The organism is Brevibacterium sp. MGP-B1, assembly GCF_057766545.1.
The window spans coordinates 3,205,332-3,262,154 of the sequence record NZ_CM173407.1; the positions used below are offsets into that span (position 1 = coordinate 3,205,332).

General features: G+C 66.0%; 49 protein-coding genes (2 of these 49 running past the window's edge). 23 read left to right on the forward strand and 26 right to left on the reverse strand.

Annotated elements, in window-relative coordinates:
- Positions 1–677, forward strand: partial view of a protein kinase gene (locus tag AC3CD9_RS14600; RefSeq protein WP_488364636.1) — the 3' portion only. Its footprint begins 283 nt before the window's first position; 677 of the gene's 960 nt are visible here — the last part of the coding sequence; its start codon lies off the left edge, out of view; its stop codon occupies positions 675–677.
- 257 nt (positions 678–934) lie between these two features.
- On the opposite strand, the gene AC3CD9_RS14605 is transcribed toward AC3CD9_RS14600, so the two are convergent.
- The 6 genes from AC3CD9_RS14605 to AC3CD9_RS14630 form a co-directional block, all read right to left on the reverse strand.
- A complete protein-coding gene (locus tag AC3CD9_RS14605) occupies positions 935–2,386 on the reverse strand; it encodes a dihydrolipoamide acetyltransferase family protein (protein WP_488364637.1) in 1,452 nt (483 codons plus the stop codon).
- An 18-nt stretch (positions 2,387–2,404) separates the two neighbouring features.
- Positions 2,405–3,382: an alpha-ketoacid dehydrogenase subunit beta gene (locus AC3CD9_RS14610; protein WP_488364639.1), complete on the reverse strand. Its 978-nt coding sequence runs from the start codon at positions 3,380–3,382 to the stop codon at positions 2,405–2,407.
- Entirely contained in the window at positions 3,382–4,536 is a 1,155-nt protein-coding gene (gene pdhA / locus AC3CD9_RS14615) for a pyruvate dehydrogenase (acetyl-transferring) E1 component subunit alpha (RefSeq protein ID WP_169253557.1), read from the reverse strand. The genes AC3CD9_RS14610 and pdhA overlap by 1 nt, the downstream gene beginning before the upstream one ends.
- 465 nt (positions 4,537–5,001) lie before the next feature.
- The gene (locus AC3CD9_RS14620) at positions 5,002–6,519 is read right to left on the reverse strand and encodes a hypothetical protein (RefSeq protein WP_488364641.1); all 1,518 of its coding nucleotides are present in this window, start codon (positions 6,517–6,519) and stop codon (positions 5,002–5,004) included.
- Positions 6,520–6,649: 130 nt separating this feature from the next.
- Positions 6,650–7,360 carry a hypothetical protein gene (locus tag AC3CD9_RS14625; RefSeq protein WP_488364642.1) on the reverse strand — a complete coding sequence of 237 codons (711 nt, stop codon included), beginning with the start codon at positions 7,358–7,360 and terminating at the stop codon, positions 6,650–6,652.
- Positions 7,357–7,602, reverse strand: coding sequence for a hypothetical protein (locus AC3CD9_RS14630; RefSeq protein WP_139467459.1), 246 nt, complete (start codon positions 7,600–7,602; stop codon positions 7,357–7,359). Before AC3CD9_RS14630 ends, AC3CD9_RS14625 begins: the two co-directional genes overlap by 4 nt.
- A 251-nt stretch (positions 7,603–7,853) precedes the next feature.
- Between AC3CD9_RS14630 and purB the strand changes: the two genes are divergently transcribed.
- Positions 7,854–9,287 carry an adenylosuccinate lyase gene (gene purB / locus AC3CD9_RS14635; RefSeq protein WP_488364644.1) on the forward strand — a complete coding sequence of 478 codons (1,434 nt, stop codon included), beginning with the start codon at positions 7,854–7,856 and terminating at the stop codon, positions 9,285–9,287.
- A gap of 162 nt (positions 9,288–9,449) precedes the next feature.
- Here purB and AC3CD9_RS14640 read toward each other — a convergent pair whose 3' ends face one another.
- Positions 9,450–10,256, reverse strand: a complete 807-nt coding sequence (locus tag AC3CD9_RS14640) for a transcriptional regulator (RefSeq protein ID WP_488364645.1) — start codon at positions 10,254–10,256, stop codon at positions 9,450–9,452.
- Between the two features lie 154 nt (positions 10,257–10,410).
- Positions 10,411–11,790: an MFS transporter gene (locus AC3CD9_RS14645; RefSeq protein WP_488364646.1), complete on the reverse strand. Its 1,380-nt coding sequence runs from the start codon at positions 11,788–11,790 to the stop codon at positions 10,411–10,413.
- A gap of 235 nt (positions 11,791–12,025) precedes the next feature.
- Here AC3CD9_RS14645 and AC3CD9_RS14650 point away from each other — a divergent pair, with 235 nt between their 5' ends.
- Positions 12,026–12,910 (forward strand): alpha/beta hydrolase family protein, encoded by an 885-nt coding sequence (locus AC3CD9_RS14650; RefSeq protein ID WP_488364647.1) that lies wholly within the window; start codon positions 12,026–12,028, stop codon positions 12,908–12,910.
- Between the two features lie 68 nt (positions 12,911–12,978).
- Here the strand turns inward: AC3CD9_RS14650 and AC3CD9_RS14655 are convergent, their stop codons facing one another.
- Together AC3CD9_RS14655 and AC3CD9_RS14660 are read right to left on the reverse strand one after the other, a co-directional pair.
- The gene (locus AC3CD9_RS14655) at positions 12,979–14,415 is read right to left on the reverse strand and encodes a D-arabinono-1,4-lactone oxidase (RefSeq protein ID WP_488364648.1); all 1,437 of its coding nucleotides are present in this window, start codon (positions 14,413–14,415) and stop codon (positions 12,979–12,981) included.
- Positions 14,412–15,674, reverse strand: coding sequence for an amino acid deaminase/aldolase (locus AC3CD9_RS14660; protein WP_488364650.1), 1,263 nt, complete (start codon positions 15,672–15,674; stop codon positions 14,412–14,414). The genes AC3CD9_RS14655 and AC3CD9_RS14660 overlap by 4 nt, the downstream gene beginning before the upstream one ends.
- A 49-nt stretch (positions 15,675–15,723) precedes the next feature.
- Here AC3CD9_RS14660 and AC3CD9_RS14665 point away from each other — a divergent pair, with 49 nt between their 5' ends.
- Positions 15,724–17,325: a succinic semialdehyde dehydrogenase gene (locus tag AC3CD9_RS14665; protein ID WP_488364651.1), complete on the forward strand. Its 1,602-nt coding sequence runs from the start codon at positions 15,724–15,726 to the stop codon at positions 17,323–17,325.
- Positions 17,326–17,419: 94 nt separating this feature from the next.
- Here AC3CD9_RS14665 and AC3CD9_RS14670 read toward each other — a convergent pair whose 3' ends face one another.
- From AC3CD9_RS14670 to AC3CD9_RS14685, 4 genes are all read right to left on the reverse strand, one after another.
- Complete coding sequence (locus tag AC3CD9_RS14670; RefSeq protein WP_488364652.1) at positions 17,420–19,381, reverse strand: penicillin-binding transpeptidase domain-containing protein; 1,962 nt, start codon at positions 19,379–19,381, stop codon at positions 17,420–17,422.
- Between the two features lie 223 nt (positions 19,382–19,604).
- Complete coding sequence (locus tag AC3CD9_RS14675) at positions 19,605–20,339, reverse strand: response regulator (protein WP_101547022.1); 735 nt, start codon at positions 20,337–20,339, stop codon at positions 19,605–19,607.
- Positions 20,340–20,450: 111 nt separating this feature from the next.
- Entirely contained in the window at positions 20,451–22,376 is a 1,926-nt protein-coding gene (locus AC3CD9_RS14680) for a sensor histidine kinase (protein ID WP_488364653.1), read from the reverse strand.
- 136 nt (positions 22,377–22,512) lie between these two features.
- On the reverse strand, positions 22,513–24,408 hold the full coding sequence (locus tag AC3CD9_RS14685; protein WP_488364655.1) for an MOSC domain-containing protein: 1,896 nt from the start codon (positions 24,406–24,408) through the stop codon (positions 22,513–22,515).
- A gap of 113 nt (positions 24,409–24,521) precedes the next feature.
- On the opposite strand from AC3CD9_RS14685, the gene AC3CD9_RS14690 reads away from it, so the two are divergent.
- The 3 genes from AC3CD9_RS14690 to AC3CD9_RS14700 all read left to right on the forward strand — a co-directional run bounded on the left by AC3CD9_RS14690 (position 24,522) and on the right by AC3CD9_RS14700 (position 27,483).
- The gene (locus AC3CD9_RS14690; protein WP_062862662.1) at positions 24,522–24,815 is read left to right on the forward strand and encodes a metal-sensitive transcriptional regulator; all 294 of its coding nucleotides are present in this window, start codon (positions 24,522–24,524) and stop codon (positions 24,813–24,815) included.
- A gap of 86 nt (positions 24,816–24,901) precedes the next feature.
- Positions 24,902–25,114: a heavy-metal-associated domain-containing protein gene (locus AC3CD9_RS14695; protein WP_101547024.1), complete on the forward strand. Its 213-nt coding sequence runs from the start codon at positions 24,902–24,904 to the stop codon at positions 25,112–25,114.
- Positions 25,114–27,483 (forward strand): heavy metal translocating P-type ATPase, encoded by a 2,370-nt coding sequence (locus AC3CD9_RS14700; RefSeq protein ID WP_488364656.1) that lies wholly within the window; start codon positions 25,114–25,116, stop codon positions 27,481–27,483. Before AC3CD9_RS14695 ends, AC3CD9_RS14700 begins: the two co-directional genes overlap by 1 nt.
- Positions 27,484–27,750: 267 nt before the next feature.
- On the opposite strand, the gene AC3CD9_RS14705 is transcribed toward AC3CD9_RS14700, so the two are convergent.
- A complete protein-coding gene (locus AC3CD9_RS14705) occupies positions 27,751–28,032 on the reverse strand; it encodes a hypothetical protein (RefSeq protein WP_139467472.1) in 282 nt (93 codons plus the stop codon).
- Positions 28,033–28,507: 475 nt separating this feature from the next.
- Between AC3CD9_RS14705 and AC3CD9_RS14710 the strand changes: the two genes are divergently transcribed.
- From AC3CD9_RS14710 to AC3CD9_RS14725, 4 genes are all read left to right on the forward strand, one after another.
- Complete coding sequence (locus AC3CD9_RS14710; RefSeq protein WP_488364657.1) at positions 28,508–29,053, forward strand: hypothetical protein; 546 nt, start codon at positions 28,508–28,510, stop codon at positions 29,051–29,053.
- A complete protein-coding gene (locus AC3CD9_RS14715; protein ID WP_488364658.1) occupies positions 29,053–30,015 on the forward strand; it encodes a response regulator transcription factor in 963 nt (320 codons plus the stop codon). Before AC3CD9_RS14710 ends, AC3CD9_RS14715 begins: the two co-directional genes overlap by 1 nt.
- A gap of 4 nt (positions 30,016–30,019) precedes the next feature.
- Positions 30,020–31,306 carry a sensor histidine kinase gene (locus AC3CD9_RS14720; protein WP_139467474.1) on the forward strand — a complete coding sequence of 429 codons (1,287 nt, stop codon included), beginning with the start codon at positions 30,020–30,022 and terminating at the stop codon, positions 31,304–31,306.
- A gap of 448 nt (positions 31,307–31,754) precedes the next feature.
- A complete protein-coding gene (locus tag AC3CD9_RS14725) occupies positions 31,755–32,591 on the forward strand; it encodes a M15 family metallopeptidase (protein ID WP_488364659.1) in 837 nt (278 codons plus the stop codon).
- Positions 32,592–32,595: 4 nt separating this feature from the next.
- On the opposite strand, the gene AC3CD9_RS14730 is transcribed toward AC3CD9_RS14725, so the two are convergent.
- On the reverse strand, positions 32,596–33,216 hold the full coding sequence (locus AC3CD9_RS14730) for a DUF1990 domain-containing protein (RefSeq protein WP_488364661.1): 621 nt from the start codon (positions 33,214–33,216) through the stop codon (positions 32,596–32,598).
- A gap of 190 nt (positions 33,217–33,406) precedes the next feature.
- Here AC3CD9_RS14730 and AC3CD9_RS14735 point away from each other — a divergent pair, with 190 nt between their 5' ends.
- Together AC3CD9_RS14735 and AC3CD9_RS14740 are read left to right on the forward strand one after the other, a co-directional pair.
- The gene (locus AC3CD9_RS14735) at positions 33,407–33,859 is read left to right on the forward strand and encodes a MaoC family dehydratase (RefSeq protein ID WP_025779093.1); all 453 of its coding nucleotides are present in this window, start codon (positions 33,407–33,409) and stop codon (positions 33,857–33,859) included.
- Positions 33,860–34,026: 167 nt separating this feature from the next.
- A complete protein-coding gene (locus AC3CD9_RS14740; RefSeq protein ID WP_488364662.1) occupies positions 34,027–35,286 on the forward strand; it encodes an IS30 family transposase in 1,260 nt (419 codons plus the stop codon).
- Between the two features lie 134 nt (positions 35,287–35,420).
- Here AC3CD9_RS14740 and AC3CD9_RS14745 read toward each other — a convergent pair whose 3' ends face one another.
- From AC3CD9_RS14745 to AC3CD9_RS14755, 3 genes are all read right to left on the reverse strand, one after another.
- Positions 35,421–36,431 carry an endonuclease domain-containing protein gene (locus tag AC3CD9_RS14745; protein WP_488364663.1) on the reverse strand — a complete coding sequence of 337 codons (1,011 nt, stop codon included), beginning with the start codon at positions 36,429–36,431 and terminating at the stop codon, positions 35,421–35,423.
- Between the two features lie 234 nt (positions 36,432–36,665).
- Entirely contained in the window at positions 36,666–39,311 is a 2,646-nt protein-coding gene (gene otsB, locus AC3CD9_RS14750) for a trehalose-phosphatase (protein WP_488364664.1), read from the reverse strand.
- Positions 39,312–39,346: 35 nt separating this feature from the next.
- Positions 39,347–40,195: an HdeD family acid-resistance protein gene (locus tag AC3CD9_RS14755; RefSeq protein WP_488364665.1), complete on the reverse strand. Its 849-nt coding sequence runs from the start codon at positions 40,193–40,195 to the stop codon at positions 39,347–39,349.
- Between the two features lie 124 nt (positions 40,196–40,319).
- Between AC3CD9_RS14755 and AC3CD9_RS14760 the strand changes: the two genes are divergently transcribed.
- From AC3CD9_RS14760 to AC3CD9_RS14770, 3 genes are all read left to right on the forward strand, one after another.
- Positions 40,320–40,949 carry an ArsR/SmtB family transcription factor gene (locus AC3CD9_RS14760; RefSeq protein WP_488364666.1) on the forward strand — a complete coding sequence of 210 codons (630 nt, stop codon included), beginning with the start codon at positions 40,320–40,322 and terminating at the stop codon, positions 40,947–40,949.
- 87 nt (positions 40,950–41,036) lie between these two features.
- Entirely contained in the window at positions 41,037–42,137 is a 1,101-nt protein-coding gene (locus tag AC3CD9_RS14765) for a serine hydrolase domain-containing protein (RefSeq protein ID WP_488364667.1), read from the forward strand.
- On the forward strand, positions 42,134–42,508 hold the full coding sequence (locus AC3CD9_RS14770; RefSeq protein WP_488364668.1) for a hypothetical protein: 375 nt from the start codon (positions 42,134–42,136) through the stop codon (positions 42,506–42,508). Before AC3CD9_RS14765 ends, AC3CD9_RS14770 begins: the two co-directional genes overlap by 4 nt.
- A 72-nt stretch (positions 42,509–42,580) precedes the next feature.
- Here AC3CD9_RS14770 and AC3CD9_RS14775 read toward each other — a convergent pair whose 3' ends face one another.
- On the reverse strand, positions 42,581–43,039 hold the full coding sequence (locus tag AC3CD9_RS14775) for a Rieske (2Fe-2S) protein (protein ID WP_488364669.1): 459 nt from the start codon (positions 43,037–43,039) through the stop codon (positions 42,581–42,583).
- Positions 43,040–43,251: 212 nt separating this feature from the next.
- Between AC3CD9_RS14775 and AC3CD9_RS14780 the strand changes: the two genes are divergently transcribed.
- Together AC3CD9_RS14780 and recQ are read left to right on the forward strand one after the other, a co-directional pair.
- Positions 43,252–44,463, forward strand: coding sequence for an MFS transporter (locus AC3CD9_RS14780; protein WP_488364670.1), 1,212 nt, complete (start codon positions 43,252–43,254; stop codon positions 44,461–44,463).
- Positions 44,464–44,537: 74 nt separating this feature from the next.
- Positions 44,538–46,373 (forward strand): DNA helicase RecQ, encoded by a 1,836-nt coding sequence (recQ, locus tag AC3CD9_RS14785; protein WP_488364671.1) that lies wholly within the window; start codon positions 44,538–44,540, stop codon positions 46,371–46,373.
- 105 nt (positions 46,374–46,478) lie between these two features.
- Here the strand turns inward: recQ and AC3CD9_RS14790 are convergent, their stop codons facing one another.
- Together AC3CD9_RS14790 and AC3CD9_RS14795 are read right to left on the reverse strand one after the other, a co-directional pair.
- Entirely contained in the window at positions 46,479–47,039 is a 561-nt protein-coding gene (locus AC3CD9_RS14790) for an OsmC family protein (RefSeq protein ID WP_488364672.1), read from the reverse strand.
- Between the two features lie 185 nt (positions 47,040–47,224).
- Positions 47,225–47,710, reverse strand: coding sequence for an Lrp/AsnC family transcriptional regulator (locus tag AC3CD9_RS14795; RefSeq protein ID WP_488364673.1), 486 nt, complete (start codon positions 47,708–47,710; stop codon positions 47,225–47,227).
- A 150-nt stretch (positions 47,711–47,860) separates the two neighbouring features.
- On the opposite strand from AC3CD9_RS14795, the gene AC3CD9_RS14800 reads away from it, so the two are divergent.
- The 3 genes from AC3CD9_RS14800 (at position 47,861) to AC3CD9_RS14810 (ending at position 51,978) form a co-directional block, all read left to right on the forward strand.
- On the forward strand, positions 47,861–49,255 hold the full coding sequence (locus AC3CD9_RS14800) for an APC family permease (RefSeq protein ID WP_488364674.1): 1,395 nt from the start codon (positions 47,861–47,863) through the stop codon (positions 49,253–49,255).
- Complete coding sequence (gene kynU, locus AC3CD9_RS14805; RefSeq protein WP_488364676.1) at positions 49,252–50,601, forward strand: kynureninase; 1,350 nt, start codon at positions 49,252–49,254, stop codon at positions 50,599–50,601. The genes AC3CD9_RS14800 and kynU overlap by 4 nt, the downstream gene beginning before the upstream one ends.
- Positions 50,602–50,910: 309 nt before the next feature.
- On the forward strand, positions 50,911–51,978 hold the full coding sequence (locus AC3CD9_RS14810) for an IS110 family RNA-guided transposase (protein ID WP_488364469.1): 1,068 nt from the start codon (positions 50,911–50,913) through the stop codon (positions 51,976–51,978).
- Between the two features lie 84 nt (positions 51,979–52,062).
- Here AC3CD9_RS14810 and AC3CD9_RS14815 read toward each other — a convergent pair whose 3' ends face one another.
- Both AC3CD9_RS14815 and AC3CD9_RS14820 read right to left on the reverse strand, forming a co-directional pair.
- Positions 52,063–52,902 (reverse strand): MOSC domain-containing protein, encoded by an 840-nt coding sequence (locus AC3CD9_RS14815; RefSeq protein ID WP_488364677.1) that lies wholly within the window; start codon positions 52,900–52,902, stop codon positions 52,063–52,065.
- Positions 52,883–54,214: an MFS transporter gene (locus AC3CD9_RS14820; RefSeq protein WP_488364678.1), complete on the reverse strand. Its 1,332-nt coding sequence runs from the start codon at positions 54,212–54,214 to the stop codon at positions 52,883–52,885. Before AC3CD9_RS14820 ends, AC3CD9_RS14815 begins: the two co-directional genes overlap by 20 nt.
- Positions 54,215–54,308: 94 nt before the next feature.
- Between AC3CD9_RS14820 and AC3CD9_RS14825 the strand changes: the two genes are divergently transcribed.
- Positions 54,309–54,878, forward strand: a complete 570-nt coding sequence (locus tag AC3CD9_RS14825) for a cysteine hydrolase family protein (protein ID WP_488364679.1) — start codon at positions 54,309–54,311, stop codon at positions 54,876–54,878.
- Positions 54,879–54,921: 43 nt separating this feature from the next.
- The gene (locus AC3CD9_RS14830; protein ID WP_039211873.1) at positions 54,922–55,344 is read left to right on the forward strand and encodes an OsmC family protein; all 423 of its coding nucleotides are present in this window, start codon (positions 54,922–54,924) and stop codon (positions 55,342–55,344) included.
- Between the two features lie 64 nt (positions 55,345–55,408).
- Here the strand turns inward: AC3CD9_RS14830 and AC3CD9_RS14835 are convergent, their stop codons facing one another.
- A complete protein-coding gene (locus AC3CD9_RS14835) occupies positions 55,409–56,269 on the reverse strand; it encodes a PPK2 family polyphosphate kinase (protein ID WP_488364680.1) in 861 nt (286 codons plus the stop codon).
- Positions 56,270–56,314: 45 nt separating this feature from the next.
- A protein-coding gene (locus AC3CD9_RS14840) for a hypothetical protein (protein WP_488364681.1) crosses the window boundary here: on the reverse strand, positions 56,315–56,823 show its 3' portion. The gene runs 319 nt beyond the window's last position; only the last 509 of its 828 coding nucleotides appear in the window; its start codon lies off the right edge, out of view; its stop codon occupies positions 56,315–56,317.

Genomic DNA, 56,823 nt, shown 5'->3' on the forward strand with positions numbered 1-56,823 from the left:
CTCAGCGGCCTGCCGGCGGTGGTGCCGGCAATGGCGTCGGTGGCTCGGCACGGAATGGAACTCAGACTCCTCCTCCCCCACAATTTCCACCCACGGTCCAAAACGATTCTGCCTCGCGCAATGGTCTGAAGATCGCCGTCGTCATCATCGCCATCCTCATGGTTCTGGCCTTGGTGGGTTTCTTCGGCATCCGGTGGCTCGCGCCGTCCTCGGGAACAGTCCCCGTCGATGTCGGATCCAGTGAGCCGGCCAGCCCATCGCCCAGCCCCTCAGATGACCTAGTCCAACCGACGAAGAGTCCGGAAGACCAGCTCGACGCCTATACCGAAGAAGGCACCGAGAAAGCCGCTGACCTCGAAGGTGAGTGGGTGACTCAGGTGAGTGCGAAGAACGTCGGCCTCAAGGCCGACGGCAAGACATGGTCAGCGCAGGACATCCTCAACGAGTACGAGGCCAACAAGGTCAAATATCCGGGCGCTATCCTCATCCACAGCGGCGACTGGGCCTCGTACAAGGACGGCAGCTACTGGGTCACGGTCGTCGACACCGGCTACAGCAATCCGGAGCAGGCCCTCGACCAGTGCCGCTCGTGGGGTCTCGACCGCAACCACTGCATTGCCAAGCGACTCGTCAAAGACGGCAGCCCCAAGGACAACAGCGCCTACCTCGACCAATAGGGCGAACAGTCGGGCCGGCCCTGGCGCCGGCGAAACGCTCGAGCACCCCGCGCCCCTGCCAGGCCCAGTCCTTCCATCCGCTCACGGCCCCGTCTGAGTCAGCTAGCCCATATTTGAACATGTGCTGTCTGACTCGAACTGGGCCGCGACTATCCAAGAGAACAGAACGCCCCAGCCTCGCACTATGCGAAGCCGGGGCGTTCTAGCCTCGTTCAAGGCCCCTGTGGCGGCGAATAGCCGACATCAGGGTAAAGGCCTCAGGCCAACATCAGAGTCGGGTCCTCAAGACCCCGTCCGACGTCGGCGAGGAACTTCGAGATGATCTCGCCGTCGACGACACGATGGTCGGCGCTGACCGACAGCGTGGTGATCTCGCGCGGAACGATCTCGTCGCCCACCACCCACGGCTTCTTCCGGACCTGCCCGAACGCGAGGATCGCGGCCTCACCCGGATTGATGATCGGCGTACCGGCATCGACTCCGAAGACACCGACATTCGTGATCGTGATCGTGCCCTCGGCCTGATCGGCCGGCGGCGTCTTGCCCGACCGCGCCAGAGCGGTGAGATCCTGAATGCCCTGCGCCAGTTCGCCCAGACCCATGGCCTGCGCGTTCTTGATGTTCGGCACGATCAGTCCGCGCGGAGTGGCGGCCGCGATGCCGAGGTTGACGTACTTCTTCACGACGATCTCGTCACCGTCGAGGCACGAGTTGATCCGCGGATTGCGTCCCACGGCCCACGCCACCGCCTTGGCGACGATGAGCAGCGGTGAGACCTTGACGTCCTCGCCCAGGAACTTCGTCGACTTCAGTCGGCGGACCATCGCCATCGTCTCGGTGACGTCGACGTCGAGGAACTCGGTGACGTGCGGCATCGTGAATGCCGAATCGACCATGGCCTTGGCCATCATCTTCGTCACGCCCTTGAACGGGATACGCTCTTCGAGCGCTCCCTGATCACTCGCCGAGGCGGCCGCGGGTGCCGGCGCACCCGCCGTGGGAGCGGCGGTCTGGTTGGCGGCGGCGTGCACATCGTCGCGCGTGACGTCCCCACGGGGACCGGTCGGGGTCACCTGGGAGAGGTCGACGCCCAGGTCCTTCGCGAGCTTCCGCACGGGCGGCTTCGCCAGCGGCTTGCTCGGTGAAGCGGGAGCCGAAGCGGACTGCGACTGCTCTGCCGGAGCAGGTGCCGAAGCCGACTGTGCTTGAGCCGCCGGAGCTGTTGCGGGTGCAGGCGCGGCCGCCTCCGCAGCTGGGGCAGCCGACGCTGCGGGCGCGGCAGGAGCGACGCCAGCGGCGGGAGCGGGCACGGGAGCGCCCTTGCGCGGACGCCGCTTCGACGACGTCTCCTTCGCTCCATAACCGACGAGAGTGGCTCCGCCGTCGGCATCGCCTGAGGCGTCGACCGACTGCTCAGCCGAAGCGGAAGCCTGCGCATCAGCGGAGGCGGGGGCCGCCTCGGCGCCGGAATCGTCTCCGCCGAACCGAATGATCGGGGTGCCGACCTCGACGGTCTGCCCCTCGTCGACCAAGAGGGCACCGACGGTGCCGGCCTGCGGACTGGGCAGCTCGACGAGCGACTTCGCGGTCTCGATCTCGACGAGGATCTGGTTGACGGTGACAGTGTCGCCGGGGGCGACCTTCCACGCGACGATGTCGGCCTCGGTCAGGCCCTCACCGACGTCGGGAAGAGGAAATTCGAATGACATTCTTGACTCCCCTCGAAATCAGTAGGACAGGGCCCGATCGACACCATCGAAGATGCGATCGAGGTCGGGCAGGTAGTGCTCTTCCGTTCGCGAACCGGGGTACGGGGTGTGGTACCCGCCGACCCGGATGACCGGGGCTTCGAGGTTGAAGAAGCAGCGTTCGGTGATACGCGCGGCGATCTCCGAACCGAGCCCAAGGAAGGTCGGAGCCTCATGAGCGACGACCAGTCGACCGGTCTTCGTCACGGACTTCTCGATCGCGGTGAAGTCGATCGGGTTGAGGCTGCGCAGGTCGATGAGTTCGACGCTCTTGCCTTCCTCGGCGGCCGCTGTGACCACGTCCTGCGCAGTCGGAACCAGTGGGCCGTAGGCGACGAGGGTGACGTCGGTGCCTTCGGACACCACGCGGGCATCATGCATGCCCAGCTCACCTCGGGCAGACGTGTCGACGTCCCCGCGCATCCAGTAGCGACGCTTGGGCTCGAAGAACATCACCGGGTCCTCGCTCTTGATCGCGTCCTGGATCATCCAGTACGCGTCATGAGCGTTCGACGGGGAGATGAGCCGCAGTCCCGCATGGTGGGCGAACACGGTCTCGGGGCTCTCCGAATGGTGCTCGGGCGAGCCGATGCCGCCACCGTAGGGCACGCGGATGACCAACGGGATGTTCTCTTTGCCCAGCGTTCGGTTGTACAGCTTCGCCACCTGGGTGACGATCTGGTCGTAGGCAGGGAAGATGAACGCGTCGAACTGGATCTCGATGACGGGACGGTAGCCGCGGATGGCCATGCCGATCGAGGTGCCGACGATGCCGGACTCGGCCAGCGGGGCATCGATGACGCGCTGCGGGCCGAAATCCTTCTGCAGGCCCTCGGTGACGCGGAAGACGCCGCCGAGTTTGCCGATGTCCTCACCGATGAGGACGACCTTCGGGTCGTCCTCCATGGCCTTGCGCATTCCGGCGGTGATCGCCTTCGAGAGGGGAAGTTTCTCCATCAGGCCTCACCCGCATCGGCGAACGAGGCCTGGTATGCCAGGAATTCGGCACGTTCCTCGTCGACGAGGGAGTGGGGTTCCGCAGTGACATGGGCGAACATCTCGACGCCGTCGGGGTTCTCCATGGTCATGCAGTTGTGGCGGATGCGGGCGGCGAGGGTGTCGGCCTCGGCGTCCACCTCGGCGAAGAATTCGTCGCTGGTCTCGGTGTGCTTGTCCAAGTAGGCCTTGAGGCGGGTGATCGGGTCGCGGTCCTCCCAGATCTCCTCTTCGGCCTTGTCGCGGTACTTCGTCGGATCATCCGCCGTGGTGTGAGCGCCGCGACGATAGGTGAAGGCTTCGATGAGCATCGGGCCGTGGCCGGCGCGCACGGAGTCGAGGCTGGCGCGGGCAACGGAGTACATCGCGATGATGTCGTTGCCGTCGACGCGGATGCCGGGGACTCCGAATCCTTCGCCGCGGGTCGACAGCGGGGCTGCGGACTGGACGTGAGTGGGTTCGGAGATGGCCCACTGGTTGTTCTGGCAGAAGAACAGAACCGGGGCGTGGAAGGCTCCGGCGAAGGTCAGCGCCTCGGAGACGTCGCCCTGCGAGGTCGCACCGTCGCCGAAGCAGGCGATGGAGACAGTGTCGCGTTCGATGTCGCCGGTGCCGACGTCACCGTCCATGGAGATGCCCATGGCGTAGCCGGTGGCGTGCAGGGCCTGCGAGCCGATGACGATGGTGTAGGTGTGGAAGCGGTGCTCCTGCGGATCCCAGCCGCCGTGGTTCTGACCGCGGAAGATGCTGAGCAGGGTTTCGGGTTCGACACCGCGGGTGTAGGCGAGGCCGTGTTCGCGGTAGGTGGGGAAGACGAAGTCTTGGGGGCGCGCGGCCCGTCCCATGCCGATCTGGGCTGCTTCCTGTCCGAACAGAGGCGCCCACAGGCCCAACTGTCCCTGACGCTGCAGGGCAGCTCCTTCGGCGTCGATGCGGCGGACCAGGACCATATCCCGGTAGAAGCCGCGCAGATCCTCATCGGTGAGTTCTGCGGCGAAGGCATCGTACTCACCGGATTCGACGCGGTTTCCGTCTTCGGTGAGCATCTGGATCATTCTGGGCTCCGAGGACTGACTGTGGGCAGCGCCGGTTCCCACTGAAATGTTGGAGGTCATTTCAGTTCTCCTTTGTTCGAGGTCCATCTTCACCGGAGGTGACCAGTGGTGGACCGTGTCCGTCGGGCAGGCCCTCGGATGTGAGAACTCGCCCTCGAGTGATCTGATTCACAGGTGATATCACAATACCGAATCCACTCACTGCTTGCCACTCTCCCCATGCGGTTCGAGTATCAAAAGTGCAGGTCAGGAACAGACTATGGCCCCAGCTCGACACATGTGGCCGAGTTCCAAAGCGTTCCGTGGACAATTGTCGATCACGGCAGACATGCTCCATCGTCCGACCAATGCACATCCGAGCACCGAGGCGGCGCTTCTGCGGGAGATCGTGCGCGGGTTTCGCACGATCCCATCGCGCGCCGAGGCGGCCCATCTTCGGGAGATCGAGGCAGGTTCCATGAGGTCCGTTGGTGCGCCGAGGAGGCGCATCGTTTCGATACCGAGTGCCGTTCCGCGCGACCGAGTTCAGTGGCGTCTGCGCTTGCCCTGGTAGTCGCGCGTCTTCCCGAGATCACCGGTGAAGAAGCCTGCGTTCTTAGAGGTGAAGCGGTCGACTGCGGAATTCCCGCCCTTCAGCAGCAGACCGATCGAGGCCGCGTAGGCGACGGAGGAGTGCGCCGCCCCGGCCGAGGCGAACATCTCATCGAGTTCGGCATCGGTCTTGTCCGCCAGTTCGGGGACCTTGCGCAATTCGTCGGGGTCATAGTCGACGGTGATCGTCGACCAGTTCTTCGTCGCCGGGTTCTCATTGCCGTCGAGATCGGGGACGAGGTCCTGTTCGTGCTCGATCGAAAGCACGTCGATTCCCGAATCGATGGCGAAATCGGAGACCGGAGCACCGACCGTCATCAGGGCAGTGACGTTGACATCGTCGAGGAACGCCGGGTCCGCGGCCAGAGAGCCTGCGGTGATTCCTCCCTGCGAATATCCGACGAGCATGACCTCGGCGCCGCGGCCGATCCCGGCATCGGCGATCGCCTGGCGCACCATTTCGCGCATCACGGTGTCGTTGCCGGCCATGCCCTGCACGTTCGTCGTCAGGTCCGTCGTATTGTCACCCGACTTCGGAGACCAGTCGGTGGTGGCCGGGACGTAGACGATATAGCGGCTCGTCCCATCGGGTCCGACGACCTCTTCGATGCGGACCTGCCCGGAATCGGCTCCGCGGTGGCAGTTCGCTTCGCGGATGAAGAGGTCTTCGACATCACGCGGCGGCTCTTTGTGCGGCGGAGTCAGGCCTTTCGCCCTCCATACCTCGACATCGGAGGGCAGCAGCAGTCCGAACGCGTTCGCACCGGCCAGGACCCAGATCGTCATCGACGTCGAGTCGTGCGGCCAGAACGCGTGATCGCCGTCGGAGTCGAGGATGAATGGAGGCAGCCCGAAGAATCCGACGACGAAGCCCGGCAGCACATGCTCGATGACGGCCCCGGTGACGTCGGACTGTTCGAACGCGAACGTGATCAGCGCTTCCTTCGCTTTCGCCTTCGTCTTGCCCAGGTCGATGCCGAACTGCTTGGTGATGACATCGTCGAGTCCGGTGACGTCGAGGATCTTCGTGACCACGACGACCTGAGCGCCGACGACGAGCGCAACGGGAATGATGACGGGCAGGCTGAGTGCGATGATGCGGCCGGTCGCGTAGCCGAGAGCGTCGAGCAGTCCGCCGAAGACTTCGCTGATGCCCTTCTCCGCCTGCCGGTATGCGAAGGCAGCGGCTCGAACGGCGAGCAGTGTCGCCTCGAGTTCGAGCACCGAGGCGGTCAGCTGGGCGTGGAACCGGATCCGGCAGGCATCGAGGTTGAGCGCCGTCACCGGGGCGGGGACCTGGGTGAGCAGGGTCGCGAGGTCGAAGTCTCCGACAGCGGCGTCGACGGACAGATCACCGATGTCGGCGATGACGGTCTGCAGTGCGTCTCCGCTGCCGTCGGCGCGTTCGTCGACGGTGATCCGACCGCCTCCGCGGGTCGTCGAGTCGATCATCGCGGGTCTCCTCTCATTCCCCGGTCGCTGCCGCCCTCATGCCCCGTCCCCTGCCGGTCCCTGGCACCACGAGCCCACGGGGCCACGAACTCCCGGCCCTCAGCCGCTGTCGCCGTCAGTGCTGTCGCCGTCAACTCGGAGTTCCTGCCGTCAGCGTCCGCGTGAGCACGGCGCTCAGCAGCTTTCGCACCGCTGATTCGCCGGCGTCGACTTCATCGTCGACGGTGACGGAATCGCCGGCGCGCTCGATGACCGGCCGGTACCATGTCCCGCCCTCTCGGCGGAGGAATTCCAGTCCTGTCGCACCCCGTCCGGACGCCCAGCTGAGCGTGAGCACACAGTCCTGGTCGACGAGCTCGGTGAGATCCTCGACGACGTGCCCGATCCGTCCCGGTTCGATCCGGCGCAGCAGCTGGTGCCGCGCGAAGTCTTCGAGTCCCTCCCCCTGCAGCGCGAGGATCGCATGCGCGATGCCCGGCCCCAGGCACAGTGCCAGGTGGACGGTTTCGACTCCCGATGACACGACGACGCTGATGCGCGTGCGCGCCCGGTTGAGTTCGGAGGCGAAGCCGCGCAGCCATGCGGTGAGCACATCGAGGTCCCGTTTCGCGCCCCCGCTGCCCTCGCCCATTCCCGAGGTTGCGGCCGCAGTCCGCGAACCTGCGCCGGAGATCTCCTCCTCCGCCGAGGCGGCTCGGGAGTCCCGGTCGACCCGGTGAGGGAGCAGATCGGGCGGCCAGAGACGACGCAGCCGTTCGGGCAGCTTGCTGATCCGGTCGAGGTCGACGACGATCCAACTGTCGATGCCGGCGCCCTCACGTTCGGCGGGGTGAGTGTTCACAGCTGGATCCGCCCGCCCACCGACACGACCTGCAGGTGGAGGTCATACGCCTCGGCGAGCTTCTCCGCCCTCTCACCCAGCTTGTCGATCGATTCTGCGCACGAGGCCACGCGGTCATCGAGCAGCGCGCCCGCCGGGGAATCCCACCCGTCGATCTGTCGGCAGCTCTGCGCCAGGGAGTGCAGCACCTCCGCTCGCCGTCTCCACTGCTCGCGATTGCGCTCCAATTCGTCAGTGATCATGCCTCTGCCCTCCCGCCTGCCTGTTCGGCATCCGTGCCCGATTCACTCGACCGTAGGAGGCAGCGCTTCGAGCGCGGAAGCCTCGATTTCAGGGCTGGGGAAGAGACTTGAGCATCCACAGGGCACAGATGTCGAAGTCACCACCGAATCCACAAGGGGCGATGCTCGAGTCCCGTCCTCCGCCGGCGCCTGGCGATCGGTCGGCGCGGACGGGTGCCGCTCCGATTCGCCGCTCATGAGAAAATGAGGACATGCCGACTGTTTCCCTTGCCGAAATCTCGCCCGCCATCGCTCTCGGACCGCTAGATGGTCGCTACCGCAAAGACACCGCTGACCTCGTCGATCATCTCTCCGAGGCGGCGCTCAACCGCAACCGCATCATCGTTGAGATCGAATGGTTCATCCACCTCGCACAGAACTCGGTGATCGAGGGCGTTCGCACCCTCACCCCCGATGAGGTCGACGGACTGCGTGCCTTCGCCGACGACTTCGACGCCGACACCATCGCCACGCTGGCCGCTCATGAAGCCGTCACCGTCCATGACGTCAAGGCCGTCGAATACACAATCAAAGAAGCCCTAGTGACGATCGGCGCCGAGGACCTCGGCGAGCTCGTCCACTTCTGCTGCACGTCCGAAGACATCAACAACCTGTCCTGGGCGTTGGGCATCAAGGGTGCCACCGAACAGGTGTGGCTGCCGCGAGCGAAGGCCCTCATCGACGCTCTCGCCGAGTCCGCCGCGGAACTGGCCGAAGTTCCGATGCTCGCCCACACTCACGGCCAGCCGGCCACTCCGACGACGATGGGCAAGGAGCTCGCGGTCTTCATCCACCGCCTGCGCCGTCAGTACGAACGCATCGCCGCCACCGAGTTCCTCGGCAAGATCAACGGCGCCACGGGCACCTATTCGGCCCATCTGGCCGCTGTGCCGGGAGCGGATTGGCCGCAGATCGCCCGCACCTTCGTCGAAGACCGTCTCGGGCTGACCTTCAACTCTCTGACCACGCAGATCGAATCCCACGACTGGGACTCCGAGCTGTTCGCCGATATCGCTCGGTTCAACCGGATCGCACACAACTTGGCCACCGATATGTGGACCTATATCTCGATGAACTACTTCAAGCAGATCCCCGTCGCCGGTGCGACCGGTTCGTCGACGATGCCGCACAAGGTCAACCCGATCCGCTTCGAGAACGCCGAAGCGAACCTCGAGCTCTCCTGCGCCCTGCTCGATTCCCTCGGCTCGACGCTGATCACCTCGCGGATGCAGCGCGACCTCACCGACTCGACCTCGCAGCGCAACATCGGTGTCGCCTACGGCCACTCGGTGCTCGCGCTCAACAACCTGGTCAAGGGCCTCGGTGCGCTTGCCATCAACGAGGAGGCTCTGGCCGCCGACCTCGACGGAAACTGGGAGGTCCTCGGTGAAGCCGTCCAATCGGTCATGCGTGCCGCCGGACTGCAGGGCGTGCCGGGAATGGACAACCCGTACGAAACGCTCAAAGAACTCACTCGCGGCAAGCGCATCAACCAAACCGATCTGCAGACGTTCGTCGACGGTCTCGGGCTGCCCGAGGAGCGCGCCGAACTGCTCAAGGCACTGACACCTGCCACCTACACCGGTGTCGCGGCTCAGCTCGCCGAGTCCGAGGTCTCGGACTGGAAGGCCTTCAGCGAAGGCTGATCTCAGGCTCTGACAACGCGTCGAGGCTGGTCTCCGAATTCGGAGACCGGCCTCGACGCGCATTTCGCCGGTCAGCCGACGCCGCCCTGCCGCAGGCTTCGCGGGTCGCGGCCACATGGCTCGCGGTTCGCAGCCGCCGCTCTCGCGAGTCAGCCTCGAGAGTCAGACGGAGGGGATGTCGAAGGTCGTCGTGAACTCCGGGACCTTCTCGTCGGTTCCCAGCACCTTGCCGGGTCCGCGTTCATAGCGGATCGTGTAAGCATCCTGCTTCTCGTTCGGAACATACGCGAGCCAGCCCTGGTGGGTTCCGCCATCGCGACGTCGGACGTCTTCGAAGGGCTCGTAGCCAGCAGCTCGCATTTCGGCTTCGAGGCCGTCGGTCTGGTCGTATCGGTAGTCCGCCCCGCCGTCTTCGGAGATCTTGAATGCTCCGGACTGGATGAGTCCGCTGTACTTCTGCCCTGGGGTGATCTTGACTTCGAGGAGGACGACTTCGCCGCCGAGTTCGATCGCCGAAGCCCTCTTGGACGACTCGAAGTTCCGCACAGCGGAGAGCACCTCGATCTTGTCCTGCATCTCCGGATCCTCGAAGCTTTCGCCGATGCTGACCTGTCCCTGGCTGCCGGACGACGCTCCCGAGTCCGAACCGGTGGACCCGTCAGCCGACGAGGTCGATGACGAGGAGTTCGAAGTCGACTGATCGGAGCTCGTGTCCTGACCGCCGGTCTGGTCCTGTCCGGCCTGGTCCTGGCCGTTCTGGTCGGCGCTCGATTCCTGGCCGTTCTGGTCGCCCTGACCTTGAACGTTCTGATCCTGGTTGCCCTGATCCTGAGCGTCGGCGTTCGACTGTTCTTCGGTCTGGCCCTGTTCGGGCTGGACGGCCTGGCTGATGAGCGAGCAGCCCGAGAAGGCGAGTGTGCAGCTGAGCAGGGCCGCGGCGGTGAAGGTGGCACGCTTCATGCGTTTCATGATGACTCCTTGATCGGTCTCTCACACCCGGGAGCAGGTCGCCCGAATGCGTGTTCTGAAACCAACCTATGAGTTCACCGAGCGCGAGATGTGCGCAGAGTGTGGCAGAACGGCAACGCCTGTCACCGATCCGCCGCAGCCCCCGGCCACGTTCTCAAGCGGGCACGAGATGCTTGTCCGCGTCCACCTCGGCGAGGGTCTTCTTCCCCATGCTGCGGGCGAGGAACAAAGTGGGAACGCCGGCGACGACGATGATGACGGTCGCGTAGATCGCCGGAGCCAGCGTGATGCCGGTCGACGACATCAGCGCCGTGGCGATGAGCGGCGAGAGACCGCCGAAGAGGACGGTGGCGACGTTGTAGCCGATCGCCATGCCGGAGAACCGGCTCGTGCCGGTGAACTGCTCAGGCACCATGGCGGCGGCCACCGCGCTCCACCCGGCCGCGGGAATTGCGAGGAACGCAACGCCGAAGACCGCTCCACTTGAGGAGCTGCCGCCCAGCAGAGCATATGCGGGGATGATCGTGAACACGAAGACAGCCATGAGTACGGCCAGGGCGGGTTTGCGCCCGAATCTGTCCGAGGCGAGGCCGAAGAACGGGGTGACGACGATGGCGACGACTGCCGCGACTGTGCCCAGGGCCAGGGAACCGGAGTTCGGGACCTTCGCCACCTCTTCGATGTATGTGGGCACATAGGTGATGTTGAGGAAGTAGCTGACCGAGCCGATCGAGGAGATGAGGAAGGCCACGAGGATCGCTCGTGGCTGTTCGAGGATCGCAGTGATGAGCGGGGAGCGTTCGAGAGCAGTGTCCTTCGTGCCCTTCTTCTCCTTTTCCGCCTGCTGCAGCCGTTTGAAGGTCTCGGTCTCCTCCATCATCGACCGCAGCGGAACCATGAGGATGGCGAGCACAGCACCGAGGACGAAGAGCAGCCGCCAACCCCAGGAATCCATTGCCTCGGGACTGAGCGTATTCGCCAGCAGCGCACCGGATCCCACCGCCAAGAGGGCGCCGACTTCGCTGTTGGCCGCAGCCCAGCTGGCGGCCAGTCCGCGCTTTCCCGGTCCCGCCGATTCCATGAGGAAGACCATGATTCCCGTGTATTCCGCACCGACGGAGAATCCGGACAGGCAGCGCAGGGCGACCATGAGGACGCCTGCCCAGATGCCGATCGTGTCGTAGTTCGGGATCACCGCGATCCCGAGCATGGAGATCGCCATGAGGACCGCGGAGATGATGAGCGTGGAACGTCGTCCGATCCGATCACCGAGGTGGCCGAAGACCATCGCGCCCAAGGGCCGGAAGAGGAATCCGGCCGCACCGACCCCGAGGGTCAGCAGCAGAGAATCCGTCTGATCGCCGAAGAACTCCTTCGTGAGGGTCGTGGCGACATAGAAGAAGATCGAGAAGTCGTACCATTCGACGACGGTGCCGAATGCGGCGACGAACATCGACCTGCGCCGGCCTCTCTCCCGCTCGCGGCTGGTCGTCTGGGTGGGTGATGCGGGATGGTTCCGATCCGACGCGGTCATTCCCTGAGCGTACCAGCACGCTCGGACATGGGAACCCGCGAAGGACTTCGGTGGAATACGGCCGATGATTGCGGCGGGGACGGGCCGGGGATTGCAGTGGGCAGGCCGGGGATTGCAGTGGGCGGGTGCCGAATACGTCGGCAAGGATGGTGCCGAATCCGCCGGCAGAGGACGGCGCCAGAATTATATTACTGACTAGTAGCATACTGACGCCGTGGTGATTACCCTGAAGGATATGGACTCACTTCTCAAGCAGGACGTACGCATCCCGGTGCCGAGCCGGTACGGATCCAGCGAACTCGAGGGACATCTCTTCCTCCCCACGGCCGACCCCCGTGCGGTGCTGACGATCCACCCGGCGACCGCGACTCCGGAACGCTTCTACTTCTCCTTCGCCGAGGCGGCCGCCGCAAGAGGGTTCGCCGTGATCACCTACGGCTTCCGCGGCGTCGGCGATCGGACGGAGGCTCGCGCCCATCGGCACATCCGCATGCGCGACTGGATCTCCGAAGATGTGGCGGCAGCGGGTGCCTGGGCAGAGGAGAGATTTCCTGATCTGCCGCATACGGCGTTGGGCCACAGCGTCGGCGGGCACGCTCTGCTCCTGGGGTACGGCGGTCAGCGTCTGTCCGGAATCGCCACGGTCGCCACAGCGATGGTGGCGGCGCGCCAAATCGCACCCCGCAGCGAGCGGTTTCGGGTGGAATTCGGCCTCGGGGTCTTCGGCAGAGCGATCACTCGGGTGTTCGGGTACATGCCCGGCAGCCGAGTGGGGCTTGGTGAGGACATTCCCGCTGCCGCTCTCTATGAGTGGACGAAATGGCTGCGCCGCCCCCACTTCTTCTTCGATGACCCGAGCTTCGACGCCGAGGCGCGCGCCTCCCGGCTGCGCACACCTGTGCTCGCCATCGGCACCTCAGACGATCCTTGGGCGACACAGGCGTTCATCGATGCGATCACCGACCGGCTGCGACTGGCCCCGGTGACTCGTCGCACCTTCGCTCCGGAGGAGCTCGGAGTGAACAGCATCGGACATCACGGCCTGATGCGCCGGTCCACCGCCGAGGCGGCCTGGCCGGAGATCCTCGACTGGCTCGACGCGCGAGCAGCCGAAGACTAGGTCACTGCCGGAGATCTTCCGTCCGCACAGAAATGTCCGTTTGCGACCACTTTTCGACTGACCGCCCCTCAGCCGCGGGCGACGCCGAACAGCGAGTCGGTGAAGCGGTTGCCGAACATAGCCTCCGGATCCAGTCGAGTCCGCAGGTCGCAGAAGTCCGCGAATCGCGGATAGAGCTCGTGCAGGTCAGCGGCGGTGCGAGTGTGGATCTTGCCCCAGTGCGGTCGGCCGCCGTGGCGGCACAGGATCTCCTCGACGACGCGGAAGTACTCGGCGAAGTCTTCTTTGATGAAGCGGTGGACGGCGATGTACATCGTCTCCCGCCCCGATGCCGTCGACAGCGGCACATCATCGGCGGCGGCGCACCGAACCTCGAGGGGGAATGAGATCGCCCACCCCTTGGCCTCGATGACGTCTCTGATCTCCCGAATCGCCTCGGACCCGGAGTCGAAGGGCAGCGCGTATTCCATCTCGTTGAACCGCACCCGCCGTGGGGTGACGAACACATCGTGACCCGGCGCCCGGTACGTCCGGTCTGCCACGACGGACTGAGCGATCCGATTGATCGAGGGCACCACGGCCGGGACCTTGGCACCGAGCTCGACGGCCAGTCGCAGCGCCCCGTTCTCCACCACCTCTTTGTCGAGGAGGTTGAGCCAGCGGTTGCGCACCCCCGCCTCGGCGAGGTGACCCGGCCCGGCCTGCCCAGGCTCGACCCGGGTGTTCGTCTTCGTCAGCACCGAATCGGTGTGCGGGAACCAGTAGAACTCGAAATGGTCTGCCCCGCGCATCCGCTCGGTCAGCCCGTCGAGGAGTTCGTCGAATCCGGCGACCTTCTCCTCGGCGATGAGGTCGAAGGCCGGCACGCACTGGAGTTCGACCTCGGTGATGACTCCGAGGACGCCGAGGCTGACCCGTGCGAGGTCGAAGACCTCCGGTTCCGCCTCGGCCGACACCTCCCGGACTTCGCCGTCGGGGCCCATGAGGCTCAGTCCGGTGACGGTCCCGGCGAACCCGGTGAACCCGATCCCGGTGCCGTGTGTGCTCGTCGAGATCGCACCGGCAAGGGCCTGCGGATTGACGTCACCCTGGTTCTCCAGGGCCAGGCCGAAGGGTGCGAGGAGTGCGGGAATGTCCCGCAGCCGGGTGCCGGCGTGGAAGCTGACCCGGCCGGCCGCCTCGTCGACGGCGACGATCCCCGACAGCCCGTCGAGGCTGACCATGACGTCATCGCCGGCGGCCACGGGGGTGAAGGAATGCCCGGCCCCGACGACCCGCAGACGGTCCCCGGCCGCCGCTGCGGCCGTGACGATTCCCGCTAGCTCCTCCGCCGAGGCGGGACCTGAGAAGGTGTGCGGATGTGCGTGGACGTGCCCGGCCCAGTTCCGGAACGCGTGCCGGCCATTCACTGCAGATCTGCCCGATGCACGGCCCGCAATCGTCGCCGCGACACGTTTCGCACCGTGACCGATCCGTTCGCCGCGCCCTGACTGCACTTCTCTCACAGCACCAGTCCCTCTCCTCTGTAAGTCGACCAGGTGGCGATGATCGTCGATCCCGAGACGACGAGGAATTCGTTGAAATGTTCGGCCAGCTCGCCTGCTTTCGCATGCCTGAACCACACGAGATCCCCGATGCGCAGCACTTCCGTGCCGGGCCCGGTGAGTGGGGTCTGCACCTCGCCGGGACCCTCGAGACCGGAGTACTCGAGGCTCGGCGGCCAGGCGATGGTCGGCAGCCGGTCGGAACCAGGAACTCCCGAGGCGATGAATCCGCCTTTGAAGACCGTCACCCAGCCGGGCGCAGGGCGGCGCACGACGGGTGTGACGAAGTATGCGGCCGGCCGATGCCGGAAGTGCGTATAGCCGTCGAAGAGGCCTGGGGAGAAGAGACCGGATCCGGCGGCGAGTTCGGTCAGAGTGCCTTCGACGGAGCTGGATTCGAACGAGCCGGTTCCGCCGCCGTTGACGAATTCGAGGTCGGCGACCTCGCGGACTGCTGCGATGACGGCTGCTCGTCGTTCGGCGAGTTCGGCGATCGAGGCCTTCTGCATGGCGCGCACGATCGTCTGCCGCACCGAGCGTCCGGCATCGGCGGTGCCGGCGATCTGCCCCTCGTAGAACATCATCCCGACGAGGTCGAAACCGGGCCGCGCCGCGGCCTGCCGGGCAAGCGCAATGGCCGCTCGCCCGTCACGGATCGGCGAGCGCCTGGCCCCGATATGGACGCGGTCGCCCAACCAGGATTCGGCAGGTCGATAGGAGGAGTCGACATCGATGCACACCCGCACCGAGGCGGCTCCCGCCTCGGCGAGGTCCTTCCCCTCCCCTGGCGGACCGGTCCCGTCCGAGGAGGACTTCCGCCCCGCCTCGGCGAGGTTCTCTCGGACGTCGTCGATGATGTCGAGGTGGTCCACGGAATCGATCATCAGGGTGATGTTCGTGCACGCTCCCGCCTCGGCGAACATCCGACTCAGGGAAGCTCGGTCGAGGCTGGGATAGCCGATCACGATATCGCGGACGCCGCGGGCGTGGAGGAACAGCGCCTCGGGGACGGAAAAGGCGAGCACCCCGGAAAATGCGGGATGGGCGAGCGCCCGGTCGATGGCGGCAGGCACGCGCAGCGACTTCGTGGCCAGTCGGATCGGCAGTCCGCGAGCCCGCTCGGCAAGGGCATCGAGGTTCGCGTCGAAGGCGTCGAGATCGAGGACGGCGGTGGGTGCGCCGGTCCCCTTCAGCGCCCTCCGCAGATCACTCGAAACCATATTCGGTAGTCTAGCCTGCGATGACCTACGTCACAGAAAGAGGAAGCCGATGAGTACAGAGACCACCGCACGCACCTCCGAAGCAGACGCTGCCGGGACCCCATCCGCGCATGTCACCGCGGCGCTGCGGGACTTCCTCGACACCGATCCGTACGCGGACGCCTCCGGCTCGGGCGAGGTGATGCGCGGAGTCGAACCGTTCACCGGCCAGGCGGTCGACCGGTTCGCCCGGAACACTCCCGACGACATCGAGGCCGCCTACGCCACCGCACGCATCGCAGGCCCCGCATGGGCCGCTCAGTCGGTCGAGCACCGAGCGAAGGTGCTCACCCGACTGCATTCCGCGCTGGTCCGGAATGAGGATCTGCTCCTCGACATCATCCAGTACGAGACCGGCAAGGCCCGCATCCACGCCTATGACGAAATCCTCGATACCTTCAATGTGCTCCGCCACTACGGGGTGATGGCCGCCCGCTATCTGCGCCCCGAACGTCGGCGCGGAGCCATCCCCGTGCTCACCCGCACCGAGGTCATGCGCACCCCACTGGGCGTGATCGGTTTCATCACACCGTGGAACTACCCGCTGACCCTGGGCGCGACCGACCTGTTCGCGGCCCTGACCGCCGGCAACGCCGTCGTCCACAAACCCGATTCGACGACGACGCTGACCTCGGTGTTCATGCGCAGGCTGGCGATCGCCGCCGGCCTGCCCGCCGAGGTCTGGCAGCTCGTGCCCGGGCCCTCCGCCGAGGTCGGACCCGCGCTTATGGCCGGCGCCGACGGAATCTCGTTCACCGGGTCGACGGCCGCTGGGCGGTCGATCGCCGCCGAGGCGGGGCAGCGTCTGCTCCCCGCCGCGCTCGAGCTCGGAGGCAAGAACCCCCTGATCGTGGCCGCCGATGCGGACCTGGAGAAAGCCGTCGAGGGTGCCGTACGCGGTTCGTTCTCGTCGGCCGGGCAGCTGTGCATCTCCATCGAGCGCATCTACGTCCACGAGGACCTCTATGAGACCTTCTGCGCCCATTTCGCCGAGGCGGCCCGTGCCTACCGTCTCAGCTCCGCGTTCGAGTACGGCCCGGACATGGGCACCTTGGCGGGACCGAAGCAGCTCGAGACGATCACCAACCATGTCGAGCAGGCGCGCAGCGCCGGTGCCACGGTTCTCGCCGGCGGACACCCGGTGCCCGATCTCGGCCCTTACTTCTACGCCCCGACCGTGCTCACGGATGTTCCCGCGGCGGCGGAGCTGCATCGCGAGGAGACCTTCGGACCCGTCGTCTCCGTCTATTCGGTGCCGTCCGATGCCGCGGCGATCGCTGCGGCCAATGACAGCGACTACGGACTCTCGGCATCGGTGTACTCGCGCTCCCACGGGCGGGAGATCGCGCGGCAGGTCGAGGCCGGAATGGTCAACGTCAACGAGGTATACCCGGCCAGCTGGGGATCCATCGACGCTCCGGCCGGCGGAGTCAAGGCCTCGGGCATGGGCCACCGGCACGGACCCGAGGGCCTCTTTCAGTTCATGCACTCGCACACGATCGCCGAACAGCGCCTCCATCCGATCGCTCCGGCCGGGCCACTCGATCAGGCGAAGTTCGCGAAGGCCATGACCGGGGCGCTGCAGGCCATGCGGTCCCTGCGCATGAAGTAGGGGGCACGTCTAAGTCGAGGCGCGGCAACTGCAGGGAACTGCGGTTGTCACTCCCCTCGGTTGGGCCGCCTGGGTGGCCCAGCCTCGGTGGAACTCAGTTGACGTTGTCGAAGAATTCGTGCGCCACCGGCACGGCCGCCTCCGCGCCGAATCCGCCGTCTTCGACGAGCACGGCCACGGCCAGGTCTCCTTGGAATCCGGCGAACCACGAATGGGTGCGCGGCGGGGTCTCGTCGCCGTATTCGGCCGTTCCGGTCTTCCCGTGGACGGGATCGCCAGGAACGTCCTTGAGATCGGTGGCGGTGCCCTCGGTGACGACTGCTCGCATCATCTCCGAGATCTCCCTTGCCGCGTCCGCGTCGAGCGTCGGGGCATCGCTGTCGCTGTCGTCGCCGCTACCCTTACCTGCACCCTGGCCTCCGTCGCCGTTCGTCGCCTCGTCGAGCGCCTCACCGAGGACGAGCTGCGGATCCACGGTCTCCCTCGCCTTCACCGAGGCGGCCATCGTCGCCACGGCCAGCGGACTCGACTGCACCTTGCCCTGACCGATCATCTGGGCGGCGTGGGTGACCTCGTCATCGTCGGCCGGCACCGAGGCCATCTTCGCGCCGATGGCCGAGGCGTCGCCGAGCATGCCGAGCTGGGCGGCTGCGTCGGCCACCTCGTCGCCGGTGACCTTGTCGCCGGAGGAGACGAATGCGGTGTTGCAGGAGTGGGCGAAGTCGTCGGCGAAGCTGACGGTGCCGAGCACTTCGTCTTCGGCGTTCTTGAAGCTCTTGCCGCCGATGTTCGCGGTCTTCGGGCAGGCGATGTCATCATCGGGTCGAACCCCAGAATCGAGGAGTGCCAGACCGGAAGCGATCTTGAACACCGAGCCGGGAGCGTACTGGCCGCTCAGCGCTCGGTCCCAGGCCGCTCCTTCCGGGTCGTGGTTGGCCACGGCGAGCACGTGGCCGTCGCTGGGGCGGATCGCGACGACGGCGGCCGGCTTCTTCGCGGTCGCCGCCGCCTTGTCCGCGGCGGTCTGGATATCGACGTCGAGGGTGGTCTCGACGTCTTCGCCGTCTTTCGCTTCGAAGGCGTGCAGGCTCGTCAGCTTCGTCTTTCCGCCCTTGTCGTTCGTCGAATCGCCCTTGGCGAAGACTTCGACGCTGCCCGGTCCGCTGAGGCGGGAGTTGAAGGTCTTCTGCAGACCGGTGCGACCGACGATGTCGCCGGCGATGATCTCCCCCTTGGACTTCTCGATGTCGTCGGCGCTGGCGGGACCGGCCGAACCGAGGGTGGCCTGGGCGAACCCGCGGGACCGGGTCAGGGTCTGGGTATCCTCGGTGAACAGCACTCCCGGCAGATCGTGGATGGCGTCCTTGACCGACTTGTAGTCGTCTTCGCGCAGGGTCACGACGGGCACGAGCTGGTTGCCTTCGGCGTCATCGACGGACTTCTCGAGGTCATCGGCGTCGAGGTCGAGGGAGTCGACGCCGTCGTTGAGTCCGCTGACGAGTCGGCCGATGGTGTCGGGGTCGAGTCGGTTCGGGTGGACGCCGATGTCGACGACCTTCCCCTCCTCCATGAGCACTTCATCGTCGGCGCCGAGGATCTTCCCGCGTCCGCCGGGATTCGCGCGCAGTGCGAAGCTGCCGCCCTTGCCGAGCTTCGGGTGGATGGCCTTCTCCGAGAGGTCCGCCCACCAGAAGAGCCCGTTCTTCTCCAGGGGCAGCTGCGAACTGTATTCCCAGGCCTCTCCGTCGTTGTTCGCCCACGTCCAATCGAGTGTGGCCAGGGTTCGGCCGTCGGCCTCGATGATGTCGTCGACGGTGACCGACCGCAGGTCGACTCTCTTACCCAATGCCTTCGTGACGCGGTCGAACAGTCCTTGAGCGAGGTCCTTCTCATGCCAGATGTCCGAGCTCAGCTGTTCTTCGGCGAGGTCGTGGGCGGCTGCCTCGGCGGCGGAGGATTTCGTCATCGGCAGCCGGAAGAGCGCGAAGACTCCGGCTCCGGCGAGCAGCACGAGGACGAGGGCGATGGCCAGCCAGACCCGGGACTTCTTCGACATGGAACCATCCTCTACCGGGGTTCGCCCGATGTCCATCGCTCTGCGCCGAAACTACCGACACGTCGGCCCATGACCGATTGTTGGGTCGATCCACGGCGGTTTCGGCGTTCAGAACGCCGCGGATCGACCCAACAATGCTTGCGGCGTTGGTCACGGGCGCGGTGACAGAGCGATCAGCCCGCGGCGTCGGTCACGGTCGGCTGCTCGCGCACGTAATCCGCGGTCAGCCGGCGTCGGGGACGACTGTGTATTCGAGAACGGGACGACCGGCCGAACCGTATCGGGGGCGGCGTTCGAGCATGCCGGCGTCGGCCATGGATTCGAGGTAGCGACGAGCGGTGACTCGCGAGACCCCGAGGCCTTCGGCCAGCTCTGCGGCAGACTGGCCGGGATTCTCATTGAGCAGGCTCTTCACCTCGGCCTGGACCGCATCGGGCACGCCCTTCGCGGTCGCCGCCACGGTGTGCGTGCGCAGTGCCGAGATCGCTTTGTCGACCTCGGTCTGGGTGACCTCGCCGTCGTTCGAATCCCCGCCGAGGCGGTTGCGGAAGGACGAATACGCCTCGAGTTTGGATTTGAAGACGGGGAAGGTGAACGGCTTGATGATGTACTGGGCGACGCCGTAGGACAGAGCTTCCTGCACGATCTGCATATCCCGGGCAGCGGTGACCGCGATGATGTCGACGTCGACGCGTTGGCCGCGGATAGCGCGGCAGACCTGCAGCCCATGCCCGTCGGGCAGGTTCATATCGAGGAGGACGAGATGGACGCCGGAGGGATCGAGGCCGTAGATCTGTCCCGTGAGAGCAGCCATCGCCTGAGTGGCATTCTTCGCCACTCCGGCGACATGATAGCCGTCGATGCGGTCGATGTACTTCGCGTGAGCACGGGCGGCGACCACCTCATCCTCGACGACGAGCACACCGATGCTCGATTCAGGCGCAGTTGTGTCCGACATGCCGCCAGTCTATCTTCACCCGTTTGACAGCGTCCCGGATCGTGTTGCAGTCCCGTCACATCCGGTTCCGGTCCACCTGAGCGGTGCCGACATCACCGGCGATCACCCGCCCTATCCGACCTGCCCGTCGCCGGACGGTCCGGAACCCGACTGGCCTGCCCCGGTCTGACCTGCCCCGGTCTGACCCGCATTCCCCGGGTCGGGCAGCCAGACCGTGAGCACTGCGCCCTTGAATCGGTCGCAGTCCTCCCCGCGGCCCTGCACGTCGACGGCTCCCCCGAGGCGGCGGATCGCCTGCACGACCAGGGACAGCCCGACCCCGCGGGTGCCCGTCTGCTGGCGACCCTGTCCCTCGTCGGTCTCGACGCCGTCGTGCTTCGTCGACCAGCCGCGCTCGAAGATCGCGTCGAGGTATTCCTCGTCGATGCCCGGACCGTCATCGCTGACCTCGATCGTGAATCCGCCGGGACCGCCGGAGCCGGAGAGCTCGACGTGGACTCTTTTGTCCTCGGGCAGTACGTCCTGCCTGCTCAGGGCGTCGAAGGCATTGTCGACGAGGTTGCCGAGGATCGTTGCGAGGTCGCGATCATCCCCGCCGAGGTTGCCCGTGAGGTCCGCGGTGTCCACCGTCATCTCGATGCCCGCCTCGGCGGCTTGGGCGATCTTCGACAGCAGCAGGGCCGAGAGGACGGGATGGTCGAAGGTCATCGACCCGTCACCGTTGACCCGGTTGAGATCGTCGATGTCCTTGGCGGCGAAGTCGATGGCCTCGTCGACGTGCCCGGTCTCGAGCAGGGACACGACCATGTGCAGCCGGTTCGCGTATTCGTGGGTCTGCGCGCGCAGGGAATCGGAGAAGGAGCGCACGGAGACGAGTTCGCCGGAGAGTTCGGCCAGCTCAGTGTGATCGCGCATGGTCACGACCCACGTGTCGCTGGCCGCCTCGGTGGGCTGCTGATTGACGACGAGGACGCGGTCGTCGGTGTAGTGGATCTCGTCCCGAGCCCACCGTCCGGAAGCGAGCAGATCGTGCAGCGCCTCGGGCAGGTCGAGTTCGCGCAGCGGCATCTCCTCCGCCGAGGTGGGGCCCGAGTCCGCATCGTTGCCGGCGAGCGGCATGCCCAGCAGTTCCCGGGCCTCGGTGTTGATGAGCACGATCCCGCGGGTTCGGTCGACGAGCAGCAGTCCTTCGGAGACGGCCGTGAGCACGGAGGAGTAGAAATCGAGCATGCTGCGCAGCTCGTCGGCACCGTAGTCACCGGTGACCCGGCGCAGTCCCCGCGATGTCACCCAGGACGAACCGATGCCGAGGATGAGGGTGAGGACGGCGATGCCGATGAGCCATTTGCCCTGCGCCAGGAAGCCTTCGCGGACCGAATCGGCGGAGCTGCCGACGATGACGGCCCCGACCACGGTGTCCGACCTCAGTCCGTCGACGCCGACGTGTTCGGCATAGACCGGGGTGACGACGTACATGGTGCCGTCGGCCGGGCCGCCGTCGTTGATGAAGCGCACGGTCGACCTGCCATTCTGCAGGGCCTGTCCGTCGACGGCCTGGGCCAGTTGGTCGATGGAGTCCTCGGGGATCTTCCCGGAATCCGCCGAGGCGGTCTTCGCTTCCAGCGCCTGCTGGCGTCCGGGTGAGCCCAGGGTCGGCGGGGTGAGCAGGAAGTCGATGGGCACGACCGCGGCGATGTCGAAGCCGTATTGGCTGATGACGTTGTTCAGCAGCGTCTGAACGTCGTCGCGGGATTCGGAGTCGAGGTAGTCGTCCTGGCCGACGTCACCGGTGCCGACGAGGCCCAGTGACATCGAGATGTTGTCCGCGGCCGACCGCAGCAGGTCCTGTTCGCGCTTCGTGTTGAGCTGGGAGAGCTGGAGGTAGAGCAGACTCGTCGTGAGCACCATGATGCCCACGAGCATGATCGAGTTCGCGAACATGATCCGCCCGGCCGCGGAGAGGCGGACCCACCGACTCAGGCGACCCACCGGTCCGGCGGGCCCCTTCGACAGCACGGTGCGCTTCTTCTTCGGCATGGAATCCATTGTGCCACCCGCCCAGCCGCCGTCTGTCTGATCGGGCCGGCAGCTCATTCGGCGGGTTCAGAGGGCCTGCTGGGTCAGTCTGCCTAGTCGGTCAGCCGCGCCATTCCGGCCGGTCAGCCTGCCGGGTTCAGAGGGCCAGACTGATGGGTCCGGCGGGGACCGCGGAGCACACGAGCACCTCGTCGCTCTCGACGCGGGCGGCGGGTTCGATCGGGTAGAGCACGGACCCGGCGGCCAGGGACACCGAACAGGTTCCGCAGGATCCGCCTCGGCAGGAGCTCGGCGAGCGGAATCCGCGCGCTTCCAAGGACTCGAGCAGGGTGCCTTCCTGCGGCTGCCAGACGAAGCTCGTGCCCGATTCCTCCAGTGTCACCTCGGCGGGCGAGCACGCGGCGATGGCGTCGCTCATCCCCGTGTTCGGAGAGGCGAAGGTCTCCTGGTGGACGGCGGGAACGCCGGCCTCGTCAGCGGCGGCGAGCACGGCCGCCGTGAAGTCGCGGGGTCCGCAGACCATGACGTTGTCGCAGCCGGCCACCCAGTCGACGAGCTCCCTATGGCCGGGTCGACCGGCCGTCGCGGTGTCGCGGTGGTGGGTCTCGACGGGCACGGCACCCGAGTGGGCACGGTCCTGCAGCCGGTTCCACAGGCAGGCGGTGCGGTGGTCGCGGTCGACGTGGACGAGTCGGATCCGGTCGGTGGCGGGCAGGTCGGCCAGCCCATCGCTGCGCAGCAGTCCGAGGCTCGGGGTGATGCCGATTCCCGCGGTGATCAGGGCCGTTGTGCCGCCGAAGACTCGGGAGGCGGTCATGGTTCCGTGCGGGCCGGAGGTGAGGATCCGCTGTCCCTCGTCCAGCGAAGCCACGGCGCGGGAGCCCTTGCCTTGGGTGCGCACGGCGATGCGGACGATGTCGTCGTCGACGTCGGTGATCGTATAGGTCCGCCAGAACGGTGCGCCGAGGTCGAGATGGACGCGCAGGTTCGTGCCCGGTTCGTCGAATTCGCGGATCCAGCCGAGGTCGTCGCGCAGGGCCACCTCGACGATGTCGTTGCAGATCTGCCGGCGGCCGACGACGGTCATGAACCGCGGAGTTCGTGCGACCTTGACCAGTTCGCGCGGGGCCGGGCCTTCGACCGTGATCTCGTCGCCGGCCGTGACATCACCGGTCTCGAGGATCTGCCCGTAGATTCCGCAGTGCAGATGCCCGCAGGCGGAGTTGAGCAGGCGTAGGACGTTGACGTCGACCTCGGTGGTCGTCGGGTTGACGGTCGTCGCCGGGCAGCGTTCGATCGTCGAACGGATCGCCAGGCGCACGCCGCCGAGGCGGATGATCGAACCGATGAGCGCGAACTCCTCGAACGGGGCGAGTCCGTCGACGAGGATGTTGCCGCGGAACCGCAGCGGGTCGAGCTCGGCCGCGGAAGTGGCCGGGCCGCCCGTGCCGGAGCCTGTGCGTTCCGCCTCCTCCGCGCTCAGCCCGAGGGCCGCGCGGCCCTCGTCGGTATCGGCGATCGCGGCGACCGTGGCGGGGTTGATGAGCGAGATTCCGGAGCGCCGCGAGTCGAACATCCCCTGATCGGCGACGGCCAGACAGCGCGGGAATGTACCCTGAGGGGGTATCCGCTCGGAGAGGAACTTCGCCGAGGCGGCCCGGCCCTCTTCGTCGTTCGTGGAGAAGGTCGTCGACTCCCCCGTCGGGGCCGTGAGGGTCACGGTCGCGGGAATATCGTCGACCGCCTCGGCGGTGGCGCTGCGGCCATCCGATTCAGGTGCGGTTGCGGATTCGGTGCCGACCGCCTCGGGGAGGGTCGTTGCGACCTGCCATTTCTGCAGGTCGGTGTCGTTCTTGAGCACGGTGAAGGCGGAGTACGAGTGCCAAGCGTCGGCGGGGACGTCGAGGCTGCCATTAGTGAACGCCGCGATCCGGTCGCCGCGGATTCCGCGGTCCTTGACCACTCGGGCCTCGGTGAGCTCCTCGGCGGGGAATCCCTTGACCGGGAACCGGAACAGTCTGGCAGCACGCATAATTCGATTGTAGGAGCCGGAGAACACGTCAGGGTCAGGGTGAGAGCAAACGCACAGCCGCCTCGGCGAGGATCGACCTTGATTTATACCCTATAGGGGTATACGGTGTGATCATGACTGAGCAACATGGATACACCCCGCAGAAGGACGCTCTCGCACGGAGGATGAAGCGGATCGAAGGTCAGGTCCGCGGAATCGGGAAGATGATCGATGAGGACAAGTACTGCATCGACATTCTCACCCAGGTCTCCGCCGCGACAGCCGCGCTGCACGCGGTCTCCATCAACCTCCTCGAAGAGCACATCGCTCACTGCGTGGTCGACGCCGCCTCATCGGGCGACGACGAAGAAGCGCGGAAGAAGGTCGAAGAGGCATCAGCCGCCATCTCCCGACTCATCAAGAGCTGAGCGGAGGGCCGCGTCCGCCCGACTGGGGTGCGACGACGCCTGAGGCTCTGACATCGGGAATCACTCACAGCTGATAGGAGAGCACAATGACGACCACCACCATCACCGTTTCGGGAATGACCTGCGGACACTGCGAAGCCGCTGTCAAGGAAGAGCTCGGCGCACTTGCGGGCGTCTCGGACGTCGCCGTCGACCTCAACGCCGGGGGCGATTCCCCGGTCACGATCACCTCGTCGGCTGCACTCGACGACGCGGCGATCCGTGCCGCCGTCGATGAGGCCGGCTACGAGGTGAAGTGATGCCTCGCGAGCTCGAGCTCGACATCACGGGCATGACCTGCGCGTCGTGCTCGGCGCGGATCGAGAAGAGGCTCACCCGCCTCGACGGGGTCACGGCGGAGGTCAACCTACCGCTGGAGACCGCGCATGTGGTCATCGACTCCGAACTCAGCGACGACGACATCACCGCCGCCGTCGAGAAGGCCGGCTACGGCGCCACGGTGCGCAGCCCCGGCGCGGGCGGTGCCGGTCCGGAGATCGTCGACTACGATCCCCGCCACCTGCGACCGCGCTTCATCGGCTCGCTCATCCTGGCCGTGCCGATCGTCGCGATCTCGATGGTCATGAGCTGGCACTTCACCGGATGGCAGTGGATCGTCGCGATCCTCGCCCTGCCCGTCGTCACCTGGGGTGCGTGGCCGTTCCACTCGGCGGCGCACAAGGCCGCCCGCGGTGGATCGACGACCATGGACACCCTGGTCAGCGTCGGCATCACCGTCGCGAGCCTGTACTCGTACTTCACGCTGGGCCGGGCCGTCGCCGACGGTCACGGCTGGGCGATTCCCGCCGAGTACCACGTGTGGTTCGAGGCGGCCGCGGCGATCACGGTGTTCCTGCTCATCGGCAAGCTCACCGAGGACCGGGCGAAGAGCCGGGCGACGGCAGCGCTCAAGGCGCTGCTCGACCTCGGCGCGAAGTCCGCGACCGTGCTGCGGGAGGGTGCCGCCGCGGACAGTGGGGCCGCCGCGGACAGTGGGGCCGCTTCGGGCGAGGCTGCTGCGAATGGCGGCCGTGTCGAAGTGCAGGTGCCGATCGACGAGCTGACCGTCGACGATGTCTTCCTCGTCCGTCCCGGCGAGAAGATCGCCACCGACGGCGAGGTGCTGACCGGTCATTCGGCCATCGACGAGGCGATGCTCACCGGCGAATCCGTGCCGGTCGAGGTCGGCCCCGGAGATTCCGTCACCGGAGCCACGATCAACACCTCCGGTGTGCTCGAGGTCCGTGCCACCCGAGTGGGTGCGGATACGACGCTGGCGGCCATGGCCGATCTCGTCTCTCGTGCGCAGAACGGCAAACCTGCCGTACAGCGACTGGCCGATCGGATCTCGGCGGTGTTCGTGCCGATCGTCTTCGGCATCGCCATCCTCACCCTGCTCATCTGGGGCTTCGTCACGGGAGACTGGGCCGCGGGATTGCATGCCGCACTCACCGTCCTCATCATCGCCTGCCCCTGTGCCCTGGGTCTGGCCACGCCGACGGCTCTCGCGGTCTCGTCGGGGCGCGGATCCCAGCTGGGCATCCTCGTCTCCGGGCCCGAGGCGTTGGAGTCGACGCGGTCGATCGATACGGTCGTCCTCGACAAGACCGGCACCCTGACCACCGGCGTGATGAGCCTGACCGGAACCGAACTCTCACCCGCGGACTTCGATGTGCTCGCTCGTTTGGAATCGCGCAGCGAACACCCGATCGCCCGCGCCATCGTCGACGCCGCATCCGAGATCGTCGGGACGGGTTCAGCGGGTGCTGCCTCGACCGGAACTGTCTCGACCGGAACTGTCTCGACCGGATCTGTCTCGACTGTGCCCGATTCGATGGGATCGGTCGAGGGATCGGCCAGGGCCGCCTCGGCGAGGCCGGTCGAAACCGCGGCCGGGTCATCGGTCACGGATTTCGAGAACATCGCCGGCGGCGGACTGCGGGCCACGATCGACGGCGCCGAGGTGCTCGCCGGTCGCCCTGATCTGCTCCGAGAGCGCGGAATCGCGGTCGACTACCCGACCGGTTCGGTTCCGCGTGGGGCCACGATCGTCGCATTGGCGATCGACGGTCAGTTCCGCGGGCTGAGCTTCGTCTCCGATGAAGCCAAGCCGACGGCCAAGGCGGCGATCGACGAACTGCATTCGCTGGGATTGAGCACCGTGCTGCTGACCGGTGACAATGCCCAAGCCGCCGAGGTGGTTGCCGAGGCTCTCGGGATCACCGAGGTCCGCGCGGATGTCCGCCCGGAAGGCAAGGTCTCCGTGGTCAGCGAACTGCAGGGGCAGGGCCGGGCCGTGGCCATGGTGGGCGACGGGGTCAACGACGCCGCCGCACTGGCCGGTGCCGATCTCGGCATTGCGATGGGGTCGGGCACGGACGCGGCGATGGCGGCTTCGGATGTCACCATGGTCAAGTCCGATCCGCAGCAGATCCCGCAGGCGATTCGACTCTCGCGCCGGACCTTGGGACTCATCAAGGGCAACCTGTTCTGGGCCTTCGCCTACAACACGGCAGCGATCCCGATCGCCGCGTTCGGTCTGCTCGACCCGATGATCGCCGGTGCAGCGATGGCGTTCTCGTCGGTGTTCGTCATCCTCAACAGCCTCCGCCTGCTGCGCTTCAGGTAAGCACGGCGGGGCGGACCGCGACGGAGCTGCGGCGGAGTTGCAGCTGAACCCGACGAGTCGTCACCCCTCGACCGTGAGCATCCCCCACCGAAAGCGCCATAACGCCCTGCAGGAGCAGGACTTTATGGCGCTTTCGGTGTCTGATGCCTCAGCAGCTGTAGGAAGTGACAGCCATGCGAGGTGGTGGCGCGAGAGGGAAGTCGATGCCGGCGCCGCAGTGAACGTCTCAGCGGAGGGCCGGCGTGTCTCTGTGCGTGGCGGGGCGTCCTACCGCATGACCGGGTAGGACTGGTTCTGGTTCTGAGTGTCCTTGCGCATCACCCAGTTGAGGTAGCTCGTGAAGCCCGACACCAGCACAAATGCCGCTCCCGCGTAGATGAATGCGTAGCCGAAGGCGCGGCCGTCCTGCCACGCTCGGGTGACGATGATCGCGAGGACAAGAGTGACGATTCCGCAGACGGCGCCGACTTTGATCGCGTCCTTGTAGGACACCGTGCTGGTGGGCTTGCCGCCTGTGGACTTCTTCTTCGGGGTGTTCGTGGGCGCCATGCCGCTCATTCTACCGGTCCGACCTGAGAGCAGTCCCATCCTGTGGGCGAGATCAAATCTCGATCGACCCCAACTGGAACTTCGATTCCACCGGCACCGAGGCGGGCCCCGCCGACCGTCCATCCCAAGCACCTAGGTGGCCACAAGACGCCTTGAACCCGGCGGAAGACACGACGGCGGGCGGATCCGACGACGGCGCTGAGTCCCCTGCGTCGATGATCAGGTGGACTACAGGCTCGGAACAGGCAAAAATGAGGATGTGCCCGTCACTGTCAGACGCGCCTCCGGGGAGGCGCTGTGCTCATTTCACTCCAGCCAGGCCCCGCCTGGCCGTGAATCATGCGCGGACACCACTGCACCGACGACCACCGCCGCAGGCGTCGCAGCCGTCGGCCCCGGCCCCCTCGATATTCCCCACTCGGCATCCCCCCGTCGCACCCTCCGTACCTTCACCGCACTCATCCTTGCAGCGGTCATGGCTCTCACCGTCACAGCCTGCGGCCCCGATCGCGGCCTCAAGGTCTCCCCCGAGGGCAACCCCTCACCCTCGCTCTTCGCCCCCAACACCGAGGCAGCCGGCCAGGCGAACGAACCGTTCTCGCTCGACGAGGTCCGCAAGGCCATCGAATCGTCCTCGGGAATCGCCGTCACCGGCAGCGCCACGGAGACCGCCAAGGTCGTCGCCGACTGCCAGGACTGCCTGAAGTTCGCGTCGCCGTTCCTCAGCGGCGAGCAGAAGTTCCAGCTGGTCACGGTGGCCAACCCCAAACAGCGGAATGAGATCATCGCCGGCGCTGTCATCAGCGAACAGAAGGGCGAACCCCGCCTTGAGCTCATCGCCACAGGCAATCAGCTCAAGGTCAGTCCCGGCAGAAATGGGACACTGGTGGTGCAGGAGGCCATGTTCGCTGACGGGGACAAAGCATGCTGCCCCTCCGGCTGGTCGGTGCAGGTGTTCCGCCTGCACGACGGTAGGTTTGAACCAGGTCAACGCTTCACGCGGCTTAATGGAGAAACGTAATGCACATAGTTCTGGTCGAGGATGACGAGGTCATCCGCGAAACGACGCAGATCGGACTCGAACGCTTCGATTACACGGTCTCGGCATTTGCCGACGGCCGCGAGGGCTACGAGTTCGTCTCCGCCAACGGCGCCGACGTCCTGCTTCTGGATCTCATGCTGCCGACGATGAACGGCGCGTCCATCTGCCGCGCCGTGCGCGAGCGTTCGACGATCCCGATCATCATCATCTCCGCCCGTTCCGATGCCATCGACATCGTCCAGGCGCTCGAGGCCGGAGCCGACGACTACCTCACCAAACCCTTCGACATGCAGGTGCTCAACGCCCGCATCCGCGCGGTCGTCCGTCGATTCATCACCACTGGCACGGACCGGTTCGGCTATTCCCCCGCCCCCGAGGCGGATGAGCATCACGAAACCGTCATCGGTCCCGGCGGCATGGTCACCGGCGACGGCATCCCCGAGGTCCTCGGCGCCAGCCCCGGAATGGACACCAGGGATCGGCTGCGAGCGCAGCTCGAATCCGATGACACCTACCTCGGTGCCGGTGGGAAATTCACCACCGCCCCCGAGGCGGACGACGAAGAGGCGATCGGCGGCACCGCGGTTCCACCCCGCCCCAACGGCTCGCCCACGGTGGCCCAGGAACCATCCGGCTCCGACGGCGGGCTGGGTCCGTTCCGCACACGACTGGGTTCCCTCGTCCTCGACACCGGCCGGCTGACCGTCGAGGTCGACGGAGAGGAGGTCCACCTCACCCCGACCGAGCTGCGCGTCCTCCTGCTGCTGACCGAGCAGCCCGAACATGTGTACTCCCGGGAGAAGATCGCGTTCACGGTATGGGGATACGAATGGGCCGGCGACTCCCGCGTGGTCGACGTCCATATCCAGCGCCTGCGGAAGAAGATCGGGGCGAACATGATCGAAACCGTTCGCGGATTCGGTTACCGCTTCGCAGGCTGATCGCATGTCGCTGCGCTGGAAGATCTCTCTGCTCATCGTCGCCTCGGTGATCATCGCCGTGCTGTCGTGCTCGATCGTGCTGCGCCAATCCGCGGCCCGGGCCGAGGACGACCGGATGCGTTCGACCGTGACGGAGCAGTTGACGAACGCGACGGCCATCTTCTCCGAAACCGGGGTGCTCACCCTCAATGCCCGCATCGATGATCCGGAGCTGCCCAAGGAAGCGCGCAAGTCCGCGCTCAAGGGCCAGAGCGTGACGATCCGGTCCGAGGTCGACGGTGAGGAGATCGTGTGGGCCGCCGCCCCGATCGAGGTCGGCTCGCACACCCAGGTGATCTCCGTGCGTGCCTCGACGAAGGACAGCCAGGAACTCATCGGCCGCATCGACCAGGCACTGCTGGTCGGCATGATCGGCTCCGCCCTCGTCGTCGGCGGTGTGGGATCGATCGTCGCCGGCCGCATCTCCCGCAGGCTCACCCTCGGCGCTCAGGCTGCCAGGAAGATCGCCGCCGGTGACACGACGACGCGCATCGCCGATGTCATCGACGAATCCGATCAGGAGGTGTGGGCCTTCGCCACGGCCGTCGACACCGCGGTGGCCCGACTGACCGAACGCATCGACTCCGAGCAGCGCTTCACCGCCGACCTCGCGCACGAGATGCGCACCCCGCTGACCGGTCTGGTCAACGCCGCCAACCTGCTCGAAGAGGATTCCCGCCCTGCCGAACTCGTCAAGGACCGGGTCGTGCGCATGCAGGTCCTCGTCGAAGATCTCCTCGAGGTCTCCCGCCTCGACGCCGGCCGCGCCAACCCAGAGTTCACCCGCGTCGACGTCGATCAGGCGATCCGGTCCCTGCTCGGCACGATGGAAGCCTCGGGCGCCCTCGCCGGTCATCAGATCGACACTCATCTGGCGGCGCTGAATTCGACGCTGGTCACCGATGTCCGCCGTTTCGAGCGCATCGTCTCGAACCTGCTCGTCAACGCGATCAAACACGGCGGAGATCCCATCCGCCTGGAGACGAGCACACGCAGCATCGTCGTCACCGACTCCGGCTCCGGCTACCCACCGGACATCGTCAACACCGGCCCGACCCGCTTCGTCTCCGCCGGCGGCGGCGGAATGGGCCTCGGTCTCGTCATCGCTCAGGGGCAGGCTCGCCTGCTCGGCATCACGCTGATCTTCAGTAACGACCCCGTAACGGGAGGCGCGCGAACCGAGGTGATCTTCCCCGACGAGGAAGCCCAGGATCGTGCGCTCCGAGAGTACATCGAGAGCCGATCCGAATGATTTCGCCGAGGCGACCCCTCACCGCCGTTCAGGGCGATGACCTGGCCTGATACCGGGATTCCGGGGTTTCGCTGAACTCGGCCTGGGCATCGGCTGACCGCCCGCGAGTGCGACTCGTCACCCAAATATGACAGGTTCTATATATTCCCGTTACACTTTTGTGATGTTGTATTGAAGTCGTCGAAACCTCGGCGGTCTTCGACGAGTCACAGTCACACGGAGAGTTATGTCAGAGTCATCATCGACCACAGAACCAACGGTGCGTCGACGGGATCTGCACAGGCGTCGCTCATCGTCCCCGTTCTCACGCGCACGCACCTCGTCGCGCAGCACCGGGGCACCGACCGCGCCTGCATCCCCTGACTCTTCTGCCGAGTCTCTGTCGCCCAGGCGCGCAGCGATGGCCGCCGAGGCGCGGGCCGCTCAGACGTCTCCGCGTCGTGCCGCAATGGCACGTGAAGCCGCCGCGGTCCCCACGACCTTCGGCTCACCGTCTGCCTCATCTGCCCGTCGGGTCAGCGCAGGAGCCGCCGAGAGCCGCGGGTCCGATGGTGCGCTGCTCAAGTCCGTGCAAAAGAAGAAAGTGCGGACCGTCTCGACTCTGGCTGCCGTCTCAGTGGCGGGTGCCGCCACTGCAGTGACCATGCTGGTCAACAACCTCAGCGGAGGTGCCGAGGTCAAGACCGACCCGACCGCGGCCGGTGAGCCCGCCGCCATCAACGCGGAGAAGGTCAACGCCGACGTCCCCGAGGTCAAGGGGAAGTCGTCGATGGAGATCGGCGTGCCGAGCGCCAAGCAGAAGAAGGTCGAAGCCGCGTCCCGCGCTGTTGAGAAGAGCGCCCTGCCCGGCTGCGATGCGAAGCAGAACTTCGATCAGTCCGCCGGCAATGGCGAGCTGCCCGATGAGTGGCTGTGCGACCTCGGCAAGGAAGACCACCGACTCCGCGCCGACGCCGCTGTCTCCTTCGCGAAGATGAATGCCGCGTACAAGAAGGACACCGGCAAGGAGCTCGAGATCACGGACTCCTACCGCGACATGGCCGGACAGCTCTCGGTCGCCGGCAGGAAGCCGGGACTGGCCGCCAAGCCGGGCACCTCGCTGCACGGTTGGGGCATCGCCCTCGACCTCGGCGGCGGAGTCGCCAACAAGACCGGAGCCTGGAGCTGGCTCGTCGAGCACGGAGACGAATACGGCTGGGAGAACCCCGACTGGGCCAAGGCGAGCATGTACGAGCCGTGGCACTGGGAATACACTCCCGCCCGCGACTCGATTCCCGGCAAGTGATCGATCAGCTGCGCAGTGCCCGTCCGTAGCGGCGACGGTAGATGATCTGAGCGAGCCGGACGAACGGTTCGCCGAACCTCCAGATGCCCAGCCCCGCCCGCGAGACCGACCTCAGGACAAGGAAGACCCGGTCATCGGCGGTGCGGATGAGGATGAAAGACTCCTCTCCGGTGATCGGATGTCCCGGCTTCGTGCCATAGGTGAAGCCACATCGGTCCTCCTCTTCGAAGACGTCGATGACTCGTGAGGGCTCAGGCAGTCGGAAGGGCCCGAGGCGCACGCGGATCGTCGGCTCCTGCCCCGGCTCCACTCGAGGCGGCAGGCCAGCAGAACCCACTCCGTCCGCGCGAGCGTCGACATCGGCCGTCGACTCCGCTCCAGCCGCTCGACTGACAGTGTCCGCACTTCCGACGAGGACGGCGTCGACGTCCACCTCGATGTCGAACCCGCTGCGGGTCTTGACTTCCCAGTGCAGGAGCTCTTCGGCGCAGCGCTCGAACGTGTCTGTCCCGTGGCCGACGAAGTACGCGGATTCGTAGTGACGGTAGCCGTCGGGACGCTCCAGCCACCTCGGCGAGAGGGGATGCGTCAGTGTCTGCGGGCGCTCCTGTGATTGTTCGGCCATGCCTCCAACCTAACGGACTTGAACCGTCAACCGAACGGACTCGGACCGTCAGCCTAACGGACTCGGACCGTGGGACTCACAGTCCGGACGGCTGTGTGGCGTCGACCGGACGGCCACGTATGATGCCAAGAACAGCGGACCTCAATCGAATGTCCGCTCAGCATCTGAGCCAGGATCAAAGGAGAACCACGTGCGCACAATCAACGGCATCGACGAGATCGAATCGCTCATCGGCCAGGGGCTCGGCTCCTCCGAGTGGATGACGATGGATCAGGACGCCATCAACACCTTCGCCGACGTCACCGGCGACCACCAGTGGATCCACGTCGACGAAGCGCGCGCGGCTGAAGGCCCCTACGGTGCGACGATCGTCCACGGATTCTTCACCCTCTCGCTCATCCCGAAGTTCTCCACGGAGGTCTTCACCATCGAAGGCGTGTCGATCCGCGTCAACTACGGCCTGAACAAGGTCCGCTTCCTCCAGCCCGTCGTCGTCGGCTCCCGCCTGCGCGGAACGATCAGCGTCAAGGACGTCATCCGCGGTGACAAGGGCACGCAGGTCATCCTCGAACACACGATCGAGATCGAGGGTCAGGATCGCCCCGCATGCGTCGCCGAAGTGGTCACCCTCCTCGTCGAGTGAGCTGAGCGCGACAGGACAGCTGGCACTACTGAGTATCCGCCGTCTGACGGCACGATAAGTGTGCGCAGATTGCCCGTTTCCAGCTGGCGGTTTCTAGGTTCTAGTGCAACACCCGGTCTGACCAGCACTATCAGACCGGGTGTTTCCACTGAACGAAGGAACACCCCATGACCACGCACCACAGACGTCCACGACTGCCCTTCGACGTCCTCGACGAACTCTTCTGGCTCCTCCTCGAAGGCAGACCACGATCAGCGATCGCTGACCACCTCGGCATCAACCTCAACACCGTCACCCGGTGGGCGCGGCGACTCGGCCTGCCCAAAGGCAGGACCGGCAGAATACTGTCCATGCCGACCACCATCGTTGCTGCCCCGGCACCACCACGGCCAGCCGCCTACCGCCACCTGACGATCGCCGACCGAATGACAATCCAGGCTGGCCTGCAATCAGATCCGCCTTTGTCGATGAGAACCATCGCGACCCAACTCGGTGTTGCTCCGTCAACCGTGTCCCGAGAGATCCGCCGCAACCGACTCATCCAATACGACAGAATCAGCCCACACCCGGTCTACAGTGCCGCCGGCGCCCACGGCCGCACCTATGCCCGGCAAGCACGCAAGAAGCACCGCCCCAAACGTCTGGATAACCCGTGGCTGCGGGCTCACGTGATCAACGGGCTCAACGACAAGTGCTCGCCCGAACAGGTCGCCGGTAGGCTTCGGCGTGACTACCCCGACCGGAAGGACCTGCACGTGAGCCACGAAACGGTCTACCAAGCTCTCTACGTCCAAGGACGCGGATCCCTGCGTCACGAGCTGTCCGTGGTCAAGGCCCTCCGATCGGGACGGACGGGAAGGAAGCCGCAATCGAAACTGCCACGTCGGTCCAACCGTCCCTGGCTCGATGGTGCCCTGTTGACCGACCGTCCCCCACAAGCTGCCGACCGCAGCGTTCCCGGTCACTGGGAGGGTGATCTCGTCGTCGATTCCCACACCGGTGGCCTGGTGACCGTCTTCGAACGCCGGTCCCGGTTCTCCTTGATCCGGAAACTGCCGAACAACCGCGAATCGGTCACCGTTACCGGACTAGTCCAGGACATGATCGCATCCCTGCCGGAGGCGTTGTTCTCGACTCTCACGTGGGACCAGGGTCAGGAGATGGCTGAGCATCTGCGGATCACTGTCGCCACCGACTGCCAGGTGTACTTCTGCGACCCGCACTCACCCTGGCAACGACCGACGAATGAGAATTCCAACGGGCTTATCCGGGACTACTACCCGAAGGGCACGGTCTTCGATGAGTCGGTTACTGACGAGGAGATCCAGGCGATGCAGGATCAGCTCAACCGCAGGCCGCGGAAGGTCCTCGGGTTCGCGACCCCGGCCGAGGTCCTGGCTGATCTGTTGCATGAGCAGGTAGCCTGAGACTAGCCCACTGTTGCACTAGAACCCTGAGCCCACCGCTCGGAGTTGGCAATCGGCGCACACTTATCTCTCGTCGAGCGGGCCTGCGGCCGCGCCGCGCGCAGGCCAGTCGGCAGAAGCGGCGCGGCGCATACTCAGATCACGCCACCGGCACGCAGGTGGTGAGCGATCAGACGGCAGATCTCCGCTATATCCGAGTCTTTCGAGACTCGGATGACCGTCCACCCTTCAGCCTGAAGTGCCGAGATTCGCCGATTATCCTCGGCGAATTGGGCTGGTGAGCTGCGATGGTGATCGCCTTCGTACTCGATGGCGAGCCTGATGGACGGATAGCCCATGTCCGGGTGAAGCAGCGCGCCGATGAGTGAGCACATGACAGCCGGATGGACCACAGGTTCAGGCAGTCCTTCGTCGATGAGCCGAAGCCGCAGCCTCGTCTCCGGCGGAGAGTCCACATTCTCCCGCACCAAGTCGAGCGCACGCTCTGCGGTGAGGCGTCCTTTCACTCGGCGGCGGGCGGCAAGCTCAGAGCGGATCTCGTCGATCGTCGTCAGCGGCCCGCCGTGCCATCGGCCGACGGCGGAATCACCGAGCTCCACCAACTGTCTCACCGTCAGCACCCGCGCAAGTTCGATGAACAGCTGTGCCGCCGTGATGAGCGGCAGGCCGAAGTAGATCTCTGACCGAAGCCATTCGTACCGATGGAAGACAACCTGCTCCCGACGCTTTGGCCAGCCCTTGTCCTCGCGGGCCACGTGCACCCGCGTGTCGGAGTTCCACGGCACCGGCAATCCATACAACCGCGCCGCAGTGACGTTGCAGGCGACTACATCAGGATCGATGCACACCAGCCCCGTCAGCTTCACTCGCTCGTCGATCCACTCGGAATCCGCCCAGGTCGGAGCGACGACCCGAGTGGTGGGAGCGGTCTCGACCCACACGCCGTAGACGAGCTGCTGATACCGCTTCCCATCGTCCAGCGCGCGACGGGTGATTCCCCGCGACATGGCCTGTGCCCTGGTGAACGGAATCCCAGCGGTCATGAGCTGGCGGGGTTTCTCAGTCCAGGAGCGAATCCGCAGCTTCCGCGGATTGGCGCGCTGAGCAGCGCCGGGAGACTGCTGCGCTGGTGCCTGATTGTTCATAGGCAGAGACTGCCCCACCTGCTGCGAGGAGGGCCAGTGGTGATCTCACGCTTGTGGACAGAGCCTAGTTATCCACAGGCTATCTACGTTTGAGTCGCCACACCCGCGCTGCGCGGCCCGCTCTCGGCGCTGATCGCACGCTACAGGAAAGCGGAGAAAAGTGTGCGCAGATTGCACAGATCCGCGTTGAAAATGGCAATCTGCGCACACTTATCGCGCGAGAAAAGATCCGCCTCAGCTCGGGCGGTGGGCATCGAGCTGCTGGGCGACGCGGATGTAGCCGAGGTGTGAGTACGCCTGCGGGTGGTTGCCCAGGTGCATCTCGGCAACGGGGTCGTATTCCTCCGACAGCAGCCCGGTGGGGCCGAGCAAGTTGTCGACCTGCCGGAACAGATCCCAGGCATCGTCGATGCGACCGACCTTGATGAAGGCTTCGATGAGCCAGGTCGTGCAGATGTGGAATCCGCCCTCCAGCCCGGGCAGCCCGTCATCGTAGCGGTAGCGGAACACCGTCTGGCCGACCCGCAGCTCGCGTTCGATCGCATCGACGGTGGACACGAAGCGCGGATCGTCGGCGGCGAGCAGTCCCGAGAGTCCGACGAACAGTGCGGCCGAGTCCAGGTCCGTCTCACCGTAGGCGACGGTGAATGCTCCGACCTCCTCGTTGAAGCCATGCGTGAGCACGTCGTGGGCGATCTCCTCGCGCAGCTGCCGCCACGCACCGGGCGGTTCCCGATCGAACCGGTCCGCGATCCGCAGCGCCCGATCGACCGTCACCCAGCACATCACGCGCGTGTACACGTTGTGCTTCGGCGGACGCCTCGCCTCCCAGATCCCGTGATCGGCCTCGAACCACCGTTTGCCCACGGCTTCGACCATCTGACACGTGAGCGTCCAATAGTCCTCGGGCAGCTCGCCGAGGTAGTCGCTGAGTTCGTCGAGGAGCTCCGTGACCGGGCCGAACACATCGAGTTGGACCTGATGTTCGGCGGCGTTGCCGACCCGCACCGGCCGTGATCCGGCGTACCCAGGCAGGTGGTTGAGCACCGCCTCGGTGGTCAGGGCCGAGCCGTCGACGGCGTAGAGCGGATGCAGCTGTTCGGGTGAGACCGTACGCGCGAGCACCCCCGAGAGCCATGCGAGAAATCCTTCGGCCTCCCCCGTGGAGCCGAGGGCGAGCAGGGCGCGGACGGTCATCGATCCGTCGCGCAGCCATGTATAGCGGTAGTCCCAGTTGCGGACGCCGCCGATGCCCTCGGGCAGGGAGGTCGTGGGGGCGGCGAGGACTCCGCCGGTGGGCTCGTGGCACAGGGCGCGCAGGGTGATCGCGGAGCGGATGACCTCTTCGCGGTGGTGGCTCGGCAAGGTGAGGGAATCGACCCAGTTCGTCCAAAAGTTCAGGGCACGTTCGCGCACATGATGCTCCCCGCCGGTGGCCATGTATCCGGCGTCGCCGGTGCCGGTTCCGCAGGCGAGGACGAGGACGACGGATCCGCCGGGCTGCTGTGAGGGGACGACGGTCGCCTCGGCGGTGTGGGAGTCGCCGTTCTCGACGATCTCGAAGTCGATTCCGGGGGCGTGGAGTTCGATCGGCTCCGCTGTGCCGAGCAGCGCCACACCATCATCGGTCCTGGTCATGCGGGTAGGAATCGTTGCGTAGTCGAGCCTGGGTGCGAAGCGGATGCGTGTCGGGACGTCGCCGGTGAGCACCCGGACGACGATCGTGTCATCGCTGTGCCCGTCGACGGGAGCGAGGTAGTCGACACAGCTCAGGCCGGCCCACCGGGTCTCGAGCAGGGTCGAGTTCCCGAGGTAGCGCTGGGTCAGCGGAGCGGCTCCGTTGGCAGGGGCGACAGCGAAGAAGCCGGCCGCCTCGGAGCCGAGGATCTCGGAGAACATCGACGCCGAGTGCGGCATCGGGTGCGGCATCCAGCAGATGCTGCCGGTGGGGTCGATGAGCGCGGTCGACTGTCCGTTGCCGATGAGACTGTGCCGCTGGATCGGGGTGGCGCGGCGGCCGAAGAGCCAGGATTTGCGCAGTTCGAACAGCGCGCTGAGGACGGTGGAGACCTCGTCCGGTGAGTCCAGGCGGAAGTCGGCGTGAGTGGGCGCGGTCTGAGTTCCGACCTTGAGCCCGAGGTCGTCGGCCCTGAGGGTTTCGAGGGCGAATTCGTCGGCGGTGTCATCACCGATGAAGACGACGGCTTCCGCTCCAGTCTGGCTGCGCAGTCGGGTCAGCGCGTCGGCCTTCGACGACGGCACGACGGTCAGGTCGATGACCTGCTTGCCGCGGGTGGGGTGGATCGGATGGGCGGCGGCGAGCTTCTCGACAGCGGTTTCGATGTCGCGTCGATTCGCCTCGTCGAGTCCGCGCAGGTGCACGGCAGCGCCGGTGGTCTTGTGCTCGATGACTTCTCGCGGCAGGGTGCGGGTGAGATCGGCGCGGAAGTCGGCCAGGACCGCCCGCTGCTCTTCGGTGAGGGCGTCGATGGTGAATGTGTCGGTCTCGCCGCCGTGAGATCCGAAGAGGTGGACCTCGCGGGGCAGTCGCGACATCGCCGCGAGATCGCGCAGACTGCGACCGGAGATGACCCCCGCCGAGGTGGTCGGCAGAAGCGCAAGCGCGCGCAGTGAGTCGACCGAGCTCTCCAAGGGAAAGGCTTGGCTGGGGATGTCGACGATGGGGGCAATCGTCCCGTCATAGTCGGTGGCCACCAGCAGGGATGGGGAGCGGGAGAGTTCGAAGAGGCGCCGGAAGAGGGCGGGATCGAGCGCTCGGCTCGCTTCGGCCAGGTCGCCCAGCAGCTCGGAGGACCTCACCGAGGCGGCGATGGTGGCCAATCGGGATTCGGTTGCGCTCTCGTATTCGACAGTGCTCATCTCACCTCGGGTGTCTCGGTTGGCTCGGGTGCCGGTCAGGGTTCTTTCTTCACTGGGGTGTCGCTGGCCGGATCGTCCGGATCACCGGAATCGGCCGTGCGATCGGCTTCGCCGGCGGCGTCGGCCGACTCAACCGAGCCGGAGGTGGCGGCAGAGTCGGAATCTTCGTCGGCGGCATCAGAGGCGGTGGCCCCGGAACGGTCGGTGGCGTCGGCGGGGTCGGCCGCCTCGGCGGGGGTGTCGATCTGTTCGGGCAGGGCACCGAGCTTGGCCAGCTGACGGCCCTTGCTCAGGCGGGAGTAGCCGCCGATGATGAAGATCACGCCGGCGATGAGGGTCGCCGCTCCCGTGAAGCCGAGGATCGACAGGGCCTCCATGCCGTCGCCGAAGACGAGGAGGATGCCGAGCAGGACGTGGACTCCGGAGGCGATGAGGAAGTCCGAGGCCATGGGCTGGGACCGCAGCTGCCGGTAGGCCCAGAATTCGAGTGCGCCGTGCAGCAGGGCCCAGATGCTCAGGGCCGCGCGCAGCTCGGCGGGCTGGTCGGCGAGGAAGAGGAAGACGATGGCCGGGATCGCGATGACGGCCTGCCCGAAGATCGCGGTGCGCACGTTCAACGGCGAGCGCACGGCCTGGAAGACCAGGGCCACGGCGAAGAGGATGAGGTAGCCGATCGCGAGGTGGCCGACGACGTCGGTCGGCAGGCTCAGCTGCAGCGGATTGCTCGAATCGCGGGGCCAGAAGACGGTGACGATGCCGAAGGCGACGCCGAGGATTCCGCGTACGACCATGGGCCAGCCGAGTCGACTCGCTGCGGCAATGGCCTGCGGGGCGGCTTCGTTACGCGGGGCTGTGGATTCGGTGCGCGGATCTTCGGTACTCATCACGGCACCAGTCTAGGTCGCCTGCCTGAGTCTGTCCGATCAGTGTCGGTTCAGGGTCTGGTGAGAGCCGCTTCTTCACGTTTCATGTATTTACGTAATTACGTATTTCCTGTACTGTCGAAGCATGGAACCAACACCGTCGGCAGAAGATCGCCTCTCCGCTCTCGAACAGCGAGTCGCCGAACTCGAGGCTGCGGCCGCAGAATCCTCTGCATCACAGGAGCCTGGCGCGATGCAGCAGAAGGCGGACGGAGCCTCGTCGGCCGGAGCGGAATCACCGGCGCCATCCGGTTTCCCAGAATCGTCAGTCCAACCCGCCGCCGGGAACACAGCCCTGCCGGGCGACACGGAGACGTTCTGGGCGCTGCATGGGCTCGTCGACCACCTCGGCGAGGACGGCGGAGTGACCTACACCGGGTACACCACTCCCCCGGGCGGCAGCGGTCCCGTGGCGTGGCAGATGGGCCTGAGCAGTGCAGGGCTGGCGCAGATCGAATTCGCCGAGGCGGCCGGATCCTTGGCGGCCCTCGGCCACCCGGTCCGCCTGCAGCTGCTCCAAGCGATCTATGAGGGCACGAGCACCGTCGCCGAACTGGGCAAGGACGAACGGTTCGGCACGTCCGGGCAGATCTATCACCATGTGCATGCCCTCGCCGGCGCCGGCTGGTTAGAGAGCGCCCGCCGCGGACACTGGCGCGTGCCCGCTCAGCGAGTCGTTCCGCTGCTCACCCTCGTCCTCATCGGAACGCACTGACAACCCCTCTCGCCCACGGGCCGCTCGCCCACCGCGCGACCCGGACCCGACCACCACACACTCCAACCCTGCTGACCAGGAGGAACGATGACTGACTCCGATCTCAACCGCACATCTGCGGCTGCGGGACGGCCGCCTCGGCGAGTGTTGATTGCCGTGATCGCGGCAACCGTCACAGCCGCCGTGCTCGCGGCGATCACCCCGTGGCCGCGCGGCTTCCAGGGCACGCCGACAGGAGACGCCGAGCTCATGACCGAACTCGAAGACGCGCTCGGCAGCCAGCATTGGCAGCATGTGGCCGCGGCCCACATCGACGGAGACGAGGTGACCTTCGCGGGCACCGGAGCCGATGAGCACACCGAGTTCGAGATCGGCTCAATCACGAAGACGTTCACGGCCGCCCTCTTCGCCGAGGCGATCGACCGGGGCGAGGTGAAGGCGGTCACCCGCCTCGGCGAGGTGTGGCAGAACCTGGAGGGGAAGGTCGCCGAGGTGACGCTCGAGTCGATTGCGATGCAGCGGTCGGGGCTGCCCTCCCAGGAACCCGCTCCGAGCTTCGGCGACGGGGTGATGAGCGTGCTGTCGAACTACCTGCACACCGACCCGTACCGCGGGGACGCCGGGGACATCGTGGCGAGCCTCAACGACGTGGAGGTGGGCGAGCCGGAACCCGAGTATTCGAACTACGGGTTCGCCGTCCTCGGCCAGGCCCTCGCCGAGGTGGCCGGGCAGGACTATTCCGAGCTCGTTCGCGACCGCCTCACCGGACCTTTGGGGATGAATGAGACGTTCGTTCCCGACTCCGCTGACGGCCTGTCCCATGGGTTCACGGCATCGGGGCTGCCGGCCGCGCCGTGGACGATGGGCGGATCGGCTCCCGCGGGGTCCATCCGGTCGACGACCCATGACCTGTCGATCTGGCTGCGAGCTGTGCGCGATGGAACCGCCCCTGGAGCCGAGGCGGCAGAACCTCGAGCGGAATTCGAGGACGACCGCATCGGCTGGGCGTGGTTTACGACGACGCACGACGACTCGACCATCACCTGGCACAACGGCGGCACCGGCGGCTACGGCTCGTTCCTCGGCTTCGACAGGGAGAGCGGTGGCGGCATCATCGTCCTGAACGACTCAGCCAACGACGTCGATGAGGCCGCGAGTCTTGTCTCGACGAAGGGAGAACGCTCATGAGTCCCGAACTCGTCTCAACAGTCATCGGGGCCCTCATCGTGGCCTGGGGTGCGTTCACCGCGTGGCGAGCTCCCCGCGCGGCGTCCCGGATCGGGCTGCTCTCGGGGATGGTCACGGCGGTCGTATTCGTGCTGCTCATCCGCCTCATCACACCGTTCGGAGGCTGGGAGAGCTGGTTCATCTACGTCTGGCTGGCCGGAATGCTCGCCATCGTCGTCTCCGTCTTTCGGGCCGCTCTCGTCTGGTCGAACCTGCCGTGGCGATCCGACGATGCGAAGGCACGCCGGAACGAGGCGAGCGGGCTCGGCTTCTCCGCCCTGCTCGCGCTCCTCATCGCCGGCGCCCTCGTCCTCCCCGGGCTCTTTCTCTGACGGAGAGTGCCCGACTCCGCGAACGGCCAACCACGGCAGCCTGAGTCGGGCAGCGTCGACCTGCGTCGGGCTCTACTTGCCCTTGACGGTCAGTGTGCCGCCGCTTTCGGAGACCTCGTACTTCGGCAGCGGTTCCTCGGCCGGACCGGAGATCACCTCTCCGGTGGTCAACGAGAAGTTCGAGGAATGGCACGGGCAGATGATGGCCTCCTCGGTGATGCGAGTGACCTGGCAGCCCTGGTGGGTGCACACCGATGAGAACGCGAAGAACTCGCCTTCCTTCGGCTGAGTGATCACGTAGGTGTCCTCGATGACGGTGCCGGATCCGACGGGCACGTCGGAGGCTGGCAGGCTCGAGTCCTTCGTCGGCTCCGCCTCCTCGTCGGACGAACACGCCGAGGTGGCCGCCACGGAGCCGCCGATGACCGCCACCGTTCCGGCCACGCCCGCTGTCTTCATCACGCGGCGCCGGGTCGGATCCGCCGCTGCGGTCGGGTCGGTGTCGGCCGGGCTGTTCGGGGTCGTCGTCATCGGAATCTGCTCCTTCTCGTGGGTGCGCACAATCCGCCATGCCGTCAACGGGCATGGACTCGTAAGTTCCAGCGTACAATCGCAGTCGGTTCACCGCCTGCAGACAGCTGTCAGGATCGAATGGCACCGGACCGGTCCCCGGACGATCGGGGCAACGGGTGTGGTGGGCCGCCTCGGCGAGCGACGATTGCGGACGGAAAAGGGGTGCGGCAGTGGCCGACGAAACGGCGGCGGCACACCGGCGGCACCCGGAAGCGCGCATCGCGACGGGATGGGGATTGGCCGCCTCGGTGTACGTGTTCACTGTCGTCATGATGGGCACCACCCTGCCCACGCCCCTCTACCCGCTCTATGAGGAGCGGTTCGGGTTCGGCACCGCATTCACCACTCAGCTCTTCGCGATCTACGCGGTCGGTGTCATCGGCGCGCTCGTCGTCTTCGGTCGCCTCTCCGACGGACTGGGGCGTCGGCCGGTGCTCAGCCTCGGGGTGATCTTCTCGATCGGCTCGGCGGTGCTCTTCCTCATCGGCTCCCACATCGGCCTGCTGTTGGCCGGCCGGGTCCTGTCCGGGCTGGCCGCGGGGATCTTCACGTCGACCGCCACCGTCACCGTGCTCGAGAACGCGCCGGCCGGTCGCGAACGACTCGCCGGGTCCCTGGCGACGGCGGCGAATATGGGCGGGCTGGGACTCGGGATCCTGTCCTCCGGACTGCTCGCCCGATTCGCTCCCGCTCCCCTGCTCACGCCGTTCATCGTCAATGCGATCATGCTCATCATCGCCGGGGTGGCGCTCATCCTCGTGCGGGACCGGACGCGCGGCGGGGCGACGGCTGTGCGGTTGCAGCTGCCGGGGGTTCCCGCCTCGGCGAAGCGCATGTTCCTGGCCGCCTCACCTGGGGCGATCACCGGCTTCGCGGTGTGCGGGCTGTATTCGGCGATCGCGCCGAGCTTCATCGGTCAGACCCTGCACGTGACGTCGACCGCGGTCACCGGCGCTGTTGTGTTCCTCCTCTTCGGCGCCTCGGCGACCGCGCAGGTGCTGTTGCGCGGGTTCAGCGACCGCCGGCTCATCGTCGGCGGGACCGTGACCATGATCGTGAGCATGGGTGCACTCGTCTTCGCACTCATGGCGGGGTCGCTGCCGGTGCTCATCGTCTCCGCAGCGTTGGCAGGAGCCGGGCAGGGTCTCGTCTTCATGACCGGTATGCGCGCGATCACCGCGGTGACTGCGCCCGAGCACCGCACCGAGGCGACCACCTCGTACTTCATCCTCGCCTATGTGTTCATGTCGGTTCCGGCGATCGGTGCCGGATTCCTCGCCGCCGAGGTGGGACTGGCGAATGCGACCGTCGTCTTCGCCGTCGCTGTGGCCGTGGTGTGCGTGTTGGGCCTCGTGGCGGCACGGAGGTTCGCGGGCCGTTAAGTATGGGATTGCCGGGTGCTGTGGGCTGTCTCCGGTGGAGGCTCGGGTCAGTGACGTGAACTAGGGTGGGTGCCATGACCTCCGCAGCCACGACCTCCGCCCTCGATGTCCTCCACGATGTCTTCGGCTATGAAGAGTTCCGGGGTCAGCAGGCGGCCATCGTCGACCAGATCGTCGGCGGCGGGGATGCGGTCGTACTCATGCCCACCGGCGGCGGAAAATCCCTGTGCTATCAGATTCCTGCCCTGGTCAGGCCCGGTACAGGTGTCGTCATCTCCCCACTCATCGCACTCATGGCCGATCAGGTCGCGGCACTGGAGAACCTCGGCGTGCGGGCGGCCTATCTCAACTCCTCCCTCGATTTCGAGACCGCCCAGCAGGTCGAACAGCAGCTGCTCGCCGGAGAGATCGACCTGCTCTACCTCGCGCCCGAACGCCTCGTCCTGCCACGGACCATGCGGCTGCTCGAGCAGGCACAGATCTCCCTGTTCGCCATCGACGAAGCCCACTGCGTGTCCCAATGGGGACATGACTTCCGCAGCGACTATCTGGGACTCGGTGTCCTGGCCGAACGATTCCCGGATGTCCCGCGCATCGCACTGACGGCCACGGCCACGCCGGCCACCCACGCCGAACTGACCGAACGACTCCACCTCCAGGATGCCGAGCACTTCGTCGCGAGCTTCGACCGACCCAACATCACCTACCGGATCGAGCCGAAGGCCTCGGCGAGATCGCAGCTGCTCAACTTCATCACCACCGAACACCCCGGGGATTCGGGCATCGTCTACTGCCTGTCCCGGCGCGGGGTCGATCAGCTGGCCGAAGCACTCGTCGCCCGCGGCCTCACAGCCCTGCCGTACCACGCAGGGCTGCCCTCTGAGGTGCGGGCGGAGAATCAGGCGAGATTCCTCCGGGAGGACGGCATCGTCATGGTCGCCACGATCGCCTTCGGCATGGGCATCGACAAACCCGATGTCCGCTTCGTCGCCCACCTCGATCTGCCCCGGTCGGTCGAGGGCTACTACCAGGAGACCGGTCGCGCCGGCCGTGACGGACTGCCAGCAGACGCGTGGATGGTCTACGGCCTCGGCGATGTCGTCTCCCAACGTCGACTCATCGAATCCGGCGAGGGCGACCAGGTGTTCAAACGCCGCCAGATGAGCCACCTCGATTCGATGCTCGCCCTCTGCGAGACCGTCGACTGCCGACGTGTACAGCTGCTGCGGTACTTCGATGAGGAATCCGCACCGTGCGGCAACTGTGACACCTGCATGACACCCCCGGTGACCTGGGACGCGACCGTAGCCGTGCAGAAGCTGCTGTCGGCCGTCATCCGACTCGACCGAGAACGCGGGCAGCGTTTCGGTTCGGGCCAAGTCATCGATGTGCTGCGCGGCAACGACAATGACCGGTCCCGGGCCTCGGGCCATGAGAGCTTGAGCGTCTGGGGCGTCGGCGAGGACCTGTCCGAGAGCCAGTGGAAGACCGTCATCCGGCAGGTGCTCGCTCGCGGCCTCCTCGAATCCCATGGTGACTACGGTGTGCTTGTGGTCGGCGAGAACGCCGGCCCCGTGCTGCGCGGAGAAGAAGAGATCTCACTGCGCGTCGACCCGGTGAAGAAGGCCGGAGCGAAGAGGGCCGGATCAAGTCGCCGAGGCGGCCCCGAGGTCGAACTCGACCCCGCCGATGCCTCCCTGTTCGAGGCACTGCGCTCCTGGCGAGGAGAGCAGGCGAAGGAGCAGGGCGTGCCCGCCTACGTCGTGTTCCCCGATGCCACGCTCTACGGCATCGTCGAGGTCAAACCGACGACGATCAGCGAACTCGGTCAGGTCAGCGGTGTGGGCCTGAAGAAGCTCGACCGCTACGGGGATGCTGTGCTCGAGGTGCTCGCCGCGCACGCCGGCTGAGAATCATGCCCCCTGTTACTACCCGACGGCGGCCCAGCAACCTTGCGCCAGGTAGCAGAGCCGCCGGCAGGTAGTTCTGGGAGGGGTTGAGCGGGGCCGGTGACCTCAGTTGGTCTTCGTGACGGTGACGTCGATCGGGGTCGGGTTGGTGAAGATGTCGAATACGGGGCAGTGAGCGTCGACGGTCTCCTGCAGCTTCTGGTAGTCCTCTTCGCTGTCCGGCCCGGCGATGTTCACGCTCACGCGAACCGTGGAGAATCCAGGACGCACGGTCTCATCGGCGCCGAAGAGTCCCCGCACATCCAGGTCGCCTTCGGCACTGACATCGAGTTCGTCGATCTTCAGTCCGAGATTCTGGGCGTAGAGGCGGTAGACGACGACCTGGCAGGAGATGAGTGCGCCGAGGGCGTATTCGACGGGGTTCGGGGCGGCATCGTCCCCGGCCAGTGGGGTCGGTTCATCAACGGTGAAGGTATGTCGGCCAGCCGTGATGACCGAGGACACCGAACCGCAAGCGGTGCCCGAGGCCGAGAACGTCAGCTGCCCGTTCTTCGCCGAGGCGGCCAGTCGTTCGTTCCATGCGTTACCGGCCGTGGTCAGTCGCGTCGCGCGTTCTTCGTCGCTGATGGCGATGGTCGTGCCGAACTCGGTGGTCGCTGCAGTCATGAGGGTGGTCTCCCTTTGTCGGTGCGATTACTTGGATGGTTGCCGACCCTCAGCCTAGGAATCTCCGCCGACGGGCCGCCCTGACTACGTCGGCTTCTGACTCCCGCCGACATCTTCGGGTCATCCGGTGTCATCTGCCGACACACGAGCCCTCGTCTACGCCGTCATCAGTATGTGCGAGACCGTCATTTCCGATGATGGCCGAACACAAGACTCGTCTGCGTGTGCGCGATCGTCGGATCGGACAGGTTCTGCTCGATGAATCGGTGCAGGCCCGTCGGATGGTCGCAGGCGACGTGAACGAGGAGATCCCGCTCTCCCGACACCTGATACACCTCGAGCGTCTCGGCCGCCTCGAGCAGCCGGTCGATGACGCTGCGCAGCTGCGAACGCCCGACCGGGGTCACACGCACGGAGATCATCCCGAACACGCTGAGTCCGAGCTTCTCGTAGTCGATGTCGGCGTGGAAGCCGCGCAGCACCCCGCTCTGCCGCAGGGCGCTGACGCGGCCCGAGCAGGTCGACGGCGCCAACCCCACGCGCGCGGCAAGGGTCTTGTTCGAGATCCGGGCGTCGGCACTGAGCTCACGCAGAATCGCCAGATCCACCTCGGCGAGCCGAACATCCGCCGAATCGGGGCGATGATCGGCGATGAGTATCGAATCATTCACGAAGTTTCCCCTCCTCGCCTTAGTTCTGTTCGGATTCTGCCCATCATATCCGAACGCCGTGCCAGGATGAGGCACATACGCGAATGCTCGCCGCGCCCCTCATCGCAGAGGTGGAACGGATCGGCGAAGACGACGACTCGGGAGACTCTCGTGGCAGCCAAGCTCAATCAGGACCAGCTCAAACGCACGATCGGACTGCCCGGTGCGCTGAGCGTGACGATCAATCAGGTGATCGGCGGCGGCATCGTCTCGCTCACGGGCGTGGCGATCGGCATCACCGGCGGCGGAACGCCCTGGGCCTACATCATCGCAGTGGTCACGATCATCCTCGTCTCGATCCCCTATGCGGCGATGGCCTCTGCCCTTCCCGCGGTCGGCGGGACCTACACCTGGCCCGCACGAGTCGTCGACCCGCGACTCGGTTTCATCAACATGTGGATGGCGCTCATGCAGCAGTGCGCGCTCAGCCTCTACGGCCTGTCCGCCGGAATCTATCTGCACTCGCTCTCGGACTCCTTCGATCCGGTCATCGTCGCGGTCGTCATCGTCAGCATCTTCTACGTCGCGAACCTCATGGGCGCCGCCTTCTCCTCGCGGGTGGGGGTCTGGCTCATGGTCCTCATGCTCATCGGCTTCTCCGTGTTCATCGTCAACGGCTTCGGCCACATCGAATGGAACGCCTATCCCGAGCCGCTGCCGCACGGCTTCACCCAGCTCCTGTCCGCGGCGGCGCTGCTCACCTTCGCCACGATGGGCAGCTTCGGCGTCGCCGAGCTCGGGCGCGAGATGAAGAACCCCTCTCGCGACATCCCTCTGGCGATGATCGGCGGCACCCTCGTCGTCGGGCTCCTCTATGTGCTCATCGCGATCCCCGCCGTCGGAGTCCTTCCCATCGCCGAGGTCGCCGATCAGCCCCTGTCGGTCGTGGCCGAAGAGATCATGCCCCACGGCTGGTGGGTGTTCTTCATCCTCGGCGGAGCGATGGTCGCGATCGTCTCGACGCTCAACGCCCAGCTCCTGTGGGGGTCGAAGGGTCTGGTCGCCGCCACGGACGACGGCTGGCTGCCGGCGGCGTTCGGACGGGTCAATACCCGGTTCGGCACTCCGCATCTGATCCTCACCGCGCTCTTCGTCCTCGGCATCGTCCCCGCGATCGCCGGTCTCGACATCTCCATCATCGGCACGGCCGCCTCGGCGCTGGTGCAGGTCATGCTCATCATCATCCTCATCGTCTCCCTGCGCATGCGCTATGTCATGCCCGACGCCCTCGCCCGGGCACCCTTCTCGATCCCCGTCTGGCTGCATTGGGCGCTGACGGTGGTCGGCACGGCGGTCAACCTCTACCAGATCACCCTGCTCGCAGCCGACTTCACACCGGTGGTGTGGATCGCGCTGGCGGCGTGGCTGGCGATCGGAGTCCTCATAATGGCTCTCCGGTACCCGGCCGTGGCCAAGATCCTCGCCGCTCGCGAGGCCGCTTCTGACTCAGACGCCGACGAACCTGCCAGACTGAACGACAACAGCACCGAAAGGACGACACCATGACGACTCTCGACGACGGACGCGACGCCGAACCGATCACTGACTCCGCTGACTCCCGCGCTTCCGAGCGCGCCGCCCGTGCCGGCGGCGCGCTCGATCGCGCGGCCTGTGCCCAGCGGGACGCCGACGATCCCCTCCGCGAATTCCGCGACGAGTTCGTCCTCCCCCCGGAGACGATCTACCTCGACGGCAACTCCCTCGGCGCACAGACGAAGGGAGCCGCCGAGCGGGCCCAGGACGTCATCTCCCGGGAATGGGGCACCGGATTGATCCGCTCCTGGAACGACGCCGGCTGGTTCGACCTGCCCGCCGTGCTCGGCGACAAGATCGCGGGCCTCGTCGGGGGCGGAGCCGGAGCCACCGTCGTCACCGACACGACCTCGATCAACCTGTTCAAGGTCGCCTCGGCCGCCTGCAAGATCCAGACCGCCGATGCCCCGGGACGCCGCGTCATCCTCACCCAGAGGGAGAACTTCCCCTCCGACATCTACATGCTCGAGGGGCTGGCCGAGCAGCTCGGCGACGGCTGGGAGGTCCGTCTCGTCGACGACGCCGAGGTGACCGCCGGGTTCCCCACGGCCCTGACCGATGAGGTGGCCTTCGTCGTCCTCACCCACGTCAACTACCGCACCGGACGCCTCTTCGACATGGAGTCGACGACCTCGGCGATCCATTCCGGCGGAGCCATGGTCATCTGGGATCTGTGCCATTCGGCCGGCGCCCTGCCGATCGATCTGGCCGGAACCGGTGCGGACATGGCGATCGGCTGCACGTACAAGTTCCTCAACGGCGGTCCCGGCTCTCCCGCATTCATCTGGGTCGCCGAGGCGCTGCAGAACCGATTCAGCCAACCTCTGTCGGGGTGGTGGTCGCATGCGCAGCCCTTCGATATGGCCCCGGACTACCGGCCCGCCGACGGTATCCGCCGCTACCTCACCGGAACTCAGGGAATCCTGTCGATGTCCGTGGCGGAGCTCGGCCTCGACATCCACTCGCGGGTGGACATGGAACAGGTCCGGGAGAAGTCCCTGGCCTTGTCGGACCTGTTCATCGACCTCGTCGATGAGCGTTTGGCCGAGCACCCGGTCGAGGTCGTCACCCCACGTGAGCACGCTCATCGCGGGTCCCAGGTCTCGATCCGGCATCCGGAGGGCTTTGCGGTGATGAGCGCGCTCATCGAGCGCGGAATCATCGGCGACTACCGTGAGCCGGAGGTGCTGCGGTTCGGATTGACCCCGCTCTACATCGGGTTCACCGAGGTGTGGGACACCGTCGAGGCCCTGCGTGACATCCTCGACAACCGACTCTGGGACACCCCGGCGCACAAGGTCCGCGGCGCAGTCACCTAATTGCTACTGTGAGTATTGATGGTGGCTGGTCTGGGACTGGCTGGCAGAGTAGGAACTGACCGTCCCATCGATCATCATGACTCTTATTGCTACTGACTCGAACGATGTCCTCGTCGGGATCTGTCTGATGATTGGTGGGCGGTCGGCACCGGCTCGGCCCACATCGATAACTTGATCAGAAGGTTGTCCGTTCCTGACCGAACGTGACTCATCACAGTAGTGTTTCGACGTGACTATCTCCCGGACCGGAGCCGACCGCTTTGACGGTCGGACCTCATCCGCTCTGACACAGGAGAGTCACGAACCGTCATGACTATCATCTCGCATTTATACGCGTTTGTCGTTGGCGTCGACACCCACGCGAAGAACCACGTCTACAGCGTGCTGACCAACACTGGCGAGCACGTCGACACGGCCGCATTCCCGACCACGAAAGCTGGCCTGAAACGGGCCCTGGCGTGGGCTGGCCGCCGTACTCGCGGCGACCTCGATACCCTGTGGGTCATCGAGGGCATCGGCACTTACGGGGCGATCCTGGCCGACCATGTCGCCGACGCAGGCTATACGGTCGCCGAGGCCGCCAGCATGAATGCTCGCGACCGGCACGCCACGGGCAAAGACGACCAGATCGATGCCCGACGGATCGCTGGCACGGTCCTGCCTTTGGACGAGTCACGGCTGCGGTTTCCCCGGCAGGCTGATGGGCCGCGCCAGGGACTGCGGATCCTGGTCAAAGCGCGGGAGTCCATGACCCAGGAGAAGACACGCACCATCAACGCACTCACCGCGCTGTTGCGGACTCATGACCTCGGTATGGATGCGCGTCGGAAACTGTCGGTCGTGAAGATCCAGACGGTGGCGAAGTGGCGGCTCAGGAACGAGGCTGTGGAACTGACCGAGGCTCGTCGGGAAGCCATCCGGTTAGCCAAACGCGTCATCGAACTCGAGGCGGACATCAAGGACTACGCCACCCGGATCGGGGCGATGGTCAAGGACAGTCCAGCTGCGGTGTTGCTGGCTGAGCCGGGGATCGGGCCGATCACCGCGGCTGTGTTCTACCTGGCCTGGTCGCATCATGGGCGGGTGCGTTCCGAGGCAGCGTTCGCGAAGTTGGCGGGGGTCTGCCCGATACCGGCGTCGTCGGGGAACGTGGTGAGGTTTAGGCTTAACCGCAGTGGCGATCGGCGGTTGAATTCTGCGTTGTACATGGTGGCCATCACGCGGCTTTCTCACCAGGAGAAGTCCCAGGCATACATGGCTAAACGGCTTGGTGAGGGGAAGACGAAGAAGGAGACGATCCGGTGCATGAAGCGTCACGTGGCTCGTTCTGTTTATCGGATTCTCGAGGCCACGAAACCGATCGGCCAGGCCGCTTGACAGACATAGAAGGATCCCGACGGCGGCGCAGCAACCTGGCGCCAGGTATCTGGGCCGCCGTCACCTGCGTTGGGACGTGACCGCTCAGGTGTCCGGAGCCGCAGAAGTTTCGATGACCTCGGCATTGACTCCGAAGTACGGTTCACCCGCCTCATTTCGCGGGCGGCTGGCGACAAGCGTCTTGAGCAGATTGCTGCCCCGCTCCCCAGTGATCGGGTCGAGATCGAGGATGGCACACCGCGCAATCGGATCCCCGATCCGCACTCGCAGGGCGCCGACGTAAGGCACGTTCACCGTCACATCCCGGCCTCGCCAAGTCTCTTCGATGAATGGTTCGTCCGTGTCGAGGACGAGGGTGGGACGAAAGCGGGCAGCCTCATCAAGCAGTTCGTGGTGACCCGACCGATCGGCGAGTTCCCTCATCGAAGCAGTCGTGACGATCGACAGGCCAGCTCCGTAGACCACGTCTCCACGATGTGCGCGGGCCAGCCGAACCGGCTTTCCCAGCCACTCGGAGGCGAGCGCCGAATGCGGACCGTCAGTGAGCTCGAGATCGACCGGTCGCTTCCAGTAGGAGCAGATCAGGCGCTCACCCGAGCCGACTGGCACCCCAGATGCAGAGCGCCCGTCGGGCAGGGTGATCGTCAGTGTGCCGTCGTCGAGTGAGGTGGTCATGCGGATGAGCCGAGGATTCTGCACGGTCTTGAGCACCTGCCGTCGCTCGACATCGATGAAGCAGAACACACGATCGCCGACCGGACCGTGAGCGTCGACGGCTGCTCCCGGTCGGGCCTCATGTCGTGTGCCTTTGACGTGGGCGAACCCGAGCGATGGGACACCGAATTCCCGCGCAGAAGCAGGTGACGGCGGCCCAGCAACCTGGCGCCAGGTTGCTGCGCCCCCGTCAGGTAGCAATTGGGGCATGGGGGTTGCGCCTTCCTGTGATGGCGTAGGTGCCGATGGCCACAGCTCCGATGGCCAGGACCGTGCCGCCGATGATAACGGCTCCGGGGATCGTGGCGATCGTGCCGAGCACTCCCACGGTGACTCCGGAGAAGGTCTGCATCCCGGGCCCGAATGTCGCATAGGAGCCGATGACGCGGCCGCGGATCTCCGGCGGCGCTTCGAGTTGGATGATCGCCATCTCGGTCGATTCGGCGGTGATCTTCGAGACTCCGGCGATGACGAGCATGATGACAGCCAGCCACAGGTGCGAGGTCAGGGCGAAGAACAGAGAGCTGATGCCCATCGCTGCGGCGGCCAGTGCCGCGGCCGCTGGGACGGCCTTGATCCACCCGGTCGCCTCGAGCCCGAAGCCCCCGAGCACCCCGCCGGCACCCATGGCGAAGAGCAGCACGCCATAGGTGAAGTCGCTGTCCCCGCCGACCGGGTTGAGGATGTCGCCGAACACCGGCATCGCCGTCTGCAGCACCGCCCCGATCGTCGTCGAGGCGAGCGCGGCCAGCAGCAGCATGCCGACGATCGCGCGATTGTGGCGGACGTCGATGAGCACCCGCAGGGACTGCATGAGGGTCGTCCGCGCGGTGCGCACTCCTCCGCTGCGCAGATGTCCGGTGAAGGGGGTGCGGATGAGGAAGATCGTCAGCGGCAGATAGAAGACGATGTTGATGAAGATGCCCCACGTGGCACCGACCCCGAGCAGCAGAGCGGAACCGACGACGGGGCCGAAGAGGATGCCGAGGCTGCGGAACGTCGCATTGAGCCGGACAGCGCTCGGCAGCTCTTTCCGATCGACGAAGTCATGCAGCATCATCTGCTCGGCCGGGCCCCACAGACATCCGGCCAGGCCATGGATGACGAGCAGCACGCAGGCCTGCCACAGCTGCAGAGAGTCCGTGAGGAAGAGGATCCCCCAACACAGGGACACGACCATGAACATGATCTGTCCGATCTGGATGAGGCGGCGGCAGTCGAAGCGTTCGGCCAGAGACCCGGCATAGACGGACAGCAGAAGGAAGGGCAGCCAGTGGCTGATGAGCTGGAATCCGACGAGCGCCGGGGATTCGAACTTCTGCCACAGCACCCAATAGGTGATGACGTGCTCGATATTGTCGCCCATCATCGCCGTGCCCGATCCGATCAGATAGGGCGCGGTCTTCCAGCTGCGCAGCACGCTGAATCGGCGCGGACCGGACGCTTGGCCGCCACCCGCCTCGCCGGCGGCCGCACTGCCCGCGGCTGCCTCGTCGCCGGGGTTCTGGGAGAAATCGCTCACTCCCCCATTCTCACACCCGTGGAACGGACCGGCACCGACCTCTTGTCTGCTGGGATCGAGGCGAGGACAATGATCCTTGATCAAGGAGGATCCTATGTCCACAGCTCAACCGCCGACGTCCACCCGCCCGAACTCCGCCCTTGTCGTCATCGACGTCCAAAACGGCGTCATGCAAGCTAGTTGGAACTCCGAATCGGTCATCTCCAGGATCTCCGATCTCGTCGACCGTGCCCGGAACACCGGCACCGAGGTGGTCTGGGTCCGGCACAGCTCCGGTGAGCTGCCGATCGATTCCCCGCAATGGCAGATCGTCGACACGCTCTCCCCCGCTGAGGGCGAATCCATCATCGAGAAGACCCACGGCAATACATTCGAGGACACGGACTTCGAGGAGGTGCTCGCCGGAAAGGACGTCGGCCACCTCGTCGTCACCGGTGCCCAATCGGACGCCTGCGTACGGTCGACCATCCACGGCGGATTCGCTCGCGGCTACGACGTCACCCTCGTCACCGACGCCCACACCACCGAGGATCTCACCGGGTGGGGTGCTCCCCCACCGGAGCAGGTCGTCTCCCACACGAACCTGTACTGGCAGTTCGAATCCGGTCCCGGTCGGCAGGCTCGCGTGCAGGAATCGAGCGAGGTCGACTTCACCAAACCCTGATCTCCCCTGCTCCTGCAACCCCGGAGTCTGCCATCATTAGTCCATGAGTGAAGACATCCGCAGCATCGAACTGACCCGCATCGCCGAGAACCACTACCGCGCCACCGCCCCCAGCGGAGCAAGCATCGAATTCGGCCGCGGCGAGGGCCTCATGACCCCAGTCGAACTGCTCCTGGCCGCTGTTGCCGGCTGCTCGTCGATCGACGTCGACACCGTGACCAGCCGTCACACCGAACCCACGAAGTTCGACGTCTCCGCGACCGCAGACAAGATCGACGAGGACGGGGCCTCCCGTGTGGACAACGTCCACCTCGATTTCGACCTCGCGTTCCCCGACGACGAGGAGGGCCGGAAGGCCGATGCCCGCGTCGAACGCCTCGTCGGGCTCTCCCACGACAAGTACTGCACGGTCTCCCGCACCGTCGAACACCCCACGAAGGTCGACTTCAGCATTCGTCGAGACTGACCTTCCGACTCGTCACGGCCGATCCTTCGCCGAGGCGGCCCGACGTTCGTTACGGAGGTGAGCTTCAGCTCTCGGCCAACCGCTTCTTCTCGACCTCGACGTCGAAATCGGCGGCGGGCCACTGCTGGTCGATGTCGACCAAGGCATCGAGCAGCAGCCGCTGCACGGCCAGCCGGGCGTACCATTTCCGGTTCGCGGGCACGACGGACCACGGGGCCGCCTCGGTGGAGGTGCGATCGAAGACGACCTGATAGGCGTCCATGTAATCCGGCCACAGGAGTCGTTCGTCGACGTCACCCGGGTTGTATTTCCAGTACTTGTCCGGCCGGTCGAGGCGTTCGGCCAGGCGCTCCTTCTGCTCGTCCCGGGAAATGTGGAGCATGACCTTGACGATCCGCACTCCCGCCGCGACCAGTTCAGCTTCGAAGTCGTTGATGGCGGTATAGCGGCGCTCGATCTCGGTCTCGTCGGCGAGTTTGCGAACGCGCCCGATGAGCACATCCTCGTAGTGTGAGCGGTCGAAGACTCCGATCATGCCGGGCCCGGGTACGCGCGGGCGAATGCGCCAGAGGAAGTCGTGGGCGAGGTCGTCGTCGGTCGGTTTCTTGAAGGCTGCGAGCTCGACACCCTGCGGATCGACGGCGCCGACGACATGGCGAACGATTCCGCCTTTGCCGGCGGTGTCCATGGCTTGCAGGACGAGGAGGACAGCGGGGCCGGAGTCCTCGTCATGGTGAGCAGCGAAGAGGCGCTCCTGCAGGTCGTTGAGTTCAGCGGACAGCGCCTCGAGGTCCTTCTTCCCGCTCTTCTTGTCCCCGTCGTAGCCGGGGGTGGATTCGGGATCGACCTCGCCGAGGCGGAATCCCTCCCCGGCGCGCAGAAGTGGTGCGGGGTCGGTCGTCCAGTTGCTCGTCGGCTCACTCATGCATTCATCTTTCCAGGTGAGGATGGCCGCGTCTATACCGACAACTCACCGCCGAGGCGGCTGAGGTCCGTCGATGCCCGGCAGCGGGTTCTCGTTCGTCAGTCCACGCCGACGCCTGTCATCCAAGTACCTCTGGTAGGCCGCATCGCGTTCCGCCGCGGTCATCTGGGCCTTCGGCTTGTCGATGACATTCCGCAGTGCTGCCAGCACGGTCAGCACCGCCAGACCGATCAGCGCCACGGCCACCCAGATCATCGTGGTGAGCAGGCTCGGCGGGTTCTCGAAGACCTGCACACCGGCGAAGAAGATAAGGAAGGCAAATCCGAGATACGGCAGCAGCAGCCACAGCGCGACCTTGTAGCCGCCGATCATCATCGGCAACATCATGCACGTACTCCACGCCATGCCGCCGATGAAGAAGAGCAGAACGAGGAAGAAGCTCGCCGGATCGGCGTTGAGTTCCGCCGCCGCCGTTCCGGGTACGGCCCGCACGCCGAGGAAGAACGGCCAGACCAGCGCCACCAGCGAGACGAGCACTGCGGAGGCGACCACGC

Excerpts from the sequence above, each read along its gene's own strand:
- otsB (WP_488364664.1), bottom strand. The coding sequence starts at position 39,311 with ATGAGCACTGTCGAATACGAGAGCGCAACCGAATCCCGATTGGCCACC.
- AC3CD9_RS14715 (WP_488364658.1), top strand. The coding sequence starts at position 29,053 with ATGCACATAGTTCTGGTCGAGGATGACGAGGTCATCCGCGAAACGACG.
- AC3CD9_RS14770 (WP_488364668.1), top strand. The coding sequence starts at position 42,134 with ATGAGTCCCGAACTCGTCTCAACAGTCATCGGGGCCCTCATCGTGGCC.
- AC3CD9_RS14775 (WP_488364669.1), bottom strand. The coding sequence starts at position 43,039 with ATGACGACGACCCCGAACAGCCCGGCCGACACCGACCCGACCGCAGCG.
- pdhA (WP_169253557.1), bottom strand. The coding sequence starts at position 4,536 with ATGACCTCCAACATTTCAGTGGGAACCGGCGCTGCCCACAGTCAGTCC.
- AC3CD9_RS14690 (WP_062862662.1), top strand. The coding sequence starts at position 24,522 with ATGACTGAGCAACATGGATACACCCCGCAGAAGGACGCTCTCGCACGG.
- AC3CD9_RS14835 (WP_488364680.1), bottom strand. The coding sequence starts at position 56,269 with ATGAGTGAGCCGACGAGCAACTGGACGACCGACCCCGCACCACTTCTG.
- AC3CD9_RS14705 (WP_139467472.1), bottom strand. The coding sequence starts at position 28,032 with ATGGCGCCCACGAACACCCCGAAGAAGAAGTCCACAGGCGGCAAGCCC.
- AC3CD9_RS14650 (WP_488364647.1), top strand. The coding sequence starts at position 12,026 with ATGGACTCACTTCTCAAGCAGGACGTACGCATCCCGGTGCCGAGCCGG.
- AC3CD9_RS14740 (WP_488364662.1), top strand. The coding sequence starts at position 34,027 with ATGACCACGCACCACAGACGTCCACGACTGCCCTTCGACGTCCTCGAC.
- AC3CD9_RS14720 (WP_139467474.1), top strand. The coding sequence starts at position 30,020 with ATGTCGCTGCGCTGGAAGATCTCTCTGCTCATCGTCGCCTCGGTGATC.
- AC3CD9_RS14710 (WP_488364657.1), top strand. The coding sequence starts at position 28,508 with ATGGCTCTCACCGTCACAGCCTGCGGCCCCGATCGCGGCCTCAAGGTC.
- kynU (WP_488364676.1), top strand. The coding sequence starts at position 49,252 with ATGACGACTCTCGACGACGGACGCGACGCCGAACCGATCACTGACTCC.
- AC3CD9_RS14630 (WP_139467459.1), bottom strand. The coding sequence starts at position 7,602 with ATGATCACTGACGAATTGGAGCGCAATCGCGAGCAGTGGAGACGGCGA.
- AC3CD9_RS14760 (WP_488364666.1), top strand. The coding sequence starts at position 40,320 with ATGGAACCAACACCGTCGGCAGAAGATCGCCTCTCCGCTCTCGAACAG.
- recQ (WP_488364671.1), top strand. The coding sequence starts at position 44,538 with ATGACCTCCGCAGCCACGACCTCCGCCCTCGATGTCCTCCACGATGTC.
- AC3CD9_RS14695 (WP_101547024.1), top strand. The coding sequence starts at position 24,902 with ATGACGACCACCACCATCACCGTTTCGGGAATGACCTGCGGACACTGC.
- AC3CD9_RS14745 (WP_488364663.1), bottom strand. The coding sequence starts at position 36,431 with ATGAACAATCAGGCACCAGCGCAGCAGTCTCCCGGCGCTGCTCAGCGC.
- AC3CD9_RS14755 (WP_488364665.1), bottom strand. The coding sequence starts at position 40,195 with ATGAGTACCGAAGATCCGCGCACCGAATCCACAGCCCCGCGTAACGAA.
- AC3CD9_RS14765 (WP_488364667.1), top strand. The coding sequence starts at position 41,037 with ATGACTGACTCCGATCTCAACCGCACATCTGCGGCTGCGGGACGGCCG.
- AC3CD9_RS14815 (WP_488364677.1), bottom strand. The coding sequence starts at position 52,902 with ATGCCCCAATTGCTACCTGACGGGGGCGCAGCAACCTGGCGCCAGGTT.
- AC3CD9_RS14700 (WP_488364656.1), top strand. The coding sequence starts at position 25,114 with ATGCCTCGCGAGCTCGAGCTCGACATCACGGGCATGACCTGCGCGTCG.
- AC3CD9_RS14825 (WP_488364679.1), top strand. The coding sequence starts at position 54,309 with ATGTCCACAGCTCAACCGCCGACGTCCACCCGCCCGAACTCCGCCCTT.
- AC3CD9_RS14610 (WP_488364639.1), bottom strand. The coding sequence starts at position 3,382 with ATGGAGAAACTTCCCCTCTCGAAGGCGATCACCGCCGGAATGCGCAAG.
- AC3CD9_RS14685 (WP_488364655.1), bottom strand. The coding sequence starts at position 24,408 with ATGCGTGCTGCCAGACTGTTCCGGTTCCCGGTCAAGGGATTCCCCGCC.
- AC3CD9_RS14730 (WP_488364661.1), bottom strand. The coding sequence starts at position 33,216 with ATGGCCGAACAATCACAGGAGCGCCCGCAGACACTGACGCATCCCCTC.
- AC3CD9_RS14645 (WP_488364646.1), bottom strand. The coding sequence starts at position 11,790 with ATGACCGCGTCGGATCGGAACCATCCCGCATCACCCACCCAGACGACC.
- AC3CD9_RS14660 (WP_488364650.1), bottom strand. The coding sequence starts at position 15,674 with ATGGTTTCGAGTGATCTGCGGAGGGCGCTGAAGGGGACCGGCGCACCC.
- AC3CD9_RS14640 (WP_488364645.1), bottom strand. The coding sequence starts at position 10,256 with ATGAAACGCATGAAGCGTGCCACCTTCACCGCCGCGGCCCTGCTCAGC.
- AC3CD9_RS14680 (WP_488364653.1), bottom strand. The coding sequence starts at position 22,376 with ATGCCGAAGAAGAAGCGCACCGTGCTGTCGAAGGGGCCCGCCGGACCG.
- AC3CD9_RS14620 (WP_488364641.1), bottom strand. The coding sequence starts at position 6,519 with ATGATCGACTCGACGACCCGCGGAGGCGGTCGGATCACCGTCGACGAA.
- AC3CD9_RS14675 (WP_101547022.1), bottom strand. The coding sequence starts at position 20,339 with ATGTCGGACACAACTGCGCCTGAATCGAGCATCGGTGTGCTCGTCGTC.
- AC3CD9_RS14605 (WP_488364637.1), bottom strand. The coding sequence starts at position 2,386 with ATGTCATTCGAATTTCCTCTTCCCGACGTCGGTGAGGGCCTGACCGAG.
- AC3CD9_RS14670 (WP_488364652.1), bottom strand. The coding sequence starts at position 19,381 with ATGTCGAAGAAGTCCCGGGTCTGGCTGGCCATCGCCCTCGTCCTCGTG.
- AC3CD9_RS14725 (WP_488364659.1), top strand. The coding sequence starts at position 31,755 with ATGGCACGTGAAGCCGCCGCGGTCCCCACGACCTTCGGCTCACCGTCT.
- AC3CD9_RS14790 (WP_488364672.1), bottom strand. The coding sequence starts at position 47,039 with ATGACTGCAGCGACCACCGAGTTCGGCACGACCATCGCCATCAGCGAC.
- purB (WP_488364644.1), top strand. The coding sequence starts at position 7,854 with ATGCCGACTGTTTCCCTTGCCGAAATCTCGCCCGCCATCGCTCTCGGA.
- AC3CD9_RS14830 (WP_039211873.1), top strand. The coding sequence starts at position 54,922 with ATGAGTGAAGACATCCGCAGCATCGAACTGACCCGCATCGCCGAGAAC.
- AC3CD9_RS14810 (WP_488364469.1), top strand. The coding sequence starts at position 50,911 with ATGACTATCATCTCGCATTTATACGCGTTTGTCGTTGGCGTCGACACC.
- AC3CD9_RS14665 (WP_488364651.1), top strand. The coding sequence starts at position 15,724 with ATGAGTACAGAGACCACCGCACGCACCTCCGAAGCAGACGCTGCCGGG.